The sequence below is a fragment of the Roseivirga sp. AWQ4_251 genome (assembly GCF_056158225.1).
The window spans coordinates 458,599-516,269 of record NZ_JBSWSW010000001.1 but is presented as its reverse complement, the minus strand read 5'-3'; the positions used below and the strand labels follow the sequence as shown (position 1 = coordinate 516,269).

The 57,671-nt window shown below is 40.1% G+C and carries 48 protein-coding genes and 1 pseudogene (2 of these 49 only partly in view); 21 read left to right on the top strand and 28 right to left on the bottom strand.

Annotated elements, in window-relative coordinates; translation table 11 throughout:
- The 9 genes from ACXACJ_RS02375 to ACXACJ_RS02335 form a co-directional block, all read right to left on the bottom strand.
- On the bottom strand, nucleotides 1–40 hold the start of the coding sequence (locus ACXACJ_RS02375; RefSeq protein WP_475132663.1) for a DUF1684 domain-containing protein. 563 nt of this gene lie to the left of the window's left edge; the window shows 40 of its 603 coding nt (coding positions 1–40); the start codon lies at nucleotides 38–40; its stop codon lies off the left edge, out of view.
- A 69-nt stretch (nucleotides 41–109) separates the two neighbouring features.
- Nucleotides 110–631, bottom strand: a complete 522-nt coding sequence (locus ACXACJ_RS02370; protein ID WP_475132662.1) for a DUF4199 domain-containing protein — start codon at nucleotides 629–631, stop codon at nucleotides 110–112.
- 96 nt (nucleotides 632–727) lie between these two features.
- Complete coding sequence (locus tag ACXACJ_RS02365) at nucleotides 728–1,150, bottom strand: helix-turn-helix transcriptional regulator (RefSeq protein ID WP_475132661.1); 423 nt, start codon at nucleotides 1,148–1,150, stop codon at nucleotides 728–730.
- Nucleotides 1,151–1,214: 64 nt separating this feature from the next.
- Nucleotides 1,215–2,465, bottom strand: coding sequence for an RNA polymerase sigma factor (locus ACXACJ_RS02360; protein ID WP_475132660.1), 1,251 nt, complete (start codon nucleotides 2,463–2,465; stop codon nucleotides 1,215–1,217).
- A 113-nt stretch (nucleotides 2,466–2,578) separates the two neighbouring features.
- The gene (locus tag ACXACJ_RS02355; RefSeq protein ID WP_475132659.1) at nucleotides 2,579–4,639 is read right to left on the bottom strand and encodes a M16 family metallopeptidase; all 2,061 of its coding nucleotides are present in this window, start codon (nucleotides 4,637–4,639) and stop codon (nucleotides 2,579–2,581) included.
- The gene (locus ACXACJ_RS02350) at nucleotides 4,639–6,003 is read right to left on the bottom strand and encodes a M16 family metallopeptidase (protein ID WP_475132658.1); all 1,365 of its coding nucleotides are present in this window, start codon (nucleotides 6,001–6,003) and stop codon (nucleotides 4,639–4,641) included. Before ACXACJ_RS02350 ends, ACXACJ_RS02355 begins: the two co-directional genes overlap by 1 nt.
- A gap of 111 nt (nucleotides 6,004–6,114) precedes the next feature.
- Nucleotides 6,115–7,110, bottom strand: coding sequence for an adenosine kinase (locus tag ACXACJ_RS02345; protein WP_475132657.1), 996 nt, complete (start codon nucleotides 7,108–7,110; stop codon nucleotides 6,115–6,117).
- A gap of 9 nt (nucleotides 7,111–7,119) precedes the next feature.
- A complete protein-coding gene (locus ACXACJ_RS02340; RefSeq protein ID WP_475132656.1) occupies nucleotides 7,120–8,289 on the bottom strand; it encodes a hypothetical protein in 1,170 nt (389 codons plus the stop codon).
- Between the two features lie 124 nt (nucleotides 8,290–8,413).
- Nucleotides 8,414–9,289 carry a glycerophosphodiester phosphodiesterase family protein gene (locus tag ACXACJ_RS02335; RefSeq protein WP_475132655.1) on the bottom strand — a complete coding sequence of 292 codons (876 nt, stop codon included), beginning with the start codon at nucleotides 9,287–9,289 and terminating at the stop codon, nucleotides 8,414–8,416.
- A 216-nt stretch (nucleotides 9,290–9,505) separates the two neighbouring features.
- Here ACXACJ_RS02335 and ACXACJ_RS02330 point away from each other — a divergent pair, with 216 nt between their 5' ends.
- On the top strand, nucleotides 9,506–11,722 hold the full coding sequence (locus ACXACJ_RS02330; protein ID WP_475132654.1) for a M1 family metallopeptidase: 2,217 nt from the start codon (nucleotides 9,506–9,508) through the stop codon (nucleotides 11,720–11,722).
- 207 nt (nucleotides 11,723–11,929) lie between these two features.
- Nucleotides 11,930–12,721, top strand: a complete 792-nt coding sequence (locus ACXACJ_RS02325) for an SDR family oxidoreductase (protein WP_475132653.1) — start codon at nucleotides 11,930–11,932, stop codon at nucleotides 12,719–12,721.
- A gap of 165 nt (nucleotides 12,722–12,886) precedes the next feature.
- On the opposite strand, the gene hemN is transcribed toward ACXACJ_RS02325, so the two are convergent.
- The 10 genes and pseudogenes from hemN to ACXACJ_RS02275 form a co-directional block, all read right to left on the bottom strand.
- Nucleotides 12,887–14,227, bottom strand: a complete 1,341-nt coding sequence (gene hemN, locus ACXACJ_RS02320; RefSeq protein ID WP_475132651.1) for an oxygen-independent coproporphyrinogen III oxidase — start codon at nucleotides 14,225–14,227, stop codon at nucleotides 12,887–12,889.
- A complete protein-coding gene (gene ccoS, locus ACXACJ_RS02315; protein WP_475132650.1) occupies nucleotides 14,227–14,391 on the bottom strand; it encodes a cbb3-type cytochrome oxidase assembly protein CcoS in 165 nt (54 codons plus the stop codon). Before ccoS ends, hemN begins: the two co-directional genes overlap by 1 nt.
- Before the next feature lies 1 nt (nucleotide 14,392).
- Nucleotides 14,393–16,807 carry a heavy metal translocating P-type ATPase gene (locus ACXACJ_RS02310; protein WP_475132649.1) on the bottom strand — a complete coding sequence of 805 codons (2,415 nt, stop codon included), beginning with the start codon at nucleotides 16,805–16,807 and terminating at the stop codon, nucleotides 14,393–14,395.
- Nucleotides 16,804–17,589 (bottom strand): hypothetical protein, encoded by a 786-nt coding sequence (locus tag ACXACJ_RS02305; protein WP_475132648.1) that lies wholly within the window; start codon nucleotides 17,587–17,589, stop codon nucleotides 16,804–16,806. The genes ACXACJ_RS02310 and ACXACJ_RS02305 overlap by 4 nt, the downstream gene beginning before the upstream one ends.
- A 244-nt stretch (nucleotides 17,590–17,833) precedes the next feature.
- Entirely contained in the window at nucleotides 17,834–18,553 is a 720-nt protein-coding gene (locus ACXACJ_RS02300) for a Crp/Fnr family transcriptional regulator (protein ID WP_475132647.1), read from the bottom strand.
- Nucleotides 18,554–18,622: 69 nt separating this feature from the next.
- Nucleotides 18,623–19,516 carry a 1,4-dihydroxy-2-naphthoate polyprenyltransferase gene (locus tag ACXACJ_RS02295; protein ID WP_475132646.1) on the bottom strand — a complete coding sequence of 298 codons (894 nt, stop codon included), beginning with the start codon at nucleotides 19,514–19,516 and terminating at the stop codon, nucleotides 18,623–18,625.
- Nucleotides 19,517–19,522: 6 nt separating this feature from the next.
- Entirely contained in the window at nucleotides 19,523–20,032 is a 510-nt protein-coding gene (locus ACXACJ_RS02290; protein ID WP_475132645.1) for a glutathione peroxidase, read from the bottom strand.
- A gap of 2 nt (nucleotides 20,033–20,034) precedes the next feature.
- A pseudogene (gene argS, locus ACXACJ_RS02285) lies at nucleotides 20,035–21,837 on the bottom strand (arginine--tRNA ligase).
- 2 nt (nucleotides 21,838–21,839) lie between these two features.
- On the bottom strand, nucleotides 21,840–22,790 hold the full coding sequence (locus ACXACJ_RS02280) for an arginase (protein ID WP_475132644.1): 951 nt from the start codon (nucleotides 22,788–22,790) through the stop codon (nucleotides 21,840–21,842).
- 14 nt (nucleotides 22,791–22,804) lie between these two features.
- Nucleotides 22,805–23,779, bottom strand: a complete 975-nt coding sequence (locus ACXACJ_RS02275) for a deoxyhypusine synthase family protein (protein WP_475135065.1) — start codon at nucleotides 23,777–23,779, stop codon at nucleotides 22,805–22,807.
- Nucleotides 23,780–24,133: 354 nt separating this feature from the next.
- Here ACXACJ_RS02275 and ACXACJ_RS02270 point away from each other — a divergent pair, with 354 nt between their 5' ends.
- Together ACXACJ_RS02270 and ACXACJ_RS02265 are read left to right on the top strand one after the other, a co-directional pair.
- Complete coding sequence (locus ACXACJ_RS02270; RefSeq protein WP_475132643.1) at nucleotides 24,134–25,519, top strand: type III PLP-dependent enzyme domain-containing protein; 1,386 nt, start codon at nucleotides 24,134–24,136, stop codon at nucleotides 25,517–25,519.
- A gap of 173 nt (nucleotides 25,520–25,692) precedes the next feature.
- Entirely contained in the window at nucleotides 25,693–26,556 is an 864-nt protein-coding gene (locus ACXACJ_RS02265) for a WG repeat-containing protein (RefSeq protein WP_475132642.1), read from the top strand.
- A 62-nt stretch (nucleotides 26,557–26,618) separates the two neighbouring features.
- On the opposite strand, the gene bioA is transcribed toward ACXACJ_RS02265, so the two are convergent.
- The 5 genes from bioA to ACXACJ_RS02240 form a co-directional block, all read right to left on the bottom strand.
- Nucleotides 26,619–27,905 carry an adenosylmethionine--8-amino-7-oxononanoate transaminase gene (gene bioA / locus ACXACJ_RS02260; RefSeq protein ID WP_475132641.1) on the bottom strand — a complete coding sequence of 429 codons (1,287 nt, stop codon included), beginning with the start codon at nucleotides 27,903–27,905 and terminating at the stop codon, nucleotides 26,619–26,621.
- A complete protein-coding gene (bioD, locus tag ACXACJ_RS02255; RefSeq protein WP_475132640.1) occupies nucleotides 27,898–28,509 on the bottom strand; it encodes a dethiobiotin synthase in 612 nt (203 codons plus the stop codon). Before bioD ends, bioA begins: the two co-directional genes overlap by 8 nt.
- A gap of 22 nt (nucleotides 28,510–28,531) precedes the next feature.
- Nucleotides 28,532–30,613: an ATP-binding protein gene (locus ACXACJ_RS02250; RefSeq protein ID WP_475132639.1), complete on the bottom strand. Its 2,082-nt coding sequence runs from the start codon at nucleotides 30,611–30,613 to the stop codon at nucleotides 28,532–28,534.
- 92 nt (nucleotides 30,614–30,705) lie between these two features.
- A complete protein-coding gene (locus tag ACXACJ_RS02245; protein ID WP_475132638.1) occupies nucleotides 30,706–30,936 on the bottom strand; it encodes a hypothetical protein in 231 nt (76 codons plus the stop codon).
- Nucleotides 30,933–31,337 carry an OsmC family protein gene (locus tag ACXACJ_RS02240; RefSeq protein ID WP_475132637.1) on the bottom strand — a complete coding sequence of 135 codons (405 nt, stop codon included), beginning with the start codon at nucleotides 31,335–31,337 and terminating at the stop codon, nucleotides 30,933–30,935. The genes ACXACJ_RS02245 and ACXACJ_RS02240 overlap by 4 nt, the downstream gene beginning before the upstream one ends.
- Before the next feature lie 57 nt (nucleotides 31,338–31,394).
- Between ACXACJ_RS02240 and ACXACJ_RS02235 the strand changes: the two genes are divergently transcribed.
- Complete coding sequence (locus ACXACJ_RS02235; protein WP_475132636.1) at nucleotides 31,395–32,459, top strand: vWA domain-containing protein; 1,065 nt, start codon at nucleotides 31,395–31,397, stop codon at nucleotides 32,457–32,459.
- Between the two features lie 76 nt (nucleotides 32,460–32,535).
- Here ACXACJ_RS02235 and kbl read toward each other — a convergent pair whose 3' ends face one another.
- Together kbl and ACXACJ_RS02225 are read right to left on the bottom strand one after the other, a co-directional pair.
- Complete coding sequence (gene kbl, locus ACXACJ_RS02230) at nucleotides 32,536–33,732, bottom strand: glycine C-acetyltransferase (protein WP_475132635.1); 1,197 nt, start codon at nucleotides 33,730–33,732, stop codon at nucleotides 32,536–32,538.
- Nucleotide 33,733: 1 nt separating this feature from the next.
- Entirely contained in the window at nucleotides 33,734–33,997 is a 264-nt protein-coding gene (locus ACXACJ_RS02225) for a hypothetical protein (protein WP_475132634.1), read from the bottom strand.
- Nucleotides 33,998–34,148: 151 nt separating this feature from the next.
- On the opposite strand from ACXACJ_RS02225, the gene ACXACJ_RS02220 reads away from it, so the two are divergent.
- Entirely contained in the window at nucleotides 34,149–35,111 is a 963-nt protein-coding gene (locus ACXACJ_RS02220; RefSeq protein WP_475132633.1) for an NAD-dependent epimerase/dehydratase family protein, read from the top strand.
- A 2-nt stretch (nucleotides 35,112–35,113) separates the two neighbouring features.
- Here the strand turns inward: ACXACJ_RS02220 and ACXACJ_RS02215 are convergent, their stop codons facing one another.
- Nucleotides 35,114–35,533 (bottom strand): hypothetical protein, encoded by a 420-nt coding sequence (locus ACXACJ_RS02215; RefSeq protein WP_475132632.1) that lies wholly within the window; start codon nucleotides 35,531–35,533, stop codon nucleotides 35,114–35,116.
- 256 nt (nucleotides 35,534–35,789) lie between these two features.
- Between ACXACJ_RS02215 and ACXACJ_RS02210 the strand changes: the two genes are divergently transcribed.
- Nucleotides 35,790–36,287, top strand: coding sequence for a hypothetical protein (locus ACXACJ_RS02210; protein ID WP_475132631.1), 498 nt, complete (start codon nucleotides 35,790–35,792; stop codon nucleotides 36,285–36,287).
- A 76-nt stretch (nucleotides 36,288–36,363) separates the two neighbouring features.
- Here ACXACJ_RS02210 and ACXACJ_RS02205 read toward each other — a convergent pair whose 3' ends face one another.
- Nucleotides 36,364–37,815, bottom strand: a complete 1,452-nt coding sequence (locus ACXACJ_RS02205; protein WP_475132630.1) for an NADP-dependent isocitrate dehydrogenase — start codon at nucleotides 37,813–37,815, stop codon at nucleotides 36,364–36,366.
- Between the two features lie 183 nt (nucleotides 37,816–37,998).
- On the opposite strand from ACXACJ_RS02205, the gene ACXACJ_RS02200 reads away from it, so the two are divergent.
- From ACXACJ_RS02200 to ACXACJ_RS02135, 14 genes are all read left to right on the top strand, one after another.
- Nucleotides 37,999–38,784 carry an enoyl-CoA hydratase/isomerase family protein gene (locus ACXACJ_RS02200; RefSeq protein ID WP_475132629.1) on the top strand — a complete coding sequence of 262 codons (786 nt, stop codon included), beginning with the start codon at nucleotides 37,999–38,001 and terminating at the stop codon, nucleotides 38,782–38,784.
- Nucleotides 38,785–38,832: 48 nt separating this feature from the next.
- Nucleotides 38,833–40,326 (top strand): lipopolysaccharide biosynthesis protein, encoded by a 1,494-nt coding sequence (locus tag ACXACJ_RS02195; protein ID WP_475132628.1) that lies wholly within the window; start codon nucleotides 38,833–38,835, stop codon nucleotides 40,324–40,326.
- 78 nt (nucleotides 40,327–40,404) lie between these two features.
- Nucleotides 40,405–42,180 (top strand): tetratricopeptide repeat protein, encoded by a 1,776-nt coding sequence (locus ACXACJ_RS02190; protein WP_475132627.1) that lies wholly within the window; start codon nucleotides 40,405–40,407, stop codon nucleotides 42,178–42,180.
- Nucleotides 42,155–42,928, top strand: a complete 774-nt coding sequence (lolB1, locus tag ACXACJ_RS02185; RefSeq protein WP_475132626.1) for a lipoprotein insertase outer membrane protein LolB1 — start codon at nucleotides 42,155–42,157, stop codon at nucleotides 42,926–42,928. Before ACXACJ_RS02190 ends, lolB1 begins: the two co-directional genes overlap by 26 nt.
- Nucleotides 42,915–44,105, top strand: coding sequence for a murein hydrolase activator EnvC family protein (locus ACXACJ_RS02180; RefSeq protein WP_475132625.1), 1,191 nt, complete (start codon nucleotides 42,915–42,917; stop codon nucleotides 44,103–44,105). The genes lolB1 and ACXACJ_RS02180 overlap by 14 nt, the downstream gene beginning before the upstream one ends.
- Before the next feature lie 149 nt (nucleotides 44,106–44,254).
- Nucleotides 44,255–44,452 carry a Sec-independent protein translocase subunit TatA/TatB gene (locus ACXACJ_RS02175; protein ID WP_475132624.1) on the top strand — a complete coding sequence of 66 codons (198 nt, stop codon included), beginning with the start codon at nucleotides 44,255–44,257 and terminating at the stop codon, nucleotides 44,450–44,452.
- Nucleotides 44,453–44,465: 13 nt separating this feature from the next.
- Nucleotides 44,466–45,893, top strand: a complete 1,428-nt coding sequence (gene gatA, locus ACXACJ_RS02170) for an Asp-tRNA(Asn)/Glu-tRNA(Gln) amidotransferase subunit GatA (protein ID WP_475132623.1) — start codon at nucleotides 44,466–44,468, stop codon at nucleotides 45,891–45,893.
- A 9-nt stretch (nucleotides 45,894–45,902) separates the two neighbouring features.
- Nucleotides 45,903–47,258 (top strand): lytic transglycosylase domain-containing protein, encoded by a 1,356-nt coding sequence (locus ACXACJ_RS02165; protein WP_475132622.1) that lies wholly within the window; start codon nucleotides 45,903–45,905, stop codon nucleotides 47,256–47,258.
- Nucleotides 47,259–47,344: 86 nt separating this feature from the next.
- Nucleotides 47,345–48,466, top strand: coding sequence for a DUF4837 family protein (locus ACXACJ_RS02160; RefSeq protein ID WP_475132621.1), 1,122 nt, complete (start codon nucleotides 47,345–47,347; stop codon nucleotides 48,464–48,466).
- A 92-nt stretch (nucleotides 48,467–48,558) separates the two neighbouring features.
- Nucleotides 48,559–49,152, top strand: coding sequence for a Holliday junction branch migration protein RuvA (ruvA, locus tag ACXACJ_RS02155; RefSeq protein WP_475132620.1), 594 nt, complete (start codon nucleotides 48,559–48,561; stop codon nucleotides 49,150–49,152).
- A gap of 13 nt (nucleotides 49,153–49,165) precedes the next feature.
- A complete protein-coding gene (gene sov, locus ACXACJ_RS02150) occupies nucleotides 49,166–56,296 on the top strand; it encodes a T9SS outer membrane translocon Sov/SprA (protein ID WP_475132619.1) in 7,131 nt (2,376 codons plus the stop codon).
- 55 nt (nucleotides 56,297–56,351) lie between these two features.
- Nucleotides 56,352–56,732, top strand: coding sequence for a glycine cleavage system protein GcvH (gene gcvH / locus ACXACJ_RS02145; RefSeq protein ID WP_475132618.1), 381 nt, complete (start codon nucleotides 56,352–56,354; stop codon nucleotides 56,730–56,732).
- A gap of 16 nt (nucleotides 56,733–56,748) precedes the next feature.
- Entirely contained in the window at nucleotides 56,749–57,111 is a 363-nt protein-coding gene (locus tag ACXACJ_RS02140) for a VanZ family protein (RefSeq protein WP_475132617.1), read from the top strand.
- Nucleotides 57,112–57,163: 52 nt separating this feature from the next.
- On the top strand, nucleotides 57,164–57,671 hold the 5' portion of the coding sequence (locus ACXACJ_RS02135; protein ID WP_475132616.1) for an energy transducer TonB. Its footprint extends 167 nt past the window's final position; only the first 508 of its 675 coding nucleotides appear in the window; its start codon is at nucleotides 57,164–57,166; its stop codon lies beyond the right edge, outside the window.

The window sequence follows — 57,671 nt, the reverse complement described above, 5'->3', positions numbered from 1 at the left end:
TTATAAGAAAGAAGACCATGAAAAGAATCTGTCGCTTCATACCTAAACCTTTTTGCTAAGCTAAACAGATTCCTTCAATAACGATACCTTTCTTCGATACAGAAGCTAATTATTGAGCGGTAGCAGGTGTTTTTTGCTGTAGCAATAAGGCGGAAATCACACTGATCACAAACCCAATAAGAAAAACCGTCAGAAACATTAATACGGTAACGCCCCAAGTGCTAAACATCCATCCGTTTTGTTCCATCATCACGCTAAACTCCTTTTCGAATTGCGGAGTGCCCATTTCAATTCCGGTATTATATGAAAAATATTGCTCGTTAAAATCAGGCATAATCCAGGTAACGAAAATGAGATTGTAAGCTGCGAAAGCCACACCTCCCATAGCCGAAATCAGGACTCCTATTTTCAAGCCTTCGCCAAAAGATAATTGCCCAGCATTTACATTTTCCTGAACCTGACGCATGGCGAAATAAACCAAACACATAGCCACCACAATTGAGGTATAACCAAGGATTTCGCCTTGCGCAAAACTATCTAGGCCAAAGCCTAAAAACAGTCCGGCAATAACAGGAACCCCAACAGTAATGGCACAGGCTATCAGTCCAAATTTGATTACAATCTTCTTCATATTTTCTTTTTTAGATTTTGGTCAAATCAAGCCTAAAGGGCAAAAAACGAGCTCATACTTAAGTATGAAATTGCTATTCTACTTTAAAAAAGGCTTCTATTCAATGATTCTCCATTCTCTTGCTCTAATCACTGCCTGAGTTCTGCGCTTCACATCTAGCTTGACAAAAAGATTAGACACATGTGTTTTCACTGTACTTTCCGAAACAAAAAGTCGATTACCGATTTCAAGGTTTGACAGGCCTTCAGCAATCAAATGTAGCACCTCCAATTCCCGTTCACTTATACCTAATTCCCTAATCTTCTGCTCATCAATTTCCGCTAAAGCTTTCACTTCAATTATTTCGGCTTTCTTCATTTTCACCCCCAAATAAATCCCCAAAGCCATTAAAATTGCGGCCGTAATTCCAATCATGATGTCCGCACGAATGGTAGGAAGAAAAATGGAAGCATTGCTCAGTTGAAACAATATGAGCAGCGCGACCACTATCAGAGAAAATCGAAGTATGGTTTTCAGCAAGGATTCAACTGTTAAATAAGGAACCTATTAAATTCATCTAATTTTAAAAAAAGCTGGTGGAAGTTCAATAATTGGACATATTCCATTGAGCCAATTTTCGATTTAAAAATTCTCGTTCGGCCACATTTTGAGCCAAGGAGATGGCTCGAGTCAAACTTGTTTTTGCCAATTCCATTTGGCCCGCTTCTGCGTAAAGCTCGGCTTTCAAGGCATGAAATGATTGTAAGGAATCCACTTCAGAAGACAAGTCATTCATCTGTTTCAATGCTTCATTTGCTCCTTCCACCTTGCTAAGCACAAACAATCGACTCATTTTTACAACCGGTGCAGGTTTGACTTTCACTAAAGCATTATAGAGTCTCAAAATCTCCTTCCAATTGGTTTTATCATAGCTCGGAGCAACAGTATAATAACCAGCGATAGCAGCTTCTAAATGGAAAATCGAAGAACTATCGGACTTTCCAGCATCTTGGAGAAATTTCCATCCCCATTGAATATAATCATCACGGTACTTCCTTCGGTTTTGATGTTCTAAAGTCACCAAACCACCTTTCTCATCTATTCGGGCTGGAAAACGAGCCGCTTTGAAAAGCATTAGTGAAATTAGAGCATCCAATTCAAAAGTATGACAAGCAGCTTCATTGGTCAATATAAAAGCCAAACGAATCGCTTCTTCACATAAGTCTTGCCGAATGAGATTATCGCCTTCCGTGGCTTTATAACCTTCATTGAAAAGTAGATAAATCACGGTTAATACAGCTTCCAATCTATCGGCCGCTTCTGCTCCTTTGGGAACCGACAGCTCTCCAACTTCATTTCTAAATTTCAATTTAGCGCGGCCAATTGCCTTTTTGGCGGCTTCTTCCTTCTTCAATAAAGCTCTTGCAATTTCCTTTACGCTGAGACCACAAAGCAGCTTTAAACTCAACATGAGTTGTTCTTGAAGCTTCATGGAGGGATGGCAACAAGCGAAAATCATTCTCAGCTGGCCATCAACGAGTTGTTCTTCCTGAAATTCAAAGGTTTCTGAATCTAGATCAAAATTCTCAGAGGACGCCTCATATGCTACAGACTTTTTATTTCGCCTTAGCTGATCGATCAATTGATTATTAGCGACACGAAACAGCCATGCACTTGGATTATCAGGCCTTGGCTGGTACGACCAAATTCTGGCTGCTTTCAATAAGGCTTCCTGAACAGCATCTTCAATCATATCGATATGAGCCGCTGAATATTTATGCGTGAGCACCGACACCATTTTGGCGTATTCGTGTCGGAAAAGATGATCAAGCGTATGGCTGACTTCAGGATTCATAGCATACGCAAAATAATGAAAAAGCCATCCGTCAGGTGACAGATGGCTTTATATCAAAAAGAAATTTATACAAACCTTAAAGGTCTACTTACTAGAATTAAGCGAACTAAACTCTATTTCTTGAATATAGCAGGATCGATATCCGTATTCACCAAAACTTCGCTTGACTTATAGGTTACCGGCATTGGCAATTGACCACCTGATTGTGTAAAAGCGAAAGGCATTTTCACCCCATTCACTTCTCTATAATCGCTATAAACAAATGTTCCAATTTGGGCACCCATTTCTGCTTTCACTTTCAAACCAGATTCAACATCATAAAACTCAGAAACCGTTATTTGATCAGTGAGTTTCACATCTATTCTGTGAGCCTCTTTCCCATCTACTTTAGTGATTCCTTTATAAACAGTTTCAAAGCCTAATTCATCATAGAATCTCTCTTTGAATAGAACTCCCATATATTTGAATACAGGAGTAAAATTTGGAGGCATAACCTGACTTTGACCAGACATTTTCAAATAAGCCTCTCCATTATTATACCCCTGAACAATTTCCCCTTGCATTGGAATAATTTGAACATCAGCGTATAGATCTGGAGCTTGCTGATAAACCACTCTACTTAGGGAAAACGACTGACCTCCCATGGCTAAATCAGCTTGGCTTTTATTTACTACTGTTTTTACCTTTTCAATAGCGCTTACACCACCAATTGCATCGATATACTTTTTCAGAATTTGCTGAGGTGTTACATCTGAAACTACTGCTTTGGTTGGGTCATCCACTTGGTTTCCATCTACATCGTAGTAGACAATCTCTCCGAATTTGGCCAATTTTGGCGCAATTTCTTCAGCCTTTCCTACCACCACAATGTTCGCGTTGTTCGGATGGATATATTTTTTAGCAACAGCCTGAATATCTTGAACAGTGATGGCGTCAATACGCTTCAAGTAGTTTGCGTAGTAATCTTCAGGCAAACCATATAACTCGATGTTCAGAGCAAATTGAGCTACAGTACTGCGACTTTCCAAGCTTCTTGCGAAAGAACCTCTCATGGTATTTTTAGCCAAATCCAACTCTTCTTGGCTCACCAACTCATCTCTCATTCTGTTCAATTCGTGCATGAATTCAACCATAGCACTATCGGTCACCTCATTTCTAACACTGGCATTTGCCGAAAAAGTAGCGCTATATTGGCTAGTTCCCAAGCTTGAATAAGCTCCATAGGTATACCCTTTATCTTCTCTTAAGTTAGTGAACAATCTAGCAGAAGCTCCTCCCCCTAAAATCCTGTTCATTAAGCTCACTTTGGTAACATCAGGGTTTCCCGGCTTATTCTGAACCGGGTAAGTAATATCGATTACCGATTGAACTGCCGAAGGTTTATCTACAATCACAACTTTTGAACTTTCAATTGGCTTTGGCTCTGGGAAGGTCTCTTTGGTTACATCACCAGCTTTCCAGTCAGAGAAATAATCTTTGGCCAATTTTTTAGCTTCAATCTTCTTGATATCTCCCACCACTACCAGGTAAGCAATGTTCGGCTTGAAGTATTGATTGTAATGCGCTTTAACATCTTCAATAGTTACGTTTTTCACGGTTTCTTCCGTAGTAATTTCACCATAAGGATGATCCTTTCCGTAATTCACAACGCCAGCGACAATGTTTGAAATAGCGTCTGGACTATCTTTAGAAGAAGCCAAACCTGTGATAGTTTGTGCTTTCACCTTCTCTAATTCTTCTTTCGGAAAAGCAGGATTATAAAGTAAATCAGTCATGATTTTCAATACATCTTCTTTGTACTTAGAAAGAGAAAAGGCTGACATTGAAGAGTAACCAGCATTTACACTAGCTCCCATAAAGTCAATTTCTTCGTCAAGAATTTCCTTCGTTTTGCTAGTGGTTCCAGCTCTCATAACTTGGCCATACATGCTTGCTAAACCAGCTTTGTCGCCTTCAGTAATTGGACCAGTATTTAAAGTTAGCGTCCATGCTACGGTTGGAAGTTTATGGTTTTCAACCACTATTACCTTCAAACCATTTTTAAGTGTGAATTTTTCGTAGTCACCAATTTCAATTTGACGTGCCGCGGCAGGTTCAGGCAATTTGGAGCGATCAACTTGCGCGAAAGTATTGACAGCCACAAAGGCCATCATTAATATCAACAGCTTTTTCATTATTTATTCCCTCCTTCTTTTTTGATTTTGGTATCCTCTGGCTTTTGCTGCTCTGCTTTTGGTCGGTAAGTCAAAACTACCTTGTTTTCTGGCACTAGATATTTATTAGCAACTCTCATAATATCTTCACGAGTCACTTTCTTCAACTTGTCAATCTCTGTGTTTATCAAGTCTGTATTTCCAAAATAAACATGGTAATTGGCTAAGCTTTCAGCGATAGATTCCACAGAACCATAGCCAGAAACGAACCTGTTTTCAACCTGATTCTGGATTTTTTGGAATTCTCTTTCAGAAATGAGTTCCGTTTTAGTTTGGTCTATTAATGAATCAATTACGGAAGCTAATTTTTCAGTATCTACCCCTTGATTTGGCAGTGCAAAGTTGATGAACAAGCCGCCATCTTCTAAGCCTAGAGGAATTGACTGTACCACCAATGCCATACCTTTTTCATCAACAATTACTTTCTGGAATCGAGAACTTTCGCCTCCTGAAAGCAAAGTGGTAAGCATTTGCAAAGCATAATAATCGGCTGTGCCTTGAGGCGGCATTCTGTAGCCTTGCACTACTGCAGGCACCTGAATGTTATCAAAAACGGTCTCTTCAACAGTTTTTTCAAGTTTAGGTGCATTAATTTTGGGACGCGGAATGGATTTAGTTCCTTTCTTAATTTCGCTGAAATACTGAGAAATCAATTTCTTGGTTTCTGCAATATCGATATCACCAGCCACTGTTAAAGTAGCGTTATTTGGCACATAAAAAGTGTTGTAGAAATCAACGAAATCTTGATCTGTTGCGGCATCAATATCTTCGAAAGAACCGATTGGAGCCCACTCATAATTAGTGCCTCCGTATGCATTTTTCAGCATTTTCTCGATCAATGATCCGTATGGCTGATTATCTACCCTTAATCTTTTTTCTTCCTTGACAACTTCCTTTTGTGTTGCAATTCCAGCAGAATCGATCTTCGCATGAAGCATTCTTTCAAACTCCATGTAAAGGCCCAATTCCAATTGGTTTGAAGGAAGCGTTTCGTAGTAGTAAGTTCTATCGTTGGAAGTATTGGCATTCAAGGTCCCACCTGCCGCTTCAATAATCTTAAAGTATTCGCCTCTTCCAATATTAGGAGAACCCTCAAACATTAAGTGCTCAAAAAAGTGAGCAAACCCTGTTCTGCCTTCTGGCTCATTTTTGGATCCCACGTGATAAAGAACAGAAACCGTCACAATGGGCGTTGAATTATCTTGATGAAGAATCACATGCAACCCATTTGGCATGTCGTATTCTTCGAATTGAATGTTTTGAGCACGGGTACTCAAAGTCAACCCAGCTAAAAACACCAAAACAACACTAAATTTTCCTCGCATATAAATATTTGTTTGGTTACAAACTTAAACTTAACATCAAAAAAACCCCAAAAAGGGGCTTGAATGTTTAACGGAATTCCAGCCCGATGGAAGGGCTAATGAATTGATTACTTATTTCAGGCGTCTGAGTACTTCTTGAACCTCGAAAGTTTTAAGTCTCGGGCCATACTGAGCTACCACTTTAGAACAAGCTAAACTTGCCAATTTTCCTGCTTCAGCGTGTGACATTCCATTGGTGATGCCATACAAAAATGCACCAGCAAACATATCGCCTGCACCATTTGTATCTACCGCTTTCACCGGATAAGCCTCAATATCGATGAAAGTATCGCCATCGAAAATCATAGCACCATTTGCTCCTTGCGTAATCACAAATCGCTTGGCATCTTTCTTCAAAGCCTGGCGTGCTTCTTCCAAATTGTCTTTGCCAGTAAAGGTTTTGGCCTCGTCTTCATTACAGAAAAGGAGATCGACCGAAGCGCCAATTACTTGCTCAAACTGCGCTTTGAAATACTGAACAATTGAAGGATCTGAAAGGGTGATTGAAGTCTTCACGCCATAATCTTCGGCAATCTTCTTCCCTTTAAGCATGGCTTCAACTCCGCTTGGAGAAGGCGTTAAGTAACCCTCCAAATACACATATTGAGCATCCTTAATGGCATTTTCGTTAAGTTCCTTTACAGAAATATCTGAAGTTGCTCCTAGAAACGTATTCATGGTACGGTCGGCATCTGGTGTAATCATCACCAAGCATTTCCCCGTTACACCGTCTTCTCGAGGGTGAGTATCCAAATTGGTATCAACGCCTGCTTCCTTCATATCATTCATGTAGAAATCGCCAAACTCATCGTTGGCCACTTTGCATGAATAGTATGATTTGCCTCCAAATTGACTCACAGCAATCATAGTATTGGCCGCAGAACCACCCGATTTACGGCCAGTTTCTGCTCCTAACATAGCATTCACTAAACGAAACTGAGTTTCTTCATCCACCAAGGTCATCAACCCTTTCTGCACGTTGTGTTCAGTAAGGAAATCATCACTTACCTGCACATCCAAATCTACCAAGGCATTTCCAATGCCGTAAACGTCATATTTCTTTTTCATGATTCTGAATCAAATAATTGGAGCTCTTTTAAACTCCTTAGTTTCGTCAAAGAGTTTTCTGTAAGTAATGTGCGTTTTGAACACTTCGCCACCGATTTGTTCTACAACGCGCATCATTTTGGGGTTGAAATCCCCAATCCAGTTCATCTCTATATCCTTATAATTGAAATTCTTTTTCCAGGCCATGCGCTTTACGTAAGAAACCACCAAAGCGCCCTCTACGCCTTTTCTCTGATGATCGGGAACCACGCCAAAAACAAGTCCTAGAGCCTTTTTACAAGCTCCTGTTTTCAGCAGATACATGAACTTGATTTTGCTCCATAAATTCCATTGCCCGTTTAAGTGCTTATAAAGCTGGTTCAATTCTGGAATGGAAATAAAGAAAGCGATCGGTTCTTTTTTATAGAAAGCGAACCAGATAAGTTTTACATCGGCAATAGGCTTCAGTGTTTTAAAAGTGGTTTTCGCCTGAAGCATACTCATGGGTTTTACACCACTATGCCCTGCCCATGCCTTATTGTAAACATCATGAAAATATTCATGTGCTTTTCCATATTCAGCCTTGGTAATTGGCCGAAATTCGTAATCGGGATTGTTAATGGTGATATTGGCCTTTTCGTAAAACCGAGGTGTAAAATCCACTTCGCTTCCCATTGGCCTTTTGTAGGTAAACTGCTTGAAATAGGTCTGAAAACCGTAAGCCTCGAACAGTTCTTGGTAATAAGGAAAGTTATAAGGCATTTGATAGTTTGGCTCATGAAAGCCTTCCACCAAAAGTCCCCACCAGTTATTACGATCGCCAAAATTAACGGGGCCGTCCATGGCTTCCATACCACGTTCTTCCAACCAAACTTTCGCCTTATCGAACAGCGCGAAAGCAGTTTCTTTATCATTAATACATTCAAAAAAGCCAACTCCGCCCGTTGGTTGCTCCGAAGCTGCAGCCACCTTTTTGATGATAAAAGCGGCAATTCTACCAACCGTTTTGCCTTGCTCGTTTTTCAAAATCCAGCGAATGGCTTCCCCATTCCTAAAGTTCTTGTTCTTTTCAGGATCAAATACGGCTTTAATGTCCTTATCTAAAGGGCGAATCCAGTTCTTTTCATCCTTATATAGCTTTACAGGAAGCTGGATGAATTCTTTTTCTGTGCGAGGGTCAGTAACTTCTATCAGGTGCATTAGCTCATCGAGAGCTCCAAAATTAAAGAGATAAAGACAACATCAAAATCTAAAATGGCATGCGTTAGCCGATTTGATACTTTTCTTTATCTCTTTCCTAAAAAGTCGCGTATTTTTTACGCGCTTATTGCTTTAAAGCTTTGGCTTTATTTGGGTAATCCGTAATAATTCCGTCTACGCCTTCATCCACCAATTTTTGCATGGCTTCTAAATCGTTAACCGTCCAAGGAATGACTTTCATGCCTTTTTCATGGCAAAATTCAATATCCTTTTTGCTCAACAAACCATAATGAGGACTATAGATTTCAGGTACAAAACCAAGCTTATCTAAATGGGTTTGAATATCCTTGCCTCCGCCAATCAAAACTGCCAATGTAACCTTTGGATCCTTTGTGTGAATTTCTTGAAGCATTCTGAAATCAAAAGATTGAATATTAAACCTTTCGTAAGGAAGATACTTTTTGGTTTCAGCTAAAGTGAGGGCAACAAACTCCTGAACGCCTGGATGATTTTTACCGTCTCCGCTTTCACCACTCTTGATTTCGATATTATAATTCACCTTAGGTAAATTGTTTTTTGAGATATACGCTTCAATTTGAGTAATCATATCAGACAGGAGCGGCTTAGTAACCTTTACCTTCTCTTGGTCAGGAAAGCCAGCATTCCCTCTCGATCCACAGTCGTATTTTTGAACCTCTGCGTAGGTCATTTCATAAATATTCAGCTTTTGGGTGTCATCTTTCTGCACCGGAGAACCATCAGGAAAAGAACAAATGGCAGAAGACATGTACGTATCATGCGACACCAAAACCTTTTTATCTTTAGTAATCACCACATCCAATTCTAGGGTTGTAACTCCTTCGTCCAATGCCTTAATAAACGAAGGAATGGTGTTTTCAGGCATTAAACCTCGCGCACCTCTGTGGCCTTGAATATCAAGCTTTTGGGCAAAGCCATTCAAACAGGCAAAAAGTAGTATGATTGAAACTGAAATTCTCATAGGTATATCTTTTTTCAATTGCCTAAAAGTATAGGCTTTAATTAGGTTAATCAATAATAAAACTGGCCAAAGGGCATTATTCTATTATAAGCTTTTATGGCCCAGAATATCGAAATCATTTTCTGAAAGAATGTATTTCCGACCATAAAAAGGAGGTTAAATAATTGTTACGCTCCATTCTTAATGCTTAATTTTCAGCTAGAAAAATCAAAACACATGAGAAAGCACTTCCTATGGATGCTTTGCTTTATTCCAGCTTTGGCCTTTGGCCAACAAAACTGGGGAGCAAAGTTTGAACAAATGGGCACAATGCTGCCTACCCCAAATCAATACAGAACAGGTTCGGGAGAGCCTGGGCCAGCTTACTGGCAACAAAAGGCCGACTATAAAATAGCGGTAACTCTTGACGACAAAAATCAAAAAATCACGGGTTCAGAAACGGTTACTTACACCAACAATAGCCCTTCAACCTTAAAATACATTTGGGTTCAGCTAGACCAAAACGTTAGAAAAGCTGACAACACTGGTAACCTTACTAACGGATTTCAAAGAGTAAATCCTAACAGCAATAAAATGGCCACCAATCAGGCTGCATCTATGTTGGGTTCAGGTTTCGATGGTGGTTTTAAACTTCAAACTGTTACTGATGAAAAAGGTAATGCGCTTGATTACTTGATTAATGACACCATGATGAAAATCACCTTGCCAACGCCATTGAAAACAGGTGATTCTTTCAGCTTTAAAACTTCTTGGTGGTACAACGTAAACGACAGAGCTCAATTGGGTGGCCGTTCGGGTTATGAATATTTTAAAGATGACGAAAACTACCTTTACACCATTGCTCAATTCTACCCAAGAATGGCGGTTTACGATGATGTAAATGGATGGCAGAACAAACAATTTTTAGGTTCTGGCGAGTTTGCCCTTACTTTTGGCGATTTTGAAGTTTCCATCACTGTTCCTTCAGATCACATTGTAGCGGCTACCGGTACACTTCAAAACCCTAAGGATGTTTTGACAGATAAGGAAATGGATCGTTTGGAGAAAGCAAAAACTTCATTCGACAAGCCTATCATTATTGTAACTGAAAAAGAAGCTCGCGCTAAAGAGAAGAAAAGAGCGAACACAACTTCTACCTGGACTTTTAAAGCTGAAAACGTTAGAGATTTTGCTTTTGCAAGTTCAAGAAAATTCATTTGGGACGTTCAAGCCGTTCAGCTTGAAAACAACAAACCATTGGCCATGTCTTTCTATCCAAAAGAAGGAAATCCACTTTGGGAGAAAGAATCTACAAAAGCGGTAGTTAATACCTTGAAATCCTATTCTGCTAAGTCAATCGACTACCCATATCCAAAAGCTATTTCGGTTCACGCAGCTAGCATTGGAATGGAATACCCAATGATTTGCTTCAACTTTGGCCGTCCTAATGCTGATGGCTATTACGATGATTTCACTACTACCAGAATGGTTTCTGTTATCGTTCACGAAGTAGGCCACAACTTCTTTCCAATGATTGTAAACTCAGACGAAAGACAATGGGCTTGGATGGACGAAGGAATTAACTCGTTCTTGGAATATTTAACCATGCACGAATATTACAGCCACTTGCCTTACACTGAAAACTCGCCAGCGGCTATCGTTAACTACATGAAAGGCAGCAAAGACTTTATGCGCCCAATCATGACAAATCCTGAACAAGCCATGCAGCTTGGGCCAGAGGCTTACTCTAAGCCATCGGCTGCTTTGGTAATTTTAAGAGAGCAGGTAATGGGGCCTGAGCTTTTCGATGCTGCTTTTAAAGAGTACTCTCAGAGATGGGCTTTCAAACACCCTAAGCCAGCTGATTTCTTCCGAACTATGGAAGATGCTTCTGCAGTAGATTTAGACTGGTTCTGGAAAGGTTGGTTCTACACCACCGACAATGTAGATATTGATGTTGCTGATGTTCAGTGGTTCAAAATCAAAGGAGAAAACAACGAGGTGAATAAGAACATTCAAGCGCAGCAAGGAAACCTTGGTGGCGAAAATGCTGAAAATCCTTTCTATGGAACTCCAAAGGAAATTGAATTGACAGATAGCCGAGTAAGAGGTGAATACCGCAGCGAAATCCCTAATGAAGAAATCAAAGAGAGATTAGGTGGTAAAAACCTTTATCAAATTACATTCAAAAACAATGGTGGTTTGGTAACTCCATTACTGATTGAGTGGACTTACAAGGATGGAACTAAAGAATTGGAGAAAGTACCTGCAGAAATCTGGAGATACAATGAAGGTCAAGTGATGCACGTATTCATGAAAGATAAAGAAGTGGATAGCGTTACTTTTGACCCTAACGATGCCCTAGCGGACGTTGACCCAACAAATGATATGTTCCCAAGAAAAGCAGTTGAAACTGGCTTCGATCGTGCAAGAAGAAGAAGAGGTGGTAACTAGTCCAAACATATTTTAAGATTTAAGGCCCTTGAAGGATTTTCTTCAAGGGCTTTTTTATTGCACCGAGATTTCGGTGAGCTTGCGTGAGGGATAGCAATGGAAAGCCCGCAAGCGCGACAAGCGCTGAGGACTTGGAATGAATAGCCCGACCCGCAGGGGCACGCCCAAAAAATCGCTACCTTTCTATCCATCAGCAACAATTACCTTATGACCTATTTGAGCCACAAAACCATTTGGATTACGGGAGCTAGCTCTGGCATTGGAGAGGCTTTGGCAAAACAACTTTCCGAATTTCCTGTCAATCTGATTCTTTCGGCTAGAAGACTGGGTGAGCTGGAAAGGGTTAAAAGTGAATGCGGGACTCAGGCAGAAATAAAGCTGCTGACTCTGGATTTGGCTCGGGCTGCTGAGCTTGAACAGAAAACCAAAGAGGCAATTCAGCTTTTTGATGGCGTGGATATTTTGATCAATAATGGAGGAATTAGCCAGAGATCGCTAGTGAAAGACACGCTTTTAGAGGTAGATAGGCAGCTGATGGAAGTGAATTACTTCGGTTCGATTGCCCTAACAAAACATCTTTTGCCTTTTATGTTGGCGAAAAAAGCAGGGCATTTTGTGGTGGTGACTAGCCTAACGGGTGTTTTTGGTTCTCCTTATAGGTCGGGTTATGCGGCAAGCAAACATGCGCTGCATGGCTTTTATGATAGCTTAAGGGCCGAACTTGAAGATGAAGGCATTAAAGTAACCATTGCAGCTCCGGGTTTTGTAAAAACACAAGTATCGGTAAATGCATTTGTGGGCGATGGCTCAAAAGCCAATGTGATGGACAATGCTCAGGCCAATGGGATAAGTGCGGAAAAATGTGCTTCTAAAATCATCAAAGCCATGGAAAAGCAAAAAAGGGAAATCTACGTTGGCAAAGAAGCCTATGCTGCTTACGTAAAGAGGTTTTTGCCGGGGCTATTCGCGAAAATGATAAAAAAAGCAAAGGTTAGGTAAGTGGTTCACTCCTTTACTTCAACCTAAAAAGCTTGAACCTTGGTCTAAAATCAGCGTAAAAATAGCGAGCGACTTAATTCAAAAAATCATTATCACGTCAACTCAATATTAAAAAATAGCCGCTCGCCAGAGAGGTGAATCCCGTCACCTCTCTCTCCCTTTTCTTTAAACCGCTTGACTAAATTGCTTGCTGTTTTCTTCAAACAAATAATAGTCATCGAACAAGGCGCAGATGTTTCTTAAAAACCTCAAGCCCTTGTGTGTAACCTTATAATTCAAACAGAATTTTTCTATTAAACCTTCTTCAATCATTTCGACAAAAGCCGCCTGCTTGCTCGGGCTCAATCGGGCAATGTCTCCGAAATAAAGCCTTCCGCTGCATGCTACATCCAGAATTACCTTTTTGCTATCCATTTCAGGCTTGGTCATTAAATGACCTTTGAAAACAGGCAATTCTCCATTAGCCAGTTTCTCTCTGTAACCCTCTACACTTTTTACATTCTGGCCATAAGCCGTGCCAATGTCAGAAATAGAAGAAACGCCAAGACCTAATAAGAAATCGTTGCCGGATTCGGTATAGCCCATGAAATTGCGGTGCAAGCGACCTGAATTTCGAGCTTGGCAAAGTGCGTCATCAGGTTTAGCAAAGTGGTCCATACCTACGTGCTCATAACCCAAACTGCTCAATAAAGCTCGGCCAATAGCATTCAACTTGAGCTTCTCCTCACCTTTCGGAATGTTTTCTTCAGAATAAGCCCTTTGACCTGGACGCGTCCATGGAACATGCGCATAACTGTAGAAAGCAATGCGATCAGGCTGAAGTTGCTCAACAACATCCATGGTGTTTTTTATGCTGTAAATGGTTTGGAATGGAAGTCCATAAACCAAATCGAAGTTGATGGAAGTGTAACCAATTTCTCTGGCTGCTTTGGTTACCTTTTCAACGTTTTCTATAGGTTGAAGACGATTGATGGCTTTCTGCACTTTATAATCAACATCTTGAACACCAAAACTTACGCGCGTAAAGCCAACTTCGTAAAGTGCTTGCAAATGTTCGTAGGTAGTATTATTCGGGTGCCCTTCAAAACTGAATTGATAATCGGGATGAACCTGAGCGGTTTCCAAAATAGATTCGATCAAGAATTTCAGATTTTCAGGCGAAAAGAAAGTTGGTGTTCCGCCACCCAAATGGATATCTCTGATCACAGGTTGTTCCCCGAAAATCTCCAAATACATTTTCCATTCCTGAATCAAGGCATCGATATAAGGTTTTTCAACCCTATGATTTACCGTAATTCGGGTATTGCAGCCGCAATAGGTGCAAAGTGATTCGCAATATGGCAAGTGGATGTACAAACTCATGCCATCCTTAGCTTCGCTAAAAGCATGTTTCACCCTAGACTTATACTGCTCAAGGTTGAATGAGCTGGTATTCCAAGCCGGCACCGTTGGGTAACTTGTGTACCTTGGCACAGGCACATCGTATTTTTTCACCAAATCTATCATCACTTTTCCTTTTCAGATTTCTTTTGTCGGTCTTCAAAAAGCATTCTTACAGAAGGCGAATAGGTATCGTCAAACTGGCCAGATTTTACGGCCCAGAAAAAGGCGGAAAGAAAAGCTACTGCCACCACCAAACTCACCAATATCAGAATTAGAATTACCGACATCTTATTTCAGTTTTAATTTTTTCGAGAGAACACCAATCATGGAAGTGGTGAAAAACACCACCGAAATGCTACTTAACGGCATTAGAATGGCCGCAAAAAGCGGAGTAAGCAAACCTGCAACCGCCAATCCAATACCCACTGTATTATATAATAGCGACAGGGCAAAACTGGCCACAATTACCTTTTTGCCTTGACTCGCCAAACGAATGAACTTATCCAAATTCACCAATTCGGAAGCCTTTAGAATAGCATCACTAGCTGGAGAAAAAAGAGACACATCTTCTGTAACCGCAATTCCAACTCTGCTCTGCTTCAATGCTCCAGCATCGTTAAGCCCATCGCCCAGCATGATTACTTGCTTGCCAGACTTTTGAATTTCCTTAATGGTTTCGAGCTTGTGATGAGGGCTTTGGTTGAACTTCATTTCAACACCTTGAGGAAAAATGGTTTTCAACTTTTGAGCTTCGCGATCATTGTCGCCAGAAAGAATGAAGAAATTAAATCTCGATTTCAACTCAGTTAATAAGCCAGATAAACCTTTTCTGTAATGAGATTGAAACACAAAACAGCCTTTATACTGCTTACCCAAACTCACATGAACTTGAGTTGCATTGGTATTTGAAATAGCCACTTCTCCTACAAAAGCTGCAGAACCAACCTTCACTTCTACTCCACTTACCACAGCTTTGAATCCTTTTCCTTCTATTTCATCAAAAGATTCGACCGCGTAACTGTAACCATCTGCTTGCGCAAAATCTTTGATCCAGCGGCTTAATGGATGAGTGCTATTGGACACAGCAGCATAAATCAAGGCTTTTTCTGCAGCCGAAAGCTCTTGACCTTGGAAAGAAATTTCTTGGCCTTGGGTTTCTGTAATTGTGCCCGTTTTATCAAAAACAATGGCATCTGTATCGTTCAGCTGCTCGATCACATCAGCATTTTTTAGATAGAAGTGATTTCTACCAAATACACGCATGATACTACCCAAAGTAAAAGGCGTGGAAAGTGCCAAAGCGCAAGGGCATGCAATAATCAAAACGGAAGTGAACACAAGCCATGTTTGAGAAGGATTATTCATTTGCCAGAAAACACCAGCAGCGACCGCAATCGCCAAAACAGCCACAGTGAAATACCTGCTTACCTTATCAATCAGGCTCAGATGCGCTTCTTTTTCGGCATAAGCATCGCTATTCCAAAGCTGAGTTAAGTAGCTTTGAGAAACTTCCTTTTGAACGATAAATCGAACTTGCTTACCAACTTGTCTACCGCCAGCATAAACGTAATCTCCTTTTTTACGCGCCACAGGCACCGATTCGCCTGTCACAAAACTATAATCGATAGATGCGAAATCATCAATCAGTATGGCGTCAGCGGGCAGCACTTCTCCATTCCTTACCATAATTTCGTCTCCTTTTGCCAACTCCTTAACAGGAACTGGCTTAAACTTTTCTTCAATCTTCTTTTGAATTGCAAGTGGGAAATAAGATTGGTAATCGCGGTCGAAAGAGAGGGCTGAATAAGTTTTATTCTGAAACCATTTGCCAATCAGAAGGAAGAAAACTAAACCAACAAGCGAATCGAAATAACCAGGGCCAGTATGGGAAATTACTTCGTAAGCGCTTCTCACGAAAAGCACCAAAAGGCCAATAGCAATCGGCACATCGATATTGGCGAATTTTTGCTTAGCACTTTTCAATGCAGAAGTGAAGTAGTCGCTTCCCGCATAAAACACAACAGGAATAGAAAGCACCAAATTGAGGTATCGGAAAAACTGGCTGTATTGCTTCTCAATTCCTGTTAAGCCTAAATAATCAGGAAAACTGAGCAGCATTACGTTTCCGAAACAAAAACCAGCAATCCCCATTTTAATCAGCAGTTGCCTGTCAAAACTCTTCTGTGGTGCTTTTTGGTCTTCTGAATTCTTCAGATTGATTTGTGGCCCATAACCAATGCTATCTAGCATTTCTGCCACGTTTCTTAAGCTCAATACATCAGATTTATAACTGATGGTCAGTTTTCTGGCCGTAAAGTTCACAGTAGAATCCAGCACATCTGCGTTCAATCGATCCAGGTTTTCCAAAAGCCAAATACAAGAACTACAATGGATGTTCGGAATAAAGAAAGTAACCCGTTGAAAACCTTCTCCTTCAAAATCGAGCACTTCTCGTTTGATGGATTCGTTGTCCAGAAAGTCAAAAAGTGAATGCTCAGCTTTGTCTTTTATGGTAAATCCAGGGGCACTTTCCAGATTATAGTAATCGCAAAGATCGTTGGTGTTTAGAATCTCATAGACCGTTTTGCAACCGTTACAGCAGAAGTCATGTTCATCGGCCACAATGGCTCCAGAAACACACTCATCACCGCAATGGTAACAATGGGTTTTAGTTTTTGGCGATATGGTTTGGGTTTTGCTCAATGCTTGAAAATGAAAATGGGTGAATTTTGAAGCAGTCCAGTTCTGTTTCGCAAATCGTACAAAATCTTATCTCCAAACTCGTTTCCAGAAAGAATTAGAGCATTCCCCACATCGGATTTAAGGTTAATTAAAAACTCTTCAATAGGTTCATCTACCATCAATTGTAAACCCAAATTCGGGAATGCCATTTTCAAATAGTCGACAAAAAACTTCTGGTTGTCCATCTCATTGTCTTCAGGAAAATTGAAGAGCACGGACATCGGCATTTTCATGAGTTCATGATTGAACAAACGCAGAAAGTGTTTCACCATTTCCAGCGAATGCTCAGATGGGTTGTGCATCATCAACAGTCGGGAAACCATGCCCTGTTCTGGCAAAATGAGCACAGGGCACTTAATGGTTTCCAGAAAATCCCTTAGCAGGTGCCATTCTGCATTATCCGACAAAAGCTGGTTGTCAAGCACCAACAAATCGGCCACTGAAGAAAGCCCCTGAAGAGATTCGGCATTTAGCGCTGGTTTGATGAAGTCGATATTCATTCGGGCCTCAGAAGCGAGCGTCTCCATTTCCATTTCGAACTCTATTCTCTTGACGAAAGAAGTCGATTTATGGTCGTTTTCATGAGCTTTATGATTGGCCACAACCACAGCTTCCATCCAATGATCCATGCAAAGGATAGTCAGGAAATACTCGTGCTCACCACTCAAAATAGATTTGAGCTGAGCAAAAAATGCAGCTTTGTCACTTTCTAAACCTGCCCCTATGAGAATTTTCTGTTTCATGTGAGTAAAGTTTGTATTGATAAATCACATGGAAGATCAGCCTATCAAAATAGAAACCTTGAATTAGGTCTGCTTCTTCGTAATGGTTTTTTGTAGAGGGAAAGACAAGCTAGGCCAGACTTTTAGTCTGGCGAGTTTATCTTCAAAACCTCCTCAATAGTTTACTACTAAAACAAAGGTAGAATGAAAAAAGGGGGAGCCGCTTGATGGTCATCAGCGAAAAACATGACAATTGTCATGCTTTTTAGCCATAGAAGTCTGCCTCGTGCAGAAGTTTATCAGTATCCAATACTTTGATTTTCTTTCCTTCTAAAGCAATCAACTTATCGGACTTAAATTCTGAAAGCAAGCGAATTACGGTTTCAGTAGCCGTACCCACAATATTGGCCAAATCTTCACGGCTTAAAACAATGTCAATGGTGTTACTGCCCTCGCCTTCCATGCCGTAAGTTTCTTTCAACATAAGAATGGTAGCAGCTAATCTTTCACGAACAGACTTCTGAGCCAGTTGTGCCATTTTTTCTTCCATTACTCCCAACTCATGGCAAACCGCTTTCATTAGTTTTCTAAAGAAAGAAGGGTTAGAATTAAGAATGGTAAGAAAATCACTTTTAGGAATAAAGCAGATGGCAGCAGGTTCAATTACTGTGGCAGAGGCGCCATAAAATTCTTCGCTAAGCAAAGATCGGTAACCCAAAAAATCACCAGGTTTGGCTATAAAAAGGATTTGTTCCTTTCCGTTAGAACCCATTTTGTACACCTTCACTTTTCCATTATTGATACAAAAAACCCCCATTGGCCTTGTACCTTCATAAAATAAGGTTTGTCCTTTTTTGTAGGTAACACAGGATTTGTGTTGGCTCAAAACTTCAAGTTCTCCTTGTTGAAGATCGTTGAAGTGTGAACTTCCTCTGGTTTGACAAAACATACATTGGAGATCGATACGGGAGTTTTTGGCTGACATAGATGAAAAATGACTAGTATGTATTAAAGTTAATAAAGGAATCCTGCAATACCAATCACTGTGGAAAATCTACACAAGTAATTGTCCTATTCCGAAAAGGATAACGAAAATTAGCGTAGAAAGTGCCATTTGTTTCAAATAAGGATCGATCTCAGCCGCAGTGGTGTGCTGAAAAACAGCTTTTGCATTCTTAATCAAAAGAGGCAGAGCTAAGAGCATCAGCAACTGTGGATAGCCATGAAAATTATAAGCCACATAAACTGCTGCAGCCAAATAACCCACGCTGAGTAAAGCCCAATGATAAACCACCGCTTTTTGTCTCCCAAGCCTTACGGGAATAGAAAGTTTACCTGCCTCTTTATCAGATTCTATATCCCTAATATTGTTCACGTTCAATACGGCCACCGAAAATAGACCTACAGAAATGGCCGGAAGCACGTAATTCCAATTAATGCTCTGTTCGTATAGGTAGGCACTGCCCATAACAGCTACAAAGCCAAAGAAAATCAGCACACTAATATCGCCCAAACCTGCATAGCCATAAGGTCTACTACCTGCAGTATAAGTTATGGCTGCAATAACACAAAGCACACCCAAACCCGTGAAGAACCAAAACACTTGAGGATCCCAGCCAAAGGCTAAGTAAACCAAACCTATTCCAGAAGCTAGAGAAAGAATCGCAAAAACGATCATGGCATTTCGCATAGCCGTTTTGGAAATAACACCCGATTGAACGGCTCTTGAAGGGCCAACGCGATTCACACTATCTGCTCCATGAACAGAATCTCCATAATCATTGGCCAAGTTGGAAAGGACTTGCAGAAATATGGTGGTTAAGGCGCAAAGTGCGAAAACCCGACCTTTAAAATTCCCGGAGGCGGCAGCCAAAAAAGCGCCCATGCCTATGCTAGCAAGGGCCAATGGCAAAGTTCTAAGCCTAAAAGCCTTGATCCAATGCTTCATTTCAGATTATAATTTATTGGTAATGGACTCGTCCATTGGATTTACAGAAGAAGGGAAAAAGCCAATTACCTTTCCTTTTTCATCGATCAAATATTTGCAGAAATTCCAATTTGGAACTTGCCCCGCTTGCTCTTGTAACCAAGAATATAAAGCGTGACGATCGCTACCTACCACAGATATTTTCTCAAACATCTGAAAACTGACTCCGAATTTGGAAGTGCAAAACTCTTGAATAGCCAAGTTAGTACCGGGTTCTTGCCCACCAAAATTGTTAGCAGGGAAACCCAAAACAGCTACTTTGTCTCCAAATTTTTCGTGTAGGTTTTGCAGGTCTTCATATTGAGGGGTGAACCCACATTCAGAAGCTACATTTACAACCAAAACTTTTTTGCCTTTGAACTGATCGAAGGAAATCTCTTTTCCATCAATCCCCTTCATTTTAAAATCGTAAAAACTCATTTCTTTTTGGTCTTGAAAAATCCCTAATATGAAAAGTATTGAAAGCAGCCACTTCATAATTACATTCTTTCAGGCACGTGAATTCCTAAAAGTCCCATGCAAACTTTTATGGTTTGAGCCGCTAAAGCCGAAATTGCCACTCTGAATTTACGCTTCTCAAGGTCATCCTCATTGAAGATAGAAACCTCGGCATAAAAACGGTTATACTCCTTCGCAATGTCGTAAACGTATTGCGCAATAACAGCCGGAGAATAATCATTAGCTGCCAAACTCAATTTATCAGCATATTGGCTAATTGCATAAATCAGCTCCTTTTCAGTCTCATGAAGTTCTGAAATTTGGCTGTAATCTATAGCTGACATTTCTATGCCCAATTGCGTTGCCTTGCGCAAAATAGCGCTGATTCTCGCATGGGTATATTGAATAAATGGCCCTGTGTTTCCTTGAAATTCGATTGATTCTTCAGGATTAAAGAGCATTCTCTTGCGAGGATCCACTTTTAGCAAGAAGTATTTGATGGCGCCTAAGCCCAAAGTCTCGTATAATTCCACAGCTTGTTCGTCCGTAAAACCTTCGATTTTACCCAATTCCTGAGTTCTTTCTTTGGCGGTATCGGCCATTTGCTGAATCAAGTCATCGGCATCCACAACAGTTCCTTCTCTCGATTTCATTTTCCCTGAAGGAAGATCGACCATTCCGTAAGAAAGATGATAACAGGCTTGTGCCCAGCTATATCCAAGTTTTTTCAGAATTAAGAAGAGCACCTTGAAATGGTATTCTTGCTCGTTTCCTACTGTATAAATCAATTGAGAAAGGTTCGGATAATCTTCGTAGCGCATAATGGCCGTTCCAATATCCTAAGTCATGTATACTGAAGTACCATCCTTTCTAAGCAGAAGTTTTTCGTCTAGGCCTTCATCTGTTAGGTCAACCCAAACCGAACCATCTTCTTTTTTAAAGAAAACGCCCTTTTCAAGCCCTTCCATTACTCTATCGCGACCGATTAGGTAAGTGTCGCTTTCGTAATAGAGTTTATCAAAATCCACTCCCATTCTCTGGTAAGTAGCATCGAAACCTTTGTAAACCCAACCGTTCATTTTTTCCCAAAGGGCATAAACTTCCGGGTCTTTTTCTTCCCATTTCTTCAGCATGGATTGAGCTTCTAGCAAAATAGGAGCTTGCTTTTCAGCTTCTTCCTTTTCCATGCCCTGATCAACCAACTGGCCTATTTCTTCTTTATAAGCCCTATCGAAGGCTACATAGTATTTACCTACTAAATGGTCGCCTTTGATACCCGAGCTTTCTGGGGTTTCTCCTTCACCGAACTTGAGCCAAGCCAGCATGGATTTACAAATGTGAATTCCACGATCGTTGATGATCTGTACTTTCACTACTTCATTTCCCGCAGCTTCTAGAATTCTAGAAACCGAATTCCCTAAGAAGTTATTTCTAAGGTGCCCTAGGTGAAGCGGCTTGTTGGTGTTAGGCGATGAATATTCAACGACAACCGTTTTTCCTGTTCCTGGAATTTGGAATACAGGCGACTGACTTACATCATTTCCGTTAAAAATCTTCTCGAAAAGCCCAACCTGAGAACCTTCGGAAAGCACTAGATTCAAAAATCCTTTTACTACATTAAAGTCAGCTACTTCGGCCAAATTGGCTTTCAAGTATTCGCCAAGCGCTTCAGCAGTTTCTTCAGGTTTTAGTTTGCTAATTCTTCCGTAAGGGAATGTCACAAAGGTATAAGTACCGGCAAATTCTTTACGCGTGGGCTGCAGAGCAATATCTTCTTCAGTGATAGTATGGCTGTACAGTTCCGCAAAGGCAGCGGCAATTCCTTGTTTTATTTTTAACTCCATGCTTAGAAATTCTCGATCAACGACCGTGTAGTAGCCTCCAGAATATCGAAGGCATTGTTGGCCATTTTGTTTTCGGTGTCCAAAGTTGGGTTAACCTCCACTATTTCCCAACAACAAACGCGCTTATCTTTAATCAATTCAATATTTAGGTCCATAGCCTGCGCTTTGGAAAGGCCTTCTGGCACTGGTGTTCCTGTTCCTGTGGAAACGGTGACATCCAAACTGTCTACATCGAAGGAAATGTAAATTTGGTCGCATTCGCTTAAAGTTGCCAATGCTTCTTGAGCCACTTTTTCAATGCCTTTTTCGGTAACTTCAGAAGTTGTGAAATTCTTAATTCCGTATTTTTCAATCAAATGATCTTCTGGAGATTCGGTATCACGAACGCCAATAAAAACCACATCTGAAGGATTGATTTTTGGCCCACGCATCCCTATTTGCTTAATGTGTTCCCAAAGTGCTTCGGTTTCTTCTTCCACATCATTTTGTTCACACTCATCATTATCCAAAGCCGAAGCCATGGCCAATGGCATGCCGTGCATGTTGCCTGAAGGTGTGGTATATGGAGAATGGAAGTCCGCATGCGCATCTATCCAAATCACTCCCAAGCGTTTCTCCGGATCTGCTTTTTTGATGCCCGCAATGGTTCCAGCAGCCGTAGAATGATCTCCAGCCAAAACAATAGGAAAAAGACCTTCAGAACGAAGGTCATAAATTGTATCGCAAACTCTTTTTAAAACCGTGTATACGCCATCTCCATATTTTGCAAAAGGAAATTTGGGCTCGGTAAAAAGCCTTTCGTTTTCGTGTTTTACCCTTATGGGTTGAAAACGCAAAAAGAAATCAGAGTGCCTGCCTAAACTAGCTACCTTCATGGCATCAATACCCAAGCTGGCTCCGCGGGTTCCGGCAGCCAATTCAGACCTCACCTCAACCAAGCGAATCTTTCTCATATCAATCTATTTGATCACCAACCCAATACGTAAGCAAAAATTAGTGGCGCTACAATGGTAGCGTCAGATTCGACAATGAATTTCGGAGTTGTAATATCCAACTTACCCCAAGTGATTTTTTCGTTTGGAACGGCTCCTGAATACGAACCGTAACTGGTTGTGGAGTCAGAAATTTGGCAGAAGTAGCTCCAGAAAGGAATGTCTTCCATTTCCATATCTTGATATAACATGGGCACCACACAAATTGGGAAATCGCCTGCAATTCCTCCTCCAATTTGGAAGAATCCAACGCCTTTTCCTTCGCAGTTTTTGGTATACCAATCAGCCAAGAAAGTCATGTATTCAATACCTGACTTCATAGTGCTAGGCTTCAATTGGCCTTTAATGCAGTAAGAAGCAAAGATGTTACCCATGGTAGAATCCTCCCAACCCGGTACTACAATAGGAATATTTTTTTCTGCAGCAGCTAACATCCAGCTGTTCGCAGGGTCTATTTCGTAATGTTCTTCCAAATCGCCAGAAAGCAACATTTTGTACATGTATTCATGAGGGAAGAATCTTTCGCCAGCGTCTTCCGCTCCTTTCCATTGTTTGAAAATATTAGACTGCAATCTTCTGAAAGCTTCTTCTTCCGGAATACAAGTATCCGTTACTCGGTTCAAACCTTTCTCAAGCAAATCCCACTCATCTTGAGGGGTAAGATCTCTGTAGTTTGGAACTCTCTTGTAGTGAGAATGCGCTACAAGATTCATGATATCTTCTTCCAAGTTGGCACCAGTACATGAAATAATCGCCACTTTATCTTGGCGAATCATTTCGGCAAAAGATTTACCTAGCTCAGCAGTACTCATAGCTCCCGCCAAGGTAACCATCATTTTTCCGCCTTCGGCTAAATGTGCATTGTAGCCTTTTGCGGCATCGACCAAACTGGCAGCATTAAAATGCAGATAATGCTTTTCTATAAAATCGGATATCGGTTTTTGAGACATAATTCTATTTTTTTCCTCCATTCTAAATACCCTTTTCGGGTAAAAGAACATGACGCAATTTGCTAAAAATCGTTCACTATTTCATTACTCCTATCTAAACTCTAATCCCCCTACAATGTTACAAGAGTAAAAGCATTCTAAAATCGCAATTCAGCAAAGAGAAAAAACAGGCTTTAACAATTCAAAAACACTGATTTTGTGTAAAAAATCAACAAATAAAAATCAGCATGTTTTGATTGCCGTTTAATTGTCTTTTACTTTGAGTGCTTGCCTAAAAAGTTTTGCCCATCTGTGCACTTTTTAAAGCAAGGAAATTTCTAATATTGCGGCCTTTTAATTTTTGAAAAATCTTAGATGAAAAGCTATTTCGACCTTATAGACCAAACCTTTGAATTTCCTACCAAAGAGTTCAAGGTTAATGGCAAATATCTTGAGTTTCATGACATCCCTTTAAAGGATATAATTAAAGAACACGGAACACCGTTAAGGTTGACCTACCTTCCTAAGATTTCGCAAAACATTCAGAACGCTAAAAAGTGGTTCGAAAGCGCCATTAAAAAGCATAAGTACAACGGCACATACACGTATTGCTACTGCACAAAGTCTTCGCACTTTAGCTTTGTTTTGGATGAAACCATTAAGAATGGTTGCCAAATTGAGACCTCATCCGCTTTCGACATTCCGATTGTTCGCAGCCTTCATAAAAAAGGAAAAATCGACAAAGACATTTTGGTGATTTGCAATGGTTTTAAAAGACCATTATACACGCAATATATCAGCGAGTTGATTAACGATGGCTTCGAAAATTGCATTCCGATTCTCGATAACATGAACGAATTGGATGTGTACAAAGAAAATATCGAAGGGCCATTTAAAGTTGGTATTCGCGTAGCGGCCGATGAAGAACCTAACTTCGAATTCTATACATCTCGCTTAGGCATTCGCTATGGCGATATTACGCAGTATTATAAAGACCATATTGAAGGCAGCAACGCCAGCTTAAAAATGTTGCACTTCTTTATTAATACAGGCATTAAGGACACCGCTTATTACTGGAGTGAATTGAGCCGCTTTATGTACAAATATTGCGAGCTGAAGAAAATTTGCCCAACCTTGGACACCGTAGATATTGGAGGCGGATTCCCTATCAAAACTTCTCTTACGTTTGAGTACGACTACGAGTATATGGTTGATCAAATCGTGGAGAACATTCAGTGGATTTGTAACAAAAGCAATGTTCCGGTTCCAAACATCATTACAGAATTCGGAAGCTTTACCGTAGGCGAAAGTGGTGCGTTTATTTACTCAATCTTAGATCAAAAACTTCAGAACGATAAAGAGCTTTGGTATATGATTGACGGCTCTTTTATTACACATCTACCTGACGCTTGGGGCTTGAATCAAAAATACATTCTCCTTGCCATCAACAAATGGGATCATCCTTTCCACAGGGTGAATATGGGAGGTTTAACCTGCGACAGCATGGATTATTACAATTCCGAAGCTCATACTTCAGAAGTGTTTATGCCGCTGATTGAAGAAGATGAAAATCTATATGTAGGCTTCTTCCACACAGGCGCGTATCAAGAATCTTTGGGTGGTTACGGAGGAATTCAGCACTGCCTGATTCCTGCGCCTAAGCACGTATTGATTGACCATGATGAAAACGGCAAACTTAGAAGTCGTGTATTTGCCGAAGAGCAAGTAGAAGAAAGCATGCTGAAAACACTCGGTTATTAAAAGACCAAAAACGAGATATGAGAGCCCAGTTCTTTACGGAACTGGGCTTTTTTATTTTCTAAAAAACACAATTGAGGAAACAGATTACTTTTTCTAACATTAGCTTTTTGGTTTTTTGAATTTGCAATAATTCAAGACATCCCTAACTTTAATAAATCAAAAACCAAAACAACATGAAAAAAATCATTCTCTTCTCGCTAGTCGCCTTACTCTCTAGCTCCCTCTGCTTTTCTCAAGAATTCGATAAAATTAATCCATATGGAGAACATGGCTCAAATTGGGCACTTGTTGAAAAGGATAACAAACAAGGTTTTATTGATCGCGATGGACAAATTGTTGTGGCTCCTATTTATGATAAAATTGAGAGTTTTGGGCTTCACGGAGTAACCTGGGCAATGGTAAAGCTAAAGGGAAAATATGGGTTTATTGATCGTAATGGTGAAGAGGTTGTTAAACCTGTGTTCGATAAAATAGAAAGCTTTGGCCAAGAAGGAATTACCTGGGCAAAAGTATCTTACAAAGGTAAATATGGATTTATTGACCGAAATGGACGTGAAATTGTGCGCCCTGTTTATGATAGAATCGAAAGCTTCGGCAGAGAGGGCGTAACCTGGGCAAAAGTAAAAGACCAAGGAAAGTACGGATTTATCGACCGGAATGGTACTGAAATCGTAAGCCCTATTTATGACAAAATCTATGCCTTCGGAATCGATGGCGTGACTTGGGCGAAGGTGAATTCACGAGGAAAGTACGGTTATATAGATCGCAACGGAACGGAGATTGTAAAACCAGTTTATGATAGAATCGACAGCTTTGGAAAGGAAGGTGTAACCTGGGCTAAAGTTACTTTCAAAGGGAAGTATGGCTTTATTGATAGAAACGGGAAAGAGGTAGTTAAACCGATTTATGATAAAATTTATGCGTTTGGAGCTGATGGAGTGCCTTACGCCAAGGTGATGAGAAAAGGCAAATACGGTTATATCGACAGAAACGGACAACCGGTTTCTCATTCTCCCAAAAGAGCAGACACCAAATAGTTTCTCACCAATTTATTAAAAAGAATCCTTTGCTAGAGATTATAGCAAAGGGTTCTTTTTTTCTAACCTTTAACTTCCTGAGGGTTATCGAGAAAAGCCAAAATAGCTGAATACACCAAATCTAGTTCTTCATTAGAAATTGTATAAGGAGGAATAATATACAGTACGTTCCCCAGAGGACGCAACAAAACTCCTTTACCGATGAAATAAGGATATAAATAATGCCTTGCTTCGTTGAAATAGGATGTGTCCTTTTCAGTGTTCATATCAAAAGCCAGAATAGTCCCCATTAACCTTGGGTTTCTTACCATTTCGTGCTTTTCAATCTGCTCAAGAAACTCTGAATGTTTAGCCTCAATACGCTTTCGGTTTTCTTCACATTCTTCGGTTATGAGTAAATCCATAGAAGCATTGGCCGCAGCGCAAGCAATAGGATTTGCCGTAAAAGAATGTCCATGGAAGAAAGTTTTCATGAGGTCGTTGTAGCGGTAAGCCTCCTGGATTTTATCTGTGCATGTGGTTACGCCCATCGCCATACTTCCGCCCGTAAGCCCTTTAGAAAGGCAAAAAATATCGGGCTTATGAACTAAACGATCGCAAGCAAAAAGGCTACCCGTTCTACCAAAACCAGTCATTACCTCATCTGCTATACAAATCACATCATGTTGCTGAGCCAAGGCTATCATTCTATCCAGCAAAGCTGCGCTGTACATGCGCATACCGGAAGCTCCTTGAACCAAGGGTTCGAATATAAATGCCGCAACATCACCTTCTTCAACCCAATTTTTAAACTGCTGATAAACTTGTTCTTCCTTTTCGACTTCGGGAAAATCAATGAAACAAACATCGAAAAGATAAGGATCGAAAGGCTCGGTAAATGGCCCTCTTTCCCCCACCGACATGGCTCCAAAGGTATCGCCATGATATGAACCATCTATGGCGATGATTTTTCGCTTCTCTATTTTCTGATTATAGAAATATTGAAATGCCATTTTTATAGCGACTTCCGTAGCCGTACTCCCATTATCGGAATAGAATACTTTCGCCTGATTGTCAGGTAAAATCTCAAGAATTCTTTCTGCTAAACGAATGGCGGGTTCGTGAGTAAAGCCAGCAAAAATCACATGCTCCAAATTCAGAGCCTGTTCCGAAACTGCTTTTGCTATAAGCGGATGGCTATGACCATGGAGATTTACCCACCACGAAGAAATAGCATCCAATATTTTACCATGATTTGTATGTAAATAAACACCCTCAGCTTTTTCCACCATAAGTGGACTTTCCATTCCCTTTAATGGTGTAAAAGGGTGCCAAATCGACTTTTCATCCCTACTTATCCAATCACTCATTCCAGTTCTTCAATAATTCTTCTGCCCAATATTCAACCACTTCCTTATTCACTAAACCCAATTTGGGCAGCCTCAACAACACTTTATAGCCTGAATGTAGTTCTATAATTTCTTCGCTCTCCGGATTTGAAGGCCCATTAAAAATGATACCCTTCACTTTAACATTTTCTTGCTGTAAATAATGTACTGTTAGAAGCGTGTGATTAATGCTTCCCAAATATAAATCGGCCACCAGAATAACCTCTGCATTAAGTTCTCCTGCAATGTCAATCACAAAATCATCATCATTTAAAGGCACCAGAATGCCTCCTGCGCCTTCAATCACTAAGTCATTTTCGGTTTGTACTTGCCCCAATTCGCTTAAATCAATTTGGATACCTTCAGCACGAGCGGCCGCATGAGGTGAAGCTGGCATTTTCAATTGATAAGCTTCCTGATGAAAGACACTCTGAGAATTTGAAACCAGCGATTTTACGGCTTCTGTATCGGTTGGAGTTCCCGCTTGAATGGGTTTCCAATAATCCGCTTTTAGGGCCTCGGTAAGAATAGCCGAAACCAGCGTTTTACCACTGTCGGTACCAATGGCAGTCACAAAATAGTTCATAGCGCAAAGCTATAAACGAAAGTTAAGACACGAAAGGAAAGCGCCTTTGTCCTACTTCAATAAGTTTATTTCTGAGGTCATCAAACTTCATTGGTTTGATCATATAATCATTCATGCCTATCTCGGTGGCATTCCTAACATCCTCTTCAAATGCATTGGCCGAAACTCCGATAATATAGGGGTCATCTTTGAGTTTAAGTGCCCGAATCTGCTTTGTAGCCTCCACCCCATCCATTACTGGCATTTGGATATCCATAAGAATGAGGTCGTACGAAGTGGTTTTCATCATATTCAGCACTTCCATTCCTGTTCGGGCAATATCAGGCACAAAACCCATTTTCTCCAACACAAGCGATGTCAGTTTACTGTTGATTTTATTATCCTCGGCCATGAGGATTTTCAATGGGTATTTATCCGAAATAACATTTTCTAGCGGACTTTCCTTCACGCTCTGCTCCTTACCTTCTCCTTCTTTAATATGTTTTTCTGCCGAGCTTGTGGCTAGTTTCACCTTAATATTGAAAGTAAAAACTGAACCTTTTCCTACTTCACTTTCAACAGAAACATTGCCTTTGAGCAGCTTCACCAGGTTTTTAACAATGGCCAAACCCAAGCCGCTTCCTCCAAATTTTCTCGAATGGGAAGAATCTACTTGAGTAAATTCCTTAAATAAACCTCGCAGCTTTTCCTTTGGAATGCCAATGCCCGTATCTTGAATTTTAAACTGAATATTAGCCGTTTTTGGCTTTAATTCAATCAGCGAAACTTTGATGGAAATGAATCCCTTTTCAGTGAATTTAACGGCATTGGAAACTAGATTCACAAGAATTTGGCGCAACCTCGTTCTATCCGTACAAACCATGGTTGGCACATCTTTATCTAAATAAAGATTGATGCCTACCTTCTTCTCCCGAGCCTCATAAGCCACTAAACCCAGCGTTTCATCTACCACCTTTTTCAAGGCAAACACAGAATCTTCTAACGGCAGCTTACCCGACTCTATTTTAGAAAAATCGAGAATATCGTTGATAATACGCAGAAGCGTATCCCCACTCACCTTAATGGTTTCCACGTAATCCCGCTGTTCAGGCGTCAACAGAGTTTCTTCCAACAGGTTGGTCATACCGATTACTCCATTCATAGGCGTTCGAATTTCATGGCTCATGGTAGCCAAGAAGTTACTTTTAGCCAAATTAGCCGCTTCTGCTGCTTCTTTAGCTACGCGAAGCCCATCTTCCAATTGCTTTTGAGCGGTAATGTCACGCATCATCAGCAAAAGCCTGTTTTCAGCCAATTTCACAAAACGCCCTTCCAGAAAATAATGCTTCTTTTCTTGAGAAAGCTGAAATTCCACTGTTTGGAGATCATCAGTGCTGTGTGCCTTTTTCAGGCCTTCACAAAGCGGTTTACTGGCATTTTGAGGGAAAACTTGCTCTATATTCTTCCCAATAATTCCTTCATCGCGAATCAGACGAACAGAATCTGATTTATCTTGAAAATCAATGAAATTTCCAGAGCCATCCAACATAAACATGGTATCAGGAATAGCGCTGAGAATAAGGTGCTGCTCTTTTTCAAACTGCTTTATCTCCAATTCAGCATTATAAATCCCAGTAATGTTGCGAGCAATTCCAGTAATGGTTTGAATATTACCTTCATCATCTACATCGGGTCTTTCAAAAACCTCGAGCATGTGGCGTGTTCCATTGGCATCGGCCACTTCAACAAAATAGGGATCTAAAACGGTGGTTTTCCCAGAAAAGAAGTCTTTGATTTTCCTGACCACTTCTTGGTTAATCGGATTGTCAGTATGGAGCTGCTTGTAGCTAATCGGCCCAACCGTTGGGTCATAACCCAAAATACGCTTTACATTGGGCGAAGCGTAAACAAAGTCTCCCTTAGCATTATAGGTGTATAAAAAATCGGAGGTATAATTAAGAAAGAGCCCTAGTTTTAGCTCGTCTTCTTTTTGGTTTGCTTCTAATGAAAGGGCTTTATAATGAAGCGCTTGCTTTTCTTTGGAAGAGCGGGATAGCAAAACTGCTAAAACTACGACAGCCAATAAAAGAATTATAAAAATGACCAGAACGTCAATTGTAAACATAAAAAAGTCAGTCGTTAGTTGATTTACGCTAGAACATTAGCACAAAAATAACAAACTACTGACATATTCCATGCTATCATTGAAATCTTCTTTCAAGGCATAGCTTTGCCCAATGATTTCATCATGTCTTCGAAACGTTCCATTGCTTCGTTGATAAACTCATCATTTAGGATTTCATCAATCTCTTCTTCCAGAACATCTAATTCACTGACTTTAAAAGTCTGTTCAAAACCACCGTTTTCTAATTTAATGAGATACTTTCCATTCCATGAAAAAACGGTGATTTTACATTCTGAATGAGGAATTTCTTTTACAATCCTCATGGTCTTTCAATCACAAATTTGTGGTCCATTTCACAATTTAAAGTACCCGCCACAGAGCAATATTTGGTAGCCGCTAAATGTCCCATTTTCTCGAACTCTTCTTGAGTTACATCGGGAGAATTCACCGTAAAAGTGAGCGTAATATGCGTGAATGCCTTTGGATGCTCTTCTCTTCTGGTTCCGTCAGCCACTACGGTAAGATCATTCACCGTTTTCTTTCTTTTCTTCAGCATTTGAACCAAATCAACAGAAGCACAGGCCGAAAGTGCTGAAAGCAACAATTGAGTTGGTGACATATGTTTTTTATCCTGAGGATCGAGCATGTCGATATCTAAAACATTGCCCTGTTCGTTCACCGACTGGAACTCAAAATCATCCTTGAACGTGGTAGTTACTATCATATTGTGTAAAGATTTGCGATTGCAAAATTAATTCAATTAAGCGGTTAACCACACAATATGAGCTTTAGTTTCTTGGTTCTTGCTATTAACCAACCCAAAGAAACAATGCACAAACGCTTTAGTATTCTTATGATGATTCTTTTAGGAAGCATCATTGTTCAGGGATGCGGAGATGGCGATTCGGAGCGACCAACTCTGAATGTGAAGATTGAAAATCAGTTTGTCAATTTGCCATCGAACGTATCCGTTTTTTTTCAAGTAACCGACCAATCCGGAAACGGAAAAGCAGGTTTAACCGAAAGTGATTTCAACATTTATGAAAACGGAAGTTTGGTTTCAGAATATGAAGCCACACGTAAAATCCAACCCAACGAAAAGGTTTTCGATTACAACATTATGCTCCTACTCGATTTGAGCGGCAGTGTATTGAGCAGTGAAAATCTAGGCTCTCTCAAGACGGCAGCAAAAAGTTTTATCGATGAAGTAGTTCCTTCGGAAGGAAGTCCTTCGGCCGGAGCTATTAAAGTTGAAATTTGGTGGTTCGATGGAAGTGAAAACATCAAACTTCTGCAACCCGTAACTTCACAATCTGCTACGCTTAAAACCGCGATTGACGGCATTAATCCATCCATGAGTTCTGACAATTCGACTAACCTTTATGGGGCCGTAATTCAAAGTGTAGACATTGCCAGCCAAAGGTTGAAGCAAACCAGAGATCTGGATGAAATTGGCTCGAATGCCGTTGTGATTTTTACTGACGGAACCGATCAGGCCAATAGAAACTCGAAAGGACAAGCCTTAGATGCTGTAAAAAAAGCAGATCAAGACATCTCATTCTACACCATAGGTTTGGGAGGTGAAATTGATGAAAAGGTTTTAAGAGAAATCGGGAAAACCAGTTTTGTATCTGCAGTGAATATTGGAGAGCTACTAGACAAATTCAAGGAAATTGGTGATTTGATTAACGGCAAAGCAAATAGCTATTATCTTCTGGAATATTGCTCGCCAAAAAGGTCAGGAAATAATCAACTCACCATTGAAGTGGTTCTAGGCAGCTTAACAGGCAAAGCCAACACCATTTTTGATGCTTCAGATTTTAACGGAAGCTGTAATCTTCAATAGGAAAAAATCAAAAAGTTGGAACACAAAAAAGGAGGGCATAAAAGTCCTCCTTCTTTATATGTTTTAAATCGAGTGATTATTTAATCACGCCCAATTCTTTTCCAACCTCAGTAAAAGCATTGATGGCTTTATCCAAATGATGTTTGTCGTGGCCTGCAGACACTTGAACACGAATTCTAGCTTGGCCTTTAGGAACCACCGGGTAAAAGAAGCCAATCACATAAATTCCTCTTTCCAAAAGCGCATCGGCCATTTTCTGCGCAAGCTTAGCATCATATAACATTACAGGCACAATAGCATGCTCACCTGGTTTAATATCAAAACCAGCTTCAGTCATTTTGCTTCGGAAGTATTTCGTTTTCTCTTCCAGTTTATCTCTCAACTCGGTAGTTTCAGAAAGCATGTCGAAAACTGCAATGGAAGCTCCCACAATAGATGGCGCCAAAGTGTTAGAGAACAAGTATGGTCTTGAACGCTGACGAAGGATTTCGATGATCTCTTTTTTACCAGAGGTAAACCCTCCAGAAGCCCCGCCTAACGCTTTCCCTAAAGTACCCGTGATAATATCCACTTTGTCCATACAATTGCGGAATTCATGAACACCACGACCTGTTTTACCCATAAATCCTGTTGAATGGCATTCATCGGTCATTACCAAGGCATTGTATTTGTCGGCCAATTCACAGATTTTATCAAGCTGGGCAATGGTTCCGTCCATTGAAAAGACACCATCTGTTACAATGATTTTGTTTTTCGCTCCTTTTTCATCCGCAGCTTTCAACTGAGCCTCTAGGTCATCCATATTGTTATGCTCATAACGGAAACGCATGGCTTTACAAAGACGCACACCGTCAATAATAGAAGCATGATTTAAGGCATCGGAAATAATAGCGTCTTCAGCACCTAAAATAGGCTCGAAAACACCACCATTTGCATCGAAAGCAGCTGCGTAAAGAATAGTATCTTCTGTACCCAAGAATTCAGAAATCTTCTCTTCCAAGGTTTTGTGAATATCCTGAGTTCCGCAAATAAACCTTACGGAAGACATTCCAAAGCCGTGAGTATCGATGGCCGCTTTAGCAGCCTCCACCACTTTAGGGTGAGAAGAAAGGCCTAAGTAATTATTTGCGCAAAAGTTTATCACTTCTTTTCCTTCAGCAGTTTTAATATCTGCTGCCTGAGGTGTGGTGATAATTCTTTCTTTTTTATAAAGTCCGGCTTCTTTGATTTCTTCTAGTTCAGCCTGAAGTTTGGGTTTTAAGGTTTCGAACATGTTAGTCTGTTTTGGGTTTGGGTCTCATCATCACTTTTGGCCGAGCAGCAGTCTTTTTGGTTTCCTCTATCTCTACATTTTCCTTCAAAGGAAATTTGCGCCTAACGGGATTAATGAGATTTAATTTTTGAGCTGTAAAGCTATTGGGGTGCATTTGGTCGTAAAGAATTTTCCACTGTGCCCATTGATTTGGCTCAGCTTTTAAAAAAGCAGAGCTATCAATTTTTTTATCGGTTAAATAAGTTTCAAACTCCTTTATTTCCATAGCTCCACAAATATAAAAAAAGTACTTACCTAACGGCCATTAGCTTAGGCAAACGTTTTTCTTATTCTTGGCTTTGCGTATAATTGCACCAAATTTAAATCTGAGCATTTCCAAAGTGTTCATTTAATAGAAAGAGACAAAATAGAAGCGAATGGCAAGAGTATTGATAATTGGGGCAAGCGGACAATTGGGGTCGGAATTAACTTTGGCTTTAGGAGAAGTTTTTGGTAACCAAAACATTATCGCTTCTGATATTTCTTCTCCGAATCCAAACATTGCAAGTTTTGCATTTGAAAAACTGGATGTAATGAACGCTTCTCAGCTTGCTGAAATCGTAGACAAGCACCAAATCACTCAGATTTATCATTTAGCAGCTATTCTTTCTGCGCGAGGCGAAAGCAATCCTCAATGGGCTTGGAACTTGAATATGACAGGCCTTTTGAATGTTTTGGAAGTAGCCCGTGAAAAGAAAATCGACAAAGTATATTGGCCTAGCTCAATCGCTGTTTTTGGCCCAAACACTCCTTTGGATAACACCCCACAATTCTGCGAGAAAGACCCTAATACGGTTTACGGCATCAGCAAATTGGCCGGAGAAAGATGGTGTGAATACTATTTCGAAAAATACGGATTGGACGTTCGCAGCATCCGTTACCCAGGCTTGATTGGCTACAAATCGCTACCTGGTGGAGGCACTACAGACTATGCGGTAGACATTTACCACAAAGCTTTAAACAAAGAGCATTTTACTTGCTTTTTGAAAGAAGGCACTGCATTACCTATGATGTACATGCCTGATGCTATTAAAGCCACAATCGACCTTATGGAAGCTCCTGCTGAGCAGGTAAAAGTAAGATCGAGCTATAATCTTGGCGGCATTAGCTTTACGCCTGAAGAAATTGCAGCTTCAATTCAAAAACAAATTCCTGATTTTACAATCAGCTACCAACCAGATTTTAGACAAGCCATTGCCGATAGCTGGCCAAACAGCATTGACGACAGTCATGCACAACAAGATTGGGGATGGAAACATGAGTACGATTTGGATGCAATGACAGAAGACATTTTAAAAAATCTTCCATCGGTAATAGAAAGCTTCAAGCCCAAGGCTTAAAATCAGAAATCAAGTTTGGCCCAAAGTCTCTTAGATTTAGCATCTAAGAGATATACCCATCTATTATTTCCATTCTGGCCTTTAGCTATTAAAAGTTCATTTTTTGTGGGGAGTTCGTTTTTGGATAAAAGGAAAGAACCTTTAAACAAACTCTCTACTTCTCCAGACTTTACTGACTCAAATTGAGATAGGTTCATGTTTTTCTTCAAGTTATAAACTGCAACCCGAACTCCAGAATTCTGATCACAATAACAGCTGACAAATTCTACCGGGGGAATATCTATACCTGAGTGCCATTCATAACTATCAATCACAAATTGATTGCAGCCATTAGAATTTGATATAGCTCTTGAAGCGACAACAAAGGACACCAGAATCAGGACACCGAGAAACACAAGAATTAATGAAGATTTACGAGGCATTGATTTATTAATTTTACATGATGCAAAACGGCCTTCTTTAATTCCTCTCTCACTACCACAATAGCCAATTGCTAAATGTGATTAAAAAAAACCACACACATATTTACTTAAAAAAAGTAAGAACCAAAAGCCAAACTCAACCAAATAGCAACACTTTTTATTTAAATAAAAATAAATTATATCACTTAAACTCTTTCAGTCCGATTCCAACTTCTGTGCATCTTTTTGTGACTAATCGTCTAGAAAGACATAAAAAATGAGAACAATAGCGGCAATTCTTTTCCTTCCTTTTCTACTGAGCGGATGTAATGAAGAAGAAAATTCTTCAACCAAAAGAGAATTCTTTAAGCAAACTGATTTAGAGTTTATGAATCACGGTAATTCAGAAGAAGACATTAAAGTCCCCACTATTGAAAGTGGAGAAAATTTGGTGTTTCGTTATACTCTTGTTCACCCCGAAGAGAAAAACATTGCGGATGATGAGCTTACCGAATATTTCTATTTCGAAATACCATCAGACGAGGACTCATTCCATTTTTCATCAACCGATATTCCCTCTAACGAAAGCATTCCTGCAGCATATCAACGCGTGTGTTTCTGCTTTTTCGGCAACTTCAATATAAAATCGGCCAATATTTCCGCAGAGAAAAAAAGTGATAAACAATGGAAAGTCAGCTTTGAAGCCACTTTCAAAACGGAGCACGAAGAAATTTTAATTCAGGATACGGGAGTTTATACGTTGTCGAGCCTGTAAGATTTCTCCATCAAACAAAAACCCCGCATCCTTAAAAGCAGGTGCGGGGTTTTCTATTAATCAAGATTAGATTTTTTTATTCTCCTTGGCTTAAAGAGTAACCTCTTTCTCCATCGAAGTTATATAAATGCTCTGTTTTGATGAATTCAAAACCTTCTGCGCTTATTTTCTGAAGCAATTCTATAATATCTGCGTTGGTTGGTTCTGTACCTTCCACTTGCATAAATCTACATCTCCAATGGTCTGATTTGAAGATTTCGTCCATTCCATTCGGATATACAACAACACCACGGTTAGAAACCTGACTCAATTTTAATTTATCGGTAGATGCATTTTTCGCCAAACGATCTCCAATTTCATTAGCATCGCGGCTCTCACCTCTCCAATCGATGAAAACATCAATTCCTACTAAATCCTTCTTCTTAGCTGGTTTCTCAGGAACATTTACTTCGATTTTAACATCAGGATTGTACTCAACAGCTTTCAGTTTTTCAGGTCTTTGACCTAATCTTTCGATTACTGCATCTGCGAATTCTTTGGTTCCAACTTTCTTCACACTTCTGTTTGCACGATAAACATCAGCAGTGTGAATGCCATCTTCCAAAGTTTTCAACCAAGCATTTTGAATCAATTCAGCTTTATCGGCCAAGCCCAACTGAACAAGCATCATAAAAGCACCATTTAATAAACCTGAAGGGTTTGCAATATTTTGACCTGCAATATCAGGAGCAGAACCATGGATAGCTTCGAACATAGCATGGCTAGAGCCAATGTTAGCCGAACCAGCCATTCCTACAGAACCTGCAACTTCAGCTGCAATATCAGAGATGATGTCTCCGTAAAGGTTTAGTGTTACCACTACATCCAAAAACTCAGGACGAGCAGCTACTACGGCAGACCCAATATCGATAATCCAATGGTCCGACTGAATATCTGGATATTCCAACTTCACCTCATTAAAGATTCTGTGGAACATTCCGTCAGTATGCTTCATGATATTATCCTTGGTCATACAAGTCACTTTTTTGCGACCGTAAGCCCTGGCATATTCGAAAGCATAACGAATGATTTTTTCTGAACCAGGCTCTGAAATCAACTTCAAAGTTTGAACAACTTCACTGGTTTGTTGATGCTCAATACCTGCATAAAGATCTTCCTCGTTTTCACGTACAATCACTACATCCATGTGAGGGAAGTGAGAAGGCACGTATGGAGGATAAGCTCTAAAAGGTCTAACATTAGCAAAAAGACCTAGCGACTTGCGGATGGTCACGTTCAAGCTTTTATAACCACCACCTTGAGGAGTAGTGATCGGAGCTTTCAATAAAACTTTGTTGTTTCGGAGTGTATCCCATGATTCTGGGCTAATTCCCGACTTGTGGCCAGACTTATAAACCTTCTCCCCGATTTCGATTACATCATACTCCAACCCCACGTTGGCCGCATTCATAATCCTAAGCGTGGCGTCCATAATCTCTGGGCCTATACCATCGCCATGCGCGACTGTTATTCTTTTTTGAGCTATCATAATGGCTTGAACACTTGGTTTTCTAGAATGACCGCAAAGGTATTAAAGGAAGGCCTGAAAAGGAATTAATTACCAATTTTCTGCTGAACAAACCTCAAACGGTCAATATCTTAATGCAACTGGTCGAACTGCTTTTTGGTTTTGCTGCATTGCTGTTATCTTTGAGGCTTACTCAGCTAAGCAATGAATTCTTATCAAAATATAAAATTCGAAAACATTAACGGTGTGGCTCACCTCACCATCAACAGACCCGATAAGTTGAACGCACTCAACATCAGCACTGTAGATGAAATAGGAGAAGCCTTTCAGGAAATTTATGACGACACTGAGATCAAGGCTGTCATCATTACTGGTGAAGGCGAAAAAGCCTTTGTAGCTGGTGCGGATATTTCTGAAATTGCCGAACTAACCGAAGTTAATTCACGAAAATTTTCTGAAAAAGGACAAGAAGTTTTCGCTAGCATAGAAAATTGCCACAAGCCTGTAATTGCCATAGTTAATGGTTTTGCGCTTGGCGGAGGATGCGAATTAGCCATGGCATGCCACATGAGAATTGCCACTGAAAACGCAAAATTCGGTCTACCTGAAGTAAACCTGGGCATTATCCCTGGCTTTGGCGGAACACAACGATTGACACAATTGGTCGGAAAAGGCAAAGCTTTTGAATTGGCCATGTCTGGCGATATGGTTAAAGCCGAAAATGCATTAACCTTGGGATTGGTAAATCACGTAACTGAAGACAAGGCTACAGCTCAGGCTAAAGCGGAAGAAATTCTTGGTAAAATATTGACCAAGGCACCTTTAGCCGTTGGAATGGTAATAGATTGTGTAAATGCTGTTTACAACGAAGAAGTTGACGGCTACCAAATGGAAGCGAATAGTTTCGCTACTTGTGTTAAAACCGAAGATTTTAAAGAAGGAACTCAAGCTTTTCTTGAAAAAAGAAGACCTAACTTTAAAGGAGAATAGAGCAAAATTTATCCATGCTCAAAACCTAAAAGTCTGTAGCTTCGCTTAATGAGTCAAATCAAAAAACTGGCTGGGCAAACGGCCTATTACGGCATCAGTAGCATCTTAGGAAGAGTGCTCAATTTCGCATTGGTTCCCTTCTATACAAGGGTTTTACCTGAAGATGAATATGGCGTAGTAATCTATTTATATGGTGTCGCAGCATTTCTGAACATTATATATACATATGGGCTCGAAACTTCCTTTTTTAGGTTTACTTCCAAAAGCAAATCTATTGATGCGTATCATTATACATCAACAGCAATTTTGCTAACAAGCACAATACTTTCAGGAATTCTGTTTTTTGGAGCACCTTACTTTGCAAGCTTCACTCCTGCCCAATCGCACCCTGAATACATTCGATACTTAGCAGCCATTGTATTCATTGATGCCATTGTAGCGATTCCCTTTGCAAAACTGAGGTTGGATGAGAGACCTATCAAATTTGCAGCGATTAGGCTGTCTGTTATTGCTATTACAATTCTACTGAACAGCATTTTCTTACTTGCTTTTCCAAAAATTGCAGAAGGTGAATTTCTTAGTGCACTTCAGCCAATGGTCAACAAAATCTACAATCCTGACAAAGGAGTTGGATATATTTTCTTGGCTAACCTAATCGCCAATACGTTTTACATTCCTTTTCTGCTCAAGGAGTTTACTCAAATTAGATTAAAACTAAAATGGAGTGCTTTTAAACCGATTTTGGCATACGGCTTACCCATTTTCTTTATGGGTTTGGCTGCCATGTTCAACGATCAAGGTTATACCATTCTCTTCAATTTTTTATTTGACGATCCCGAAACAAAAATCGGTGTTTACGGTAGTGCCTTTAAGCTAAGTGTTTTGATGATGTTGGGTATTCAAGCATTTAGATATGCGGGGGAACCTTTCTTTTTTTCGCATGCTGAAAACAAAGAATCACCCCAGCTCTTCGCTAAAGTAATGCACTACTTCGTCATCTTTAATATTATTATTATGCTAGGCATTGCGGTGAATATTGAATTGATCGCAGATGTTTTTTTAGGAAGGCCAGGGTACAAAGAAGCACTTTACGTTCTCCCCGTTCTGTTGATTTCGAAATTACTTTTTGGGATTTATGTTAACCTGAGCGTCTGGTTTAAAATTAAAGACAAAACCATTTACGGGACCTATTTCGCCAGCATTGGAGCCATCATCACACTAGTTGGGCATTTGTGGCTGGTTACCAATCCGAAAATCGGATACTACGGAAGTGCCATTTCGGCCGTTGCTTGTTATGCTGTTATGTGTGTTTTGTGCTACACTACGGGAAGAAAGCACTTCAAAGTGCCTTATGATTTCAAAAAGCTGGGGCTTTACTTGATAATTGCATTGGCCGTTATTTACATTTCAAATTTGGTTACCCTTGAAAATGCATGGACACAATACACCGTTGACGCATTGGTAACTTTAGCTTTTGTTGGCCTTATGTACCTTTTTGAAGGGAGTAATTTCAAATACAAAACCGTTCAAAAAAGCCATTGATGAATTTATTGTGAAACTCATCAGAAAGCTTAAACTTGAAAGTTGTTAAATGCGTTGTTTGTGTAATTGTTGAATTCAGTGAAGAAAACCATCGCTATTCTTACCACTTTCATCTGTTTAGGCTTGTGCTTCAATCAGCCTTTAGCCTATGCTCAAAAAGGTAAAAAAGAAAAGAAAACCGAGGCCGACACTGTTTCTAAATACGAAAGAGCAAACGCTGAATTTCTAATGATTGACGCCCAAAAGTTCTTTCTTTTAGAAGACTATCAACGGGCAAAGGCTTTTCTTGAACAATCCATCGAAACCGACCCAAATAACCATGCCGCTTACTTCAAATTGGCCGAGATTAACTTAATCGAAGGCGATGAAGAAGATGGTTTAAAGTCGATCAAAAAAGCCCAAGAGATTGAGCCACACAACAAATACTACTACATTCTAGCTGCGCAACTTAATAAATCGAAGAGCAATCTAGCGGCTGCGGCTAAAGAATACGAGGCCATGATTGCCAACACCTCTGACTATAGGGAATACCTACTCGATGTAGTCGATCTTTATGTGGCACTTGAAGATTATCAGGCGGCCATAAACATGCTGAACCTAACGGAAGAGAAATTTCATACGCCTAATAAATTCTTCATTCAAAAAAAGGAATTACTTCTTCAAAGCGGCAGGAAGGATGAGGCTTTGGCTATGCTTAAATCTTTAGCGGAAGATCATCCTAAAAATGAAAGCTACAAAGTTGAGTATGCTAATTTACTTGCTGCCACAGGCCAAAAAGATCAAGCGGCAAAAGTTCTTCAGTCCACAGCGAATGCTGCAGCTTCAGCTTCCATGCTCATAGACGTTAAATTGGGGCAAAAGAATTTTGAAGAAGCCAAACCTTTGATTGAAGAGCTTTTCAATAACAAAGAAGCATCCGTTGAAGAGAAAACACGGCTACTTCAGAATTTGGTAAACAATCATATCAACGGTTTCGAACGCTCCTTTTTCACTTCTCTGCAGCAGCAACTCGATCAAATGTACCCGAGAAATGTAGAAGTGATCAAAACAAGCGAAGTAGTTTATTCAAAACTTCTACCGAAAGCTCCTTCCGAAGAGAAAAAGCAATACCAACAAAATGTACTGACTGCACTTACAAGCCTCAAAGACTTAAATCCTTCTGATTACGAGGTTTGGGATAAACTTTTAACAAGAGCTTATGAGCAAGAAGCTTGGGACAATCTTTTGGCGCTTGGTGAAGATGCCTTAAGTTATTTTCCCAATCAGGGCATATTTTATTTTTATTATGGAGCTGCACAGCTGAAAACACAAAATGGCGATAAGGAAGAAGCCAATTTCGCATTCGATCAAGCACTAAAATTGGGCAGAAACGACAACATGCTAACAGCCAAGGTTAAAGCCTTGCAAACCGAACTCGCCATAGAAAACAAAGAGCCAGAAAAAGCTGAGAAAAGTTTAACCTCCTCTTTCAACGAGGAGCCATCAAACAAAGAAGTGAGAGATGCACTTGTTAGCTATGTATATTTCAAAAATTCGGAAAAAGTATCTGATGGCATTTTAAAAACTTTAGACAACCTATTGAATAAACATCCTGAGGATCATGATTTAATTGAAACTAAGGCTAGGGTTTTCTTTCAAATGGGTAGATTTGCCGATGCAAAGCAAACCATGGAAAGCTTTCTGAAAGTAAAGAAAGAAAACATAAATGGTGAACCCATCGAGTTTTATGGCGACATTCTATTTAAATTGAATTTGGTAGAAGAGGCCGTTGAACAATGGAAAAAGGCAAAAGAACTGGGAGATACTTCTGATAAAATAGATCAAAAAATTGCGGACAAAAAGTACTACGAATAAAGCAGCCGTATTGCTGCTTATACTCATTACAGTTTTCGCCCTAGAATCCTGTAAATCTACCTTTCTGGGTATTAACACAAGAATCAAAGAAGAATTTCAGGTTGCAGAGCTCCCCTTCGAATACTTTTCTACCAAAACAAAATTCAAGTTTAAGGATGGTGAAGAGAAAATGAAGGCCACAGCCAATATTCGCATCAAAAAAGACAGCATTATTTGGTTTACACTGACCCCTGGTTTAGGATATGAAGCAGCCAGAGGTAAAATCACTCAAGACTTTTTGGTACTGATCAATAGACACAACAAAGAATACTACGCTTATACGTTTACAGAATTAAGTCAGAAATTCAATTTTGAACTTAATTACGATCTTTTCCAATCCATTTTAGTGGGTGATCTACCTATAACACAAAGCGCTGCCGATGACATTGTAGCGCAAGCCAATCAGTTTACGATAGTGCAAAGAGTTGGTGATCTAACAATTCAGAATCAGATCGGAAACAAAACCAAAAAGCTGGAAAAACTAAAGGCTACCACTTCGCAAAATGCCAATACACTTGAATTAAAATACACTGATTTTAATTTGCTCGATGCCTTTATATTTGCATTCAAAGCCGATATGACTTTACAGTACTTCAAAGACAATAAAAAAGGAGAAGTAACGATAGATATTGAGCATAACAGAGCCAAAATTGAAGACGAGCCCCTTTCCTTTCCATTCAGTATTCCAGAGCGCTATGAGCGTAAATAAGTCACTCATTGCCTTTTGTTTGCTGTTTTTTCTGGCCTCATTTTCGGCTTTGGCCCAAAATGACCGGAAAGCTCTTGAAGATCAAAAGAAGGATATCATAAAAAAAATACAAGAAACTGAACGCATACTCAGCCAAACCTCCAAAAAGAAAAACACAAGTATAGGCCGTTTAAGAGCCTTGAATGAACAAATTCAAACACGCGGCTCACTGATTACCGCCATCAAATCTGAAGTTGGTTTACTCGATGAAGAAATCGAAGAAAACCAATCCATCATTAGAGCCATGGAAAATGATTTGAACCAGCTCAAAAAAGAGTATGCTCAAATGATTTACACCACTCAGAAAACAAGTAACGGTTTTAATCAGCTTACCTTTCTATTTGCTTCTTCAACATTCAATCAGCTTTTCATGCGAATGAAATACTTGAAGCAATATTCAGAAGCCAGAAAGACTCAGGCAGAGCAAATCAAAATTGTTCAAGCTAGTTTGGGACTACAAATTGCCGAAATAGAAGGCCAGAAGAACGAAAAGCAATCCCTTTTAAACGATGAGCTTTCAGAAAACCGTAAACTGGAAGATTTGCGAGGAGAACAAAGAAATTTGATCACCAAACTTACGCAAGACGAAAAGAGGATTAAGCAAGAAATTGAAGAGCAAAGGAAAGCAGAAAAAGAGCTTACAGATAGAATTGAGGCCATTATTGAAGAAGAAAGAAGAGCAGCTCTTCTAGGCTCTGTAGATATGTCGGCCTTAACCGAAGCTTTTCAAAAACAGAAAGGAAAGCTGCCTTGGCCAGTAGATGAGGGCTTTATTTCTTCCAAATTTGGCCAGCACAGGCATCCAACCGTTAAAAGCTTAACCATTAACAACCCCGGTGTGGATATTCAAACTTCAGAAAACGCAAAAGTGAAGGCTGTTTTCCCAGGAAAGGTTAGCCAAATCATGTCTGTTCCCGGTTTCGGAAACAGTGTTATGATTCAGCATGGAGAATTCTTCACTGTGTATATTAAACTGAAGACAGTTGTCGTTAAAAAAGGAGATCAAATACAGGCAGGGCAAGAGCTTGGCCAAGTATTGACAGACAAAGACAATATTTCACAATTAAAATTCAGGGTGGTGCAGGCAGCAACGGGAGAAGTTAATCCAGAATTATGGTTAGGAGCCAAAACCAAATAAATCACAATACTTTAAGGGCTAAACCAATAGCATCATTTAAGTGGCTCAAATCAATCCAATAATCCTTTTAACATAAGTAAACATAATACGTTTACATTCTCGATAGTTTTTAATTACCTTTGAATAACGAAACGAAAAAGTAGGGAATCATGCAGACAATTTTTGCAATAGGAATGCCAGGTGGACCGGAAATGATCTTCATCATATTTATCGTGTTGCTTCTTTTCGGTGCTAAGAAAATACCAGATTTGGCAAGAGGTATGGGTAAAGGCATAAGAGAATTTAAGGACGCTACCAAAGAAATCAAAAAAGAGGTAGACGAAGCCAGCAAAGAAATCGACAAATAAACAGTTTATAAGCTTGAAATCTTATCAAACCCTTGATGAGATTCAAAAAGACATTAAACTTGGTGTTACTTCTTGCAGGCAATTGGTTGAACAATACCTGCAGAACATAAAAACCCTGTCGCATCTTAATGCTTTTGTAGAAGTCTATGAAAAAGAGGCGCTAGAAAAAGCAGATGTAGTAGATCAAAAAATCAAAGAAAACAAAGCCGGTAAACTTGCCGGCTTAATTTTTGGCATAAAAGATCTTATTTGTTTAGAAGGGCATCAGGTAAGCGGAGGCAGTAAAATCCTTCAAGATTTTGAATCTCTATTTTCAGCTACTGCTGTCGAAAAACTCCTTCAAGAAGACGCAATTGTCATAGGTAGACAAAACTGCGATGAGTTTGGCATGGGCTCTTCCAATGAGAATTCTTTCTATGGCCCATCCAAGAATGCCGCTGACGACACTAAAGTACCTGGAGGTTCTTCAGGAGGTTCTGCTGTGGCTGTTCAAGCCAATATGTGCCATATTTCTTTGGGTACCGACACTGGAGGCTCCGTAAGACAACCCGCTGCTTTTTGTGGTATTGTGGGCTTAAAGCCAACTTATTCCCGAATTTCTCGCTGGGGATTATTAGCCTACGCTTCTAGTTTCGATAGCGTTGGAATTTTCTCAAAAAGTGTGGAAGATTGCGCCTTGATTCTTGAGATTATCTCTGGAAAAGATGCCCAAGATGCAACAAGTTCTTCCCTTCCCGTACCTAATTACTCTTCCCTGATTAAGGAAGAAAAAAAGTATAAGGTTGCATACTTACCAGAAGCCTTGAATGAAAAAGCGGTTCAGCCCGAAATTATTTCGGCTCTTAAAAACCAGATTGAAAGTCTAAAATCAGAAGGCCATACCGTAGAAGCAGTCACTTTTCCTCTATTGGATTATGTGTTGCCTACTTACTATATTCTTACAACAGCTGAAGCCAGTTCAAACCTAAGTCGTTACGATGGTGCTCATTATGGGTATCGCAGCGAAGTGGTCACGGATCTAGAATCCATGTACAAAAATTCTCGCACAGAAGGCTTTGGCGATGAAGTAAGACGAAGAATTATGCTTGGCACTTTTGTGTTAAGCGCCAGCTATTACGATGCTTATTACACCAAGGCTCAGAAAGCCAGAAACCTAATTAAGCAGGCTACAGAAAAAATTCTTTCAGAATACGACTTTATACTTATACCAACCACACCTAGTACTGCGTTCAAGCTGGGTGAACACTCTCAAAACCCTCTGGAGATGTATATGGCCGATCTTTTTACGGTTCAGGCATCAGTAGCTGGGCTTCCTGCGATTTCAATTCCTGCCGGAAAAGATGACAACGGAATGCCAATTGGCTTGCAAATTATATCGGGGGCTTTTGAAGAAGGAAAACTTTTTGCATTTTCGAAAAACTTGATTCAAAACTTTGAGTAAGCGGTAGTGATGATGAGAAAATATTGGTCAGTATTTCTTTTGATTTCGGTTTTAATAAGTAAAACCATTACAGCACAAGAAACCTCTCTTTCAGGGGAAATAAAACCGGTGTACGATTATGCTCCGGATTTCTCTTACGAGGAAATGGAAATTCGCTACAATAAGCTTGACCTAGAAATAGACATTGCCTTCAACGACCAAGTAAAAGCTTTCATCAACTATTTCACAGTTCGAAACCGCGAATACACTCGCGAAATGCTGCGCAGAAAAGAAGTTTATTTTCCAATTTTCGAAAAATATCTAGCGCAATACGAGCTGCCTGCCGAACTAAAATACCTTCCAATTATTGAAGCAGGATTGAATCCTAAAGCGGTTTCGGGACCAAAAGCAGTTGGTTTGTGGCAATTCATGTCTCCTACTGCTCGTCAACAAGGGCTCAATATAGACTGGTATATTGACGAACGCATGGATCCTGAAAAATCTACTGAGGCAGCTTGTAAATACATCAAATGGCTTTATGGAATTTTGGGTGATTGGAAAATGACACTGGCTGCTTACAACAGCGGCATTGGTAACGTGCAAAGAGCCATGAGACGCTCTAAGAAAGATGATTTCTGGGAGGTTTATAAATATTTACCCAGAGAAACTCGCTCTTATGTTCCTCAGTTTGCTGGCATTCTCTACGCCATGGAATATGCTGATGAACACAATCTTTTTGCGGAAGATCCAGAATACCCAGTAGACTACGAAACTCTAGAAGTGAATCAATTTGTCTACTTAAAGGCTTTTGCTGAAGAAGGCGGAATGGACTTAACTACCTTGGAAAAACTAAATCCTGCGGTTAAAAAAGGAGCAATTCCAGCAAATGCTAAAAACTTCGCATTAAAAATCCCAAAAGACGATATAGAAGCTTTTGAACTAAACAAAGTCAATATTTTGGCTAAAGCTGAAGAAGGCAAAAAGGAATTTGAGAAAATGGCATCGAACATGCCTGGAAGCACTTTTGGAAGAGAAAGAGTAATTTATAGAGTACGCAGTGGTGACGTTTTAGGAACTATTGCAAGAAACCACAGCGTACGCATTGCTGATATCAGAGCTTGGAACAATATTAAAGGTTCTATGATTCGCGTTGGCCAAAAGCTAGATATCTGGACTGGCCCTGATTTTTTAACTGACAACACGATGCCGGTGCAAAGGGTAAGCAATCAGCCTATTCCAAGTTCTAAGCAACACACCGTTCAGCCGGGCGACACGCTTTGGGACATTTCTAGAATGTACAAAGGCCTAACAATTGAGAAGATTAAGGAGTTAAACAACCTAGAGTCTACCCAATTAAAACCAGGTATGACCTTAAGAATTGGCTAGCCAAAAGAGCTAACTAATTTTTTAGTACATTATACTTGCATAAGATTCTTGAATTAACTTCCTTGAAACAACTAAATAAATAGTTTATGAAAAGGCTTTCAATATTACTACTCATTATACTTTCAATCGCCTCTTGTGTAAGCAAATCCGAAGAGGAAAAAGAAGAAGGAAAAACAGCCAAAAAGGACGTCTTTTTACCTCAATCCACAGGTGAGCCAGGTGAAATTGTCATTGTAATGGATAAGGATAAATGGGATGGCGAATTAGGTAAGGCTCTTAAAGAAGTTTTTCTAGCCGATTTCCCTGGATTAACAAGACCTGAACCACTCTTCACCACTCGGGTTATTGAACCTTTTCAATTCAATAGAATCTTTAAGCTTTCCAGAAATATTGTGTATGTAACTACGCTGGATGGCACTTCGCCTGCTGACAGACAGCTGCAATCTACGCTTTCTGAAAACTCTAAGGAGCGCATAAATACAGAGCCAGATTTATTCATGAACACGTCTGATGATCAGTATGCAAAAAGACAAAAAGTATTATTCCTATTCGGCAAAACGCAAAAAGACCTGATTAACAATATCAATGAAAATCAGCAAATTATAAGAAACTACTTCAACATGGCCGAAAGAGAGCGATTGGCTACAGACATTCGCGCTTCTATTCAAACGAAAGGGATTTCGAGTCGCTTCGAGAGAAAATATGGTTACTATATCAAAATCCCAGTAGGCTACGAAGTTGCCATGGACACTGATGATTTCATGTGGAGCAGATATTTACCAGGTGTTGGACCAAGTAAAAACATCTTTGTTTATTTCAAAGATTATGAATCGCAAGATGAATTCAGTCACGACAACATCATAAAGCTGAGAAATCAAATTGGTAAAGAATACATCTACGGTGATCCTGAGAATCCAGAATCATTTATGATTACGGAAACCCAGTATATGCAGCCAATTTTTAGAGATATCAACCTTCATGGCAGATATACGGTGGAAACAAGAGGCGCTTGGAAAACCAACAACTTCTCGGTAGGCGGAACATTCATTAGCTACACCTTCGTAGATCAAGCTTCCAATCGACTTTACTACGTTGAAGGCTTTGTTATTCACCCAAATGAAGAGCATCGCGAATTGATTAGAGAAATGGAATCTATCATTTCTACCTTCAAACCTTTAAAAGACGAGTTGCAGGCCGTTGCAAATTAGGCCAACACGTATTGATTTTACTTGAATATTGTTAATTTTAAGCAGAGGCAGGTTCAACTTGCCTTTTTTTATATTCAAGCTCAACACAACCAATGTACGCATATATTAAGGGAAAACTCGCTTACAAAGATCCAACATTCGTAATTATTGACGTTCAGGGAGTTGGGTATGAGATCAAAATTTCGCTTCATACCTATTCTCAAATAAAAGACCAAGAGAACTGTCAGCTCTATACCTATTTTTATGTGAAGGAAGATGCTCAGGTTCTATTTGGCTTTGCCGAAGAGGCAGAAAAAAAATTATTCATTCATCTTATTTCTATTTCAGGTGTTGGCCCATCTACTGGGCTAATGATGCTATCTTCTTTAAGTCCTTCGGAAATAAAAACAGCCATTGTTTCAGGCGATGTTGCCACTATTCAGCGAGTTAAAGGAATTGGAGCAAAAACCGCCCAAAGGGTTATTCTTGAATTGAAAGACAAACTGATCAAGGAAGGAGATGACCCAAGCGCGATAAATGTTGAAGTATCTTCTCAAAACACTATAAGAAATGAGGCACTCGCTGCGTTAGTTACACTAGGCATTAACAAAGCTGCGGCAGAGAAGAGTATCGAAAAGATTCTGAAGAACTCAGAAGGCCAAGTAACATTAGAACAATTGATAAAATTAGCCTTAAAAGCTGCCTGATTTTTCGGAACACTTGACCTATCGGACCATCAAAATATTACTCCTTGTAGTAGTGGGTTATACGCTATTTGGTATAACTACGAATGTTCATGCCCGAGGGTTTTGGCAACAAGACACAACAAAGACCGATACTTCAAAATATGTCCGTTCCCCTTACCCTAATTTCAGTTTAAAATATCGTTTCGGAGATCCGCTTACTAATCCGAAACTGCGTTCCCCTCTCTGGTTCAATACGCTTCCGTTCCTTAACCAAACCATTAAGCTAGACACCGGAAATTCTCTCGTCTTCAGTGAGAAAATGGGCAATGAGCTCATTAATCCACCAGTTCGGGTGCCTTTTAACGAAGCGCTAAGAAAGCGGGAACAGCTAGCCACACGAGACTTTCTTGCGGAAAAAGCTAAGGCTATGGATGGTGAAAGCGCGGTTAGTAACAGAAGGCAGTTAATCCCTCCTATTGCCTTAAGTCCTTTTTTCGATCGGCTTTTTGGAGGAGACCAGATCAACATACAAACCAGTGGCTATGTACAGCTTGATTTTGGTGGCCGTTTTCAGCGGGTAGACAATCCTGCCATCCCAATACGACAACAGCGAACGGGCGGCTTTCAATTCGATCAAAATATACAGATGAATTTGCAGGGGAGCATTGGTTCCAAACTTAAACTTGGCGCTAACTTCAGCAACCAAAACTCTTTCGATTTTGAAAATACACTGAAAGTAGAATTTGCAGGTTTAAACTCCGACATTATTAAGACTGTGGAAATGGGAAATGTAAGTTTGCCTGTGTCCAATAGCTTGATCAGTGGAGCTCAAAATCTTTTCGGTTTCAAAACCCAACTGCAATTCGGTAGACTTTACGTTACCGCATTGGCCGCTACCCAAAGGGGCTCTTCTGAATCTATTGAAGTTGAAGGGGGAATTCAACGCAATGAATTTGAAATCAGAGCTTCGGACTATGACGAAAACCGACACTTCTTTTTAGGTCAATTCTTCAGAGACAACTACGAAAACTGGAATCGCAGTATTCCTGCAATCATTTCTGGGCTTCAAATTTCAAGGGTTGAAGTGTATATCTTAAACAGAACTCAAAACACGCAAACTCAAAGGAATTTTGCTGCTTTTATGGATTTAGGAGAAGGTGATCCATACCGAGAGAATAATTCTTTTGTTGGTAATGGCGCTCCAAATGCACCAACGGCCAATGGCACTAACGACCTTTATCAAAACATAACTCAAGATGCTCGCTTAAGACAGTCCGACCAAGTAAGTTCTGTATTGGAAAGTGAATATGGGCTAGAAAAGTCATTAGACTTTGTGCGTGTTACAGGCGCTAGAAAACTGGACCCTAAAGAATATTACTTCAATAGTCAACTCGGCTATATTTCATTGAGCAGGCAACTTTTAAATGATGAGGTTTTAGCGGTTTCCTACGAATACAATTACCAAGGCAAAAGGTATAAAGTAGGTGAACTTACCGAAGACTACCAAAATCGATCCGATGAAGAAGTCATCTTCCTAAAAATGCTTCGCCCTAATAAAATCAACACTCAGGCTCCTACTTGGGATTTGATGATGAAAAACATCTACAACCTGAATGCATCGGCCATCGATAAGCAAGGTTTTCAATTGCGCGTAATTTACCGAGACGATAAAACAGGAATTGACAACCCAAGTCTACATGAGGGAGAAAACACCAAAGATGTTCCATTGATTCGCATTTTCGGATTAGACAAACTGAACCCAAATGGCGACCCTCAACCTGACGGGAATTTCGACTTTGTAGAAGACGTAACCATCAATACCGACCGAGGATATATGGTTTTCCCTACCCTTGAACCCTTTGGGCAAACCTTGAAAAAGCAATTCGGTCCAAGTGAGCAGTTTCTGGTAGACAAATACGTTTACGACACTCTTTATAGCACAACCCGAGCCGATGCGCAACAGGTTTCCCGCCACAACAAATTCTTCATTAAAGGAAGTCTACAGTCGGGATCTTCCAACGAAATTAACTTGAATGCTTTTCAAATAGCGGAAGGCAGTGTTCAGGTTTATGCTGGAAATACGCCTCTACAGGAAGGAACCGATTTTACAGTTGATTACCAATTGGGAAAGGTGAACATCATCAACCCTTCAATCCTTAATTCTGGAAAGAAAATTCGGGTAACTTTTGAAAAAGCCGATCTGTTCAATTTTCAATCTCGGACTTTGGTTGGAACAAGGCTTGATTATGTCTTGAGTGATAAAATTAACTTTGGCGCCACCTTTCTCAACCTGAACGAAAGGCCGCAAATCACCCGTGTTGGCATTGGCAATGAACCAGTAAGAAACACGATGTACGGCTTCGACATGAACTACAACAACAACTCTCGTTTGCTAACCCGAATGGTAGACGCCCTCCCTTTTATCGATACCAAAGCGCCCTCAACCATAAACTTCAATATGGAAATGGCCCAACTCATTCCCGGAACTTCAAACAAAGTTCAAGGAGAAGGAACTTCATATATTGATGATTTTGAATCGACAGTAACCCCTTTTAGCCTGAACAATCCTACGAGCTGGAAATATGGCGCCACACCCAAAACTGACGACAACCGTTTTGACAAAAGCAATCAAACTACCGACAGATTAGGAGCAAATTACAAAAGGGCAAAACTGGCTTGGTATACCATCGACAACGTTTTTTACAGAAGTACGGGCCGATCTAGACCCGAAAATATTACTCCAGAAGATTTACAAAATCACTATGTGAGGTCGGTTGGCCAGCAAGAAGTAATTAAGCGAGATCAGCAGCAAATCATTGTAAACGAACCTTCTTTCGATATTGCATATTTCCCTTCAGAAAGGGGTATTTACAACTACAACCCCAACCTTAATCCTGACGGAACATTGCCTGATCCGAAGTCAAATTTCGGAGCCATTACCAGAGCCATTACCAACGAAGTTGACTTCGACAAAACCAATGTCGAATACGTTGAATTCTGGCTAATGGATCCGTTTATCAATTCAACAAATGGAACGCCAAGCAACCCACGAGGGATGATTAATGATGGAATTAACCAGCCCAAGGCAAACACTACCGGTGGATCATTACTCTTCCATTTGGGAAGTGTTTCTGAAGATTTGATGAAAGACGAACGTCATGCTTTTGAGCAAGGCCTCCCCGCAGATGGTTCTAACGACCTGGACCGGGTAGTTGAAAACGAATGGGGACGAGTTACTAAACAGCCTTACCTAAATCCAGCTTTTGATAACTCTGAATCCGCCAGAGCCAATCAAGATGTAGGTTTAGATGGCCTAAAATCTTCGGATGAAGTCAATTATTTCGCTGACTTTTTAAACGCGATTAACCTGAATGGCCCAGCGCAACAGCAAATACAAGCAGACCCTTCTGCGGATAATTTTCAATATTATTTAGGTGATGATTTAGATGCTCGCGATGCTAAAATTTTAGAGCGATATAAGAACTATAACGGTTTGGAAGGCAACAGCCCAATCAACAGCGGAAACCAACTTTTCACCCCGTCTTCCACAAATCTACCTGATAATGAAGATCTTAACCGTGACAATACGCTCAACGATTTAGAAGAATACTACGAATACAAACTCGACTTGAAGCCTGGTCAACTTGAAGTTGGGAAAAACAACATTGTAGACAAAGTCACTAACAACATTGGTGAAAATCAGGACCCCGTTACATGGTACTTGTTCAGAATTCCTGTTAGAAAACCGGATAGAGTTCAAGGAAATATCAATGGTTTCAAGTCAATTCGGTACATGAGAACCTTACTTACAGGCTTTGCTGAACCTGTGGTTCTACGATTTGTAAACTTCAGATTGATGGGAAGCCAATGGAGAACTTTTCAAGAAAGTCTTTACGAAAAAGGACTTTTTGAAGTGCCAGAACCTTCTGATCCCAACTTCACGGTTTCTGTAGTGGGCTATGAAGAAAACAGCCAACCGAATGACACTCGCCCTGGCTACGTTGTGCCTCCTGGATTAATCAGAGATAGAGACAACACTTCAGCAGTAGAAAGAAGAAGAAACGAGCAGGCGCTTCAACTTTGTGTAGAAGATTTGAGAGACAAAGATGCCAGAGCGGTTTTCAAAAATGTAGGGCAGGACATGGTTAATTACGGCCGTGTTAAAATGTTCTTACATGCCGATAGCCCTGATGACTTGGCTCCAGGAGAAGTAACCGCATTCCTAAGAATCGGTACAGACTTCACCGAGAACTACTACGAAATCGAAGTTCCTCTGATTATGACGCCCAAAGGCATGAATTCTCCCAGAGATGTTTGGCCATTGGAAAACGAAATCGATGTGGCCTTCAGCAGCCTTTACGGAGTGAAGTCGAAAAGGAATGCGAACAATGCCAACCTCAGCTTGCCTTACAGCGAACAAGTAGACCAATACAAAATAACGGTTGTGGGTAGGCCTGATTTAAGTACTGTTCAAACATTGATGATTGGTGTGCGCAATCCAAGTTCGCCAGATCAAGAACCCAAAAGCTTCTGTATTTGGGCAAATGAATTACGTGTAACCGACTTTGATTCTAAATCGGGTATCGCTATGAATGCGAGATTAGATGCTCAGCTTGCCGACATAGGAAATGTTTCCGCTTCTATCAGACATTCTTCTATTGGCTTTGGAGGCATCGCGGATAAAGTTTCTGAAAGAAGCAGAGAAAAAACTACTCAATATGATGTTTCAACCAGCCTTAGATTAGGCAAATTCTTCCCTGAAAATTGGGGACTAGAACTTCCGGCTTTCTTTAGTGTTGAGCATGCTAGGTCCGTTCCGCGTTATGATCCGCTTGACCCTGATTTACCTTTAGAAAACGTTCTGAATTCTTTCGAAACCAAAGAAGAACGGGATGAATACTTCAACAAGGTTGTGGATCAGTCGAAACGCAGGAGTTTCAACTTCTCCAATGTTCGGAAAAGGAGAACGAATACTGAATCGCCACAACATGTTTGGGATATCGAAAACTTCAGTTTTACCTATGCCTATAACGAAATTACGCGCAGCAACATCAATACAGCGGCTTATGATTATAGAAACTATAGAGGAGCGGTAACCTATAGCTACCAACCTAAAGAATGGTTTATAGAACCTTTTAAAAACATTGGATTTTTAAAGTCTAAATGGTTCCAAATCATCAGGGATGTCAATCTTAATTTAATCCCGAATTCGATCATTGTTAACGGAAATGTAAATCGAAGTTTCCTCAAAACTCAATTGAGAAACTCCGAGTTAGGCACAGAAGGAATCGACCCTTATTACGAAAAGTCATTCACATTTGACCGTACGTATGCTGTCAACTGGAACCTAACTCACGCACTTACTTTGGACTATACTGCCAATGTAAACGCCATTATTGACGAACCTGAAGGTGATATCAATACAGAAGCTAAAAAGGATTCCGTTTGGACCAACTTTAAAAATCTGGGTAGAATTAAAAACTATACCCACTCGATAACCTCGAGCTATACGCTACCTTTTGAGAAAATCCCAGTCACTAATTGGCTAAATTCATCGGTGAGTTACAGCACTGTTTTCAATTGGAAAGCTGGAGCGATTGGCCAAGCCGACACACTTGGAAACTTGGCAGGAAACACGCGGCAAATTCGTGTTGATGGAAAACTAGACTTGGTCAAGCTCTACAATAATATCGGTCTATTAAAGAAAATCAATTCCCCATCGCGCAGCAGAAGCAGGACAAGGCCCACCGCTCAAGCCCAAAACGACACAACCAAACAGCGCAAAACAATTGAACAAATGCCTGCATTGAAAGGATTCCTTCGGGCTCTTATGATGATTCGGAATATAGGTTTTGATTACTCCATAGCGCAAGGAACGGTTCTTCCAGGATACATGCCGAAAGTATTCCTGTTTGGCATGGATAAAGACCTAGACAACCCAGGATTGGGCTTTATTACAGGCAGTCAAGACCCCACGATTAGAAGGCGACTGGCGAACAGTGGTTACTATGCAGAAAGCACATTTTTAACGTCTCCTTTCCAGCAAGACCGCATGGTTAACCTAAATGTCAATGGAGTTTTAGAACCTTTTAATGGATTCAGGGTAACACTAAGGGGAAGAAAGGTACATTCAGAAAACTATCAGGAAATATTCAGAAGAGAAGAGAATTCGACCAGCTTCATCAGCATCAATCCGAATAGAACGGGAAGTTATTCGGTTTCTTACAACATTATTAAAACAGCTTTCCAAAAAGACGATGCGAATGATGAATCTCCTTTGTTCGCAAATTTTGAAGCCTACAGAAGCCAGATTAAATCACGTTTAGACTTGGCCAATGAAACAGGAAACTACGACCTCAACGCTCAAGATGTGGTAATCCCGGCCTTTTTAGCCGCCTATTCGGGCAAAAGCCCAGATGAAGTATCTACTTCTATTTTTCCAAAAATCCCAATTCCAGGCTGGTCGCTAAGCTATAACGGACTTACGGATATTGAAGCGGTAAAAGAAGTCTTTTCAACGGTAAGCCTTTCACACTCTTATAATAGCGAGTACAGTGTCAGCAATTATGTGAACTCTGCCTTATACACCAGCCAACTAACGCTCGACAACAGCATTTCCGATTATGGGCTTGCCTCACAAATCAATGAGGATGGAAAATTGGTTCCGATTTTCACTACTCAGCAAGTTGTTCTTTCTGAAAGCTTCTCCCCTTTAGTTGGCTTGAATATGAGAACCAAAAATGGCTGGACAATTAATGCTCAATACTCCAAAACAAGAAATATTGGCCTAAACCTTTCCAACATTCAAGTCACGGAACAATCGAAAAAAGACCTTAATATAACCGTGGGTTTCACAAAAGCAGGGGTTAAAGTTCCTTTCAGGGTAAATGGAAGAAAGCAAACCCTGCCAAACGAATTGCGCTTTAACATGGGCTTTAGAATTAGCGATGACAAAACCGCTCAAAGAAGAATTGGAGAGCCTAGCATTGTAACAGACGGAATTAAAATCTTCAGTTTAACCCCAACTGTGGACTATAATATCAGTGATGCACTTCAACTTTCCTTCTATTTCGAGCGCAATATCAACGACCCACGAGTCACCACCAGTTTCTTAAACGCCCGCACCGCCTTTGGTGGAAGAATTAGATTCAGTTTGTCTCAATAATCACTTACATTTCTCAAGATTCCGCGTATTTTTGGTTTCAATTTATTCGAAAGCGATGAACATACCAGAAGAACTATTGTACACTAAAGACCACGAGTGGGTTAAGATTGAAGGAGATGTTGCTACTGTAGGCATTACAGATTTTGCCCAAGGTGAACTTGGCGACATTGTTTATGTAGAAATCGAAACTGAAGGTGACAGCCTTGACAAAGAAGAGGTATTTGGCACCGTTGAAGCAGTAAAAACTGTTTCAGATTTATTTATGCCCCTTTCAGGTGAAGTAAAAGAAGTTAACACTCAGTTAGAAGATGCTCCTGAAACCGTAAATACTGATCCTTACGGAGAAGGCTGGATGGTAAAAATCGTAATGAGCGATACTTCAGAAGCCGATGGACTTCTTGATGCTGCCGCTTATAAAAGTCTAATTGGTCAATAGACCTAAAGTTGAAATTTTGTTCCTGAAACGATTCTGGCCTAGCCTGCTTTGGGCAGCAATTTTAGGCTATTTGATGCTTTTGCCTCAAGATGCATTTCCTGACTTAAAGCTGTTTTCTTACGATAAAATAGCCCATTTAGGAGTGTTCGCCATACTTAGCTGCGCGCTGATGTATGGTTTCAAACCAAGCAAAGGCGACAAATCGCATATGAACAAAATGAAGTACATTTCGTTAACTATATGTATAGTTTACGGATTAGTTTTAGAATACTTGCAAAATTTTATTCCGGGTAGAATGACTGACGCATACGATTTATTGGCAAATACAGCTGGAGCTATTGTAGGTGTCGTAGTTTTTTCTACTTTTATCAAAAATTAACTTGTGATTCTTGAACTAATATTATAGTTTTAAAATCAAACGAAAAGAAATTATGGAAGCTAAGAAGACTGAGTCAGCAGACTTGAACAGAAAGAGGTACCTCTTTCTTGGGATTGGTCTATTGATTAGCTTAGGTGTTACTTTAGCTGCCTTCGAGTATAAGCAATACGAAAAAGGTGAACTAATGGACCTAGGTCAAGCGGTAGACGACTTTGAAGAATTGACAGAAATACCACCTACCGAGCAACCACCGCCACCACCACCAAAAATTCAGCAACCTCAAATTATCGAGATTCCTGATGAGGAAGAAATCGAAGAAGAAATCGAGATTGACCTTGACGTGGAAGTAACGGAAGAAACTGAGGTAGAAGAAATCGTATTCGAAGCTGAACCAGAAGAAGAAGAAGCAGAGCAAATCTTCATGGTAGTTGAAGAGCAAGCTCAATTCCCTGGCGGACAAGGAGAGTGGAATAAATTCTTGAAAAAGAATTTGAAGTACCCTCGCCAAGCAACCAGAATGGGTATTGAAGGAGCTGTTTACCTTTCATTCGTTGTGGATA

Bases quoted from the DNA above. Each gene is read 5' to 3' on its own strand.
- ACXACJ_RS02175 (WP_475132624.1), top strand. From the start codon at position 44,255: ATGCAGACAATTTTTGCAATAGGAATGCCAGGTGGACCGGAAATGATC.
- gcvH (WP_475132618.1), top strand. From the start codon at position 56,352: ATGAACATACCAGAAGAACTATTGTACACTAAAGACCACGAGTGGGTT.
- ACXACJ_RS02345 (WP_475132657.1), bottom strand. From the start codon at position 7,110: ATGAAAAAGAAATATGACGTTTACGGCATTGGAAATGCCTTGGTAGAT.
- ACXACJ_RS02250 (WP_475132639.1), bottom strand. From the start codon at position 30,613: ATGTTTACAATTGACGTTCTGGTCATTTTTATAATTCTTTTATTGGCT.
- bioD (WP_475132640.1), bottom strand. From the start codon at position 28,509: ATGAACTATTTTGTGACTGCCATTGGTACCGACAGTGGTAAAACGCTG.
- ACXACJ_RS02355 (WP_475132659.1), bottom strand. From the start codon at position 4,639: ATGAAAAAGCTGTTGATATTAATGATGGCCTTTGTGGCTGTCAATACT.
- ACXACJ_RS02370 (WP_475132662.1), bottom strand. From the start codon at position 631: ATGAAGAAGATTGTAATCAAATTTGGACTGATAGCCTGTGCCATTACT.
- ACXACJ_RS02180 (WP_475132625.1), top strand. From the start codon at position 42,915: ATGAGCGTAAATAAGTCACTCATTGCCTTTTGTTTGCTGTTTTTTCTG.
- ACXACJ_RS02225 (WP_475132634.1), bottom strand. From the start codon at position 33,997: ATGGAAATAAAGGAGTTTGAAACTTATTTAACCGATAAAAAAATTGAT.
- ACXACJ_RS02325 (WP_475132653.1), top strand. From the start codon at position 11,930: ATGACCTATTTGAGCCACAAAACCATTTGGATTACGGGAGCTAGCTCT.
- ACXACJ_RS02280 (WP_475132644.1), bottom strand. From the start codon at position 22,790: ATGAGAAAGATTCGCTTGGTTGAGGTGAGGTCTGAATTGGCTGCCGGA.
- ACXACJ_RS02305 (WP_475132648.1), bottom strand. From the start codon at position 17,589: ATGAAACAGAAAATTCTCATAGGGGCAGGTTTAGAAAGTGACAAAGCT.
- bioA (WP_475132641.1), bottom strand. From the start codon at position 27,905: ATGAGTGATTGGATAAGTAGGGATGAAAAGTCGATTTGGCACCCTTTT.
- ACXACJ_RS02245 (WP_475132638.1), bottom strand. From the start codon at position 30,936: ATGAGGATTGTAAAAGAAATTCCTCATTCAGAATGTAAAATCACCGTT.
- ACXACJ_RS02240 (WP_475132637.1), bottom strand. From the start codon at position 31,337: ATGATAGTAACTACCACGTTCAAGGATGATTTTGAGTTCCAGTCGGTG.
- ACXACJ_RS02165 (WP_475132622.1), top strand. From the start codon at position 45,903: ATGATGAGAAAATATTGGTCAGTATTTCTTTTGATTTCGGTTTTAATA.
- ACXACJ_RS02215 (WP_475132632.1), bottom strand. From the start codon at position 35,533: ATGCCTCGTAAATCTTCATTAATTCTTGTGTTTCTCGGTGTCCTGATT.
- ACXACJ_RS02340 (WP_475132656.1), bottom strand. From the start codon at position 8,289: ATGCACCTGATAGAAGTTACTGACCCTCGCACAGAAAAAGAATTCATC.
- ACXACJ_RS02275 (WP_475135065.1), bottom strand. From the start codon at position 23,779: ATGTCTCAAAAACCGATATCCGATTTTATAGAAAAGCATTATCTGCAT.
- ACXACJ_RS02210 (WP_475132631.1), top strand. From the start codon at position 35,790: ATGAGAACAATAGCGGCAATTCTTTTCCTTCCTTTTCTACTGAGCGGA.
- ACXACJ_RS02195 (WP_475132628.1), top strand. From the start codon at position 38,833: ATGAGTCAAATCAAAAAACTGGCTGGGCAAACGGCCTATTACGGCATC.
- ccoS (WP_475132650.1), bottom strand. From the start codon at position 14,391: ATGTCGGTAATTCTAATTCTGATATTGGTGAGTTTGGTGGTGGCAGTA.
- ACXACJ_RS02265 (WP_475132642.1), top strand. From the start codon at position 25,693: ATGAAAAAAATCATTCTCTTCTCGCTAGTCGCCTTACTCTCTAGCTCC.
- ruvA (WP_475132620.1), top strand. From the start codon at position 48,559: ATGTACGCATATATTAAGGGAAAACTCGCTTACAAAGATCCAACATTC.
- ACXACJ_RS02360 (WP_475132660.1), bottom strand. From the start codon at position 2,465: ATGAATCCTGAAGTCAGCCATACGCTTGATCATCTTTTCCGACACGAA.
- ACXACJ_RS02270 (WP_475132643.1), top strand. From the start codon at position 24,134: ATGAAAAGCTATTTCGACCTTATAGACCAAACCTTTGAATTTCCTACC.
- ACXACJ_RS02220 (WP_475132633.1), top strand. From the start codon at position 34,149: ATGGCAAGAGTATTGATAATTGGGGCAAGCGGACAATTGGGGTCGGAA.
- ACXACJ_RS02200 (WP_475132629.1), top strand. From the start codon at position 37,999: ATGAATTCTTATCAAAATATAAAATTCGAAAACATTAACGGTGTGGCT.
- ACXACJ_RS02290 (WP_475132645.1), bottom strand. From the start codon at position 20,032: ATGAAGTGGCTGCTTTCAATACTTTTCATATTAGGGATTTTTCAAGAC.
- ACXACJ_RS02300 (WP_475132647.1), bottom strand. From the start codon at position 18,553: ATGTCAGCCAAAAACTCCCGTATCGATCTCCAATGTATGTTTTGTCAA.
- ACXACJ_RS02330 (WP_475132654.1), top strand. From the start codon at position 9,506: ATGAGAAAGCACTTCCTATGGATGCTTTGCTTTATTCCAGCTTTGGCC.
- ACXACJ_RS02335 (WP_475132655.1), bottom strand. From the start codon at position 9,289: ATGAGAATTTCAGTTTCAATCATACTACTTTTTGCCTGTTTGAATGGC.
- ACXACJ_RS02205 (WP_475132630.1), bottom strand. From the start codon at position 37,815: ATGATAGCTCAAAAAAGAATAACAGTCGCGCATGGCGATGGTATAGGC.
- kbl (WP_475132635.1), bottom strand. From the start codon at position 33,732: ATGTTCGAAACCTTAAAACCCAAACTTCAGGCTGAACTAGAAGAAATC.
- ACXACJ_RS02350 (WP_475132658.1), bottom strand. From the start codon at position 6,003: ATGCGAGGAAAATTTAGTGTTGTTTTGGTGTTTTTAGCTGGGTTGACT.
- ACXACJ_RS02160 (WP_475132621.1), top strand. From the start codon at position 47,345: ATGAAAAGGCTTTCAATATTACTACTCATTATACTTTCAATCGCCTCT.
- ACXACJ_RS02295 (WP_475132646.1), bottom strand. From the start codon at position 19,516: ATGAAGCATTGGATCAAGGCTTTTAGGCTTAGAACTTTGCCATTGGCC.
- ACXACJ_RS02235 (WP_475132636.1), top strand. From the start codon at position 31,395: ATGAGCTTTAGTTTCTTGGTTCTTGCTATTAACCAACCCAAAGAAACA.
- hemN (WP_475132651.1), bottom strand. From the start codon at position 14,227: ATGATAGATTTGGTGAAAAAATACGATGTGCCTGTGCCAAGGTACACA.